At 33.5% G+C, this 57,671-nt stretch carries 50 protein-coding genes and 6 tRNA genes (1 of these 56 running past the window's edge); 30 read left to right on the plus strand and 26 right to left on the minus strand.

What is annotated here, in order from left to right; translation table 11 throughout:
* The first annotated feature begins 189 nt into the window (after positions 1-189).
* From APR43_RS20485 to APR43_RS20530, 10 genes are all read left to right on the plus strand, one after another.
* Positions 190-1,086 (plus strand): NAD(P)H-binding protein, encoded by an 897-nt coding sequence (locus APR43_RS20485; RefSeq protein WP_053471733.1) that lies wholly within the window; start codon positions 190-192, stop codon positions 1,084-1,086.
* A gap of 12 nt (positions 1,087-1,098) precedes the next feature.
* The gene (locus APR43_RS20490) at positions 1,099-2,013 is read left to right on the plus strand and encodes a helix-turn-helix domain-containing protein (RefSeq protein WP_053471734.1); all 915 of its coding nucleotides are present in this window, start codon (positions 1,099-1,101) and stop codon (positions 2,011-2,013) included.
* 59 nt (positions 2,014-2,072) lie between these two features.
* Entirely contained in the window at positions 2,073-2,501 is a 429-nt protein-coding gene (locus APR43_RS20495; RefSeq protein WP_053471735.1) for a hypothetical protein, read from the plus strand.
* A gap of 11 nt (positions 2,502-2,512) precedes the next feature.
* Positions 2,513-2,728: a hypothetical protein gene (locus APR43_RS20500; RefSeq protein ID WP_053471736.1), complete on the plus strand. Its 216-nt coding sequence runs from the start codon at positions 2,513-2,515 to the stop codon at positions 2,726-2,728.
* A 75-nt stretch (positions 2,729-2,803) separates the two neighbouring features.
* The gene (locus APR43_RS20505; RefSeq protein WP_053471737.1) at positions 2,804-3,172 is read left to right on the plus strand and encodes a nuclear transport factor 2 family protein; all 369 of its coding nucleotides are present in this window, start codon (positions 2,804-2,806) and stop codon (positions 3,170-3,172) included.
* Positions 3,173-3,273: 101 nt separating this feature from the next.
* Positions 3,274-4,323 carry a serine hydrolase domain-containing protein gene (locus APR43_RS20510; protein WP_053471738.1) on the plus strand — a complete coding sequence of 350 codons (1,050 nt, stop codon included), beginning with the start codon at positions 3,274-3,276 and terminating at the stop codon, positions 4,321-4,323.
* 6 nt (positions 4,324-4,329) lie between these two features.
* Positions 4,330-4,752 (plus strand): DUF1801 domain-containing protein, encoded by a 423-nt coding sequence (locus APR43_RS20515; protein WP_053471739.1) that lies wholly within the window; start codon positions 4,330-4,332, stop codon positions 4,750-4,752.
* 2 nt (positions 4,753-4,754) lie between these two features.
* A complete protein-coding gene (locus APR43_RS20520) occupies positions 4,755-5,858 on the plus strand; it encodes an MBL fold metallo-hydrolase (protein ID WP_053471740.1) in 1,104 nt (367 codons plus the stop codon).
* Between the two features lie 170 nt (positions 5,859-6,028).
* On the plus strand, positions 6,029-7,153 hold the full coding sequence (locus APR43_RS20525) for a lactonase family protein (RefSeq protein ID WP_053471741.1): 1,125 nt from the start codon (positions 6,029-6,031) through the stop codon (positions 7,151-7,153).
* A gap of 254 nt (positions 7,154-7,407) precedes the next feature.
* Entirely contained in the window at positions 7,408-7,989 is a 582-nt protein-coding gene (locus APR43_RS20530) for a TIGR00730 family Rossman fold protein (RefSeq protein WP_053471742.1), read from the plus strand.
* Positions 7,990-8,007: 18 nt separating this feature from the next.
* Here the strand turns inward: APR43_RS20530 and APR43_RS20535 are convergent, their stop codons facing one another.
* A complete protein-coding gene (locus tag APR43_RS20535) occupies positions 8,008-8,844 on the minus strand; it encodes a helix-turn-helix domain-containing protein (protein WP_053471743.1) in 837 nt (278 codons plus the stop codon).
* Between the two features lie 84 nt (positions 8,845-8,928).
* On the opposite strand from APR43_RS20535, the gene APR43_RS20540 reads away from it, so the two are divergent.
* The 5 genes from APR43_RS20540 to APR43_RS20560 all read left to right on the plus strand — a co-directional run bounded on the left by APR43_RS20540 (position 8,929) and on the right by APR43_RS20560 (position 12,143).
* On the plus strand, positions 8,929-9,321 hold the full coding sequence (locus APR43_RS20540; protein ID WP_053471744.1) for a DoxX family membrane protein: 393 nt from the start codon (positions 8,929-8,931) through the stop codon (positions 9,319-9,321).
* Between the two features lie 5 nt (positions 9,322-9,326).
* Entirely contained in the window at positions 9,327-10,277 is a 951-nt protein-coding gene (locus APR43_RS20545) for a polysaccharide deacetylase family protein (protein WP_082356415.1), read from the plus strand.
* A 189-nt stretch (positions 10,278-10,466) separates the two neighbouring features.
* Positions 10,467-10,934 (plus strand): SRPBCC family protein, encoded by a 468-nt coding sequence (locus APR43_RS20550; RefSeq protein ID WP_053471745.1) that lies wholly within the window; start codon positions 10,467-10,469, stop codon positions 10,932-10,934.
* Positions 10,935-11,088: 154 nt separating this feature from the next.
* Positions 11,089-11,457 carry an iron chaperone gene (locus APR43_RS20555; protein WP_053471746.1) on the plus strand — a complete coding sequence of 123 codons (369 nt, stop codon included), beginning with the start codon at positions 11,089-11,091 and terminating at the stop codon, positions 11,455-11,457.
* A 5-nt stretch (positions 11,458-11,462) separates the two neighbouring features.
* Positions 11,463-12,143 (plus strand): 2'-5' RNA ligase family protein, encoded by a 681-nt coding sequence (locus APR43_RS20560; RefSeq protein WP_053471747.1) that lies wholly within the window; start codon positions 11,463-11,465, stop codon positions 12,141-12,143.
* A gap of 106 nt (positions 12,144-12,249) precedes the next feature.
* Here the strand turns inward: APR43_RS20560 and APR43_RS20565 are convergent, their stop codons facing one another.
* The 3 genes from APR43_RS20565 to APR43_RS20575 are packed head-to-tail and all read right to left on the minus strand — an operon-like array spanning position 12,250 to position 15,546.
* Positions 12,250-12,612 (minus strand): VOC family protein, encoded by a 363-nt coding sequence (locus APR43_RS20565; RefSeq protein ID WP_053471748.1) that lies wholly within the window; start codon positions 12,610-12,612, stop codon positions 12,250-12,252.
* 18 nt (positions 12,613-12,630) lie between these two features.
* Entirely contained in the window at positions 12,631-13,374 is a 744-nt protein-coding gene (locus tag APR43_RS20570) for a DUF2625 domain-containing protein (protein ID WP_082356416.1), read from the minus strand.
* A gap of 24 nt (positions 13,375-13,398) precedes the next feature.
* A complete protein-coding gene (locus APR43_RS20575) occupies positions 13,399-15,546 on the minus strand; it encodes a cation:proton antiporter (protein ID WP_053471749.1) in 2,148 nt (715 codons plus the stop codon).
* Between the two features lie 319 nt (positions 15,547-15,865).
* Here APR43_RS20575 and APR43_RS20580 point away from each other — a divergent pair, with 319 nt between their 5' ends.
* The 8 genes from APR43_RS20580 to APR43_RS20615 all read left to right on the plus strand — a co-directional run bounded on the left by APR43_RS20580 (position 15,866) and on the right by APR43_RS20615 (position 27,834).
* On the plus strand, positions 15,866-17,293 hold the full coding sequence (locus APR43_RS20580) for an L-serine ammonia-lyase (protein WP_053471750.1): 1,428 nt from the start codon (positions 15,866-15,868) through the stop codon (positions 17,291-17,293).
* 168 nt (positions 17,294-17,461) lie between these two features.
* Positions 17,462-18,658 carry an SH3 domain-containing protein gene (locus APR43_RS20585; RefSeq protein ID WP_053471751.1) on the plus strand — a complete coding sequence of 399 codons (1,197 nt, stop codon included), beginning with the start codon at positions 17,462-17,464 and terminating at the stop codon, positions 18,656-18,658.
* A gap of 51 nt (positions 18,659-18,709) precedes the next feature.
* Entirely contained in the window at positions 18,710-19,528 is an 819-nt protein-coding gene (gene panB / locus APR43_RS20590) for a 3-methyl-2-oxobutanoate hydroxymethyltransferase (protein ID WP_053471752.1), read from the plus strand.
* A 217-nt stretch (positions 19,529-19,745) separates the two neighbouring features.
* Entirely contained in the window at positions 19,746-20,435 is a 690-nt protein-coding gene (locus APR43_RS20595; RefSeq protein WP_053471753.1) for an RluA family pseudouridine synthase, read from the plus strand.
* A gap of 76 nt (positions 20,436-20,511) precedes the next feature.
* Positions 20,512-21,840 carry an aldehyde dehydrogenase gene (locus APR43_RS20600; protein WP_053471754.1) on the plus strand — a complete coding sequence of 443 codons (1,329 nt, stop codon included), beginning with the start codon at positions 20,512-20,514 and terminating at the stop codon, positions 21,838-21,840.
* Between the two features lie 116 nt (positions 21,841-21,956).
* Positions 21,957-22,751, plus strand: a complete 795-nt coding sequence (locus APR43_RS20605; protein ID WP_053471755.1) for a hypothetical protein — start codon at positions 21,957-21,959, stop codon at positions 22,749-22,751.
* 92 nt (positions 22,752-22,843) lie between these two features.
* A complete protein-coding gene (locus APR43_RS20610) occupies positions 22,844-26,896 on the plus strand; it encodes a PAS domain S-box protein (RefSeq protein WP_053471756.1) in 4,053 nt (1,350 codons plus the stop codon).
* Positions 26,897-26,988: 92 nt separating this feature from the next.
* Positions 26,989-27,834: a neutral zinc metallopeptidase gene (locus APR43_RS20615; RefSeq protein WP_053471757.1), complete on the plus strand. Its 846-nt coding sequence runs from the start codon at positions 26,989-26,991 to the stop codon at positions 27,832-27,834.
* 122 nt (positions 27,835-27,956) lie between these two features.
* On the opposite strand, the gene APR43_RS20620 is transcribed toward APR43_RS20615, so the two are convergent.
* From APR43_RS20620 to APR43_RS20640, 5 genes are all read right to left on the minus strand, one after another.
* Complete coding sequence (locus APR43_RS20620; protein ID WP_082356417.1) at positions 27,957-28,127, minus strand: bacteriocin; 171 nt, start codon at positions 28,125-28,127, stop codon at positions 27,957-27,959.
* Positions 28,128-28,395: 268 nt separating this feature from the next.
* Positions 28,396-28,469, minus strand: a tRNA-His gene (locus tag APR43_RS20625).
* 66 nt (positions 28,470-28,535) lie between these two features.
* Positions 28,536-29,252 carry a bacillithiol biosynthesis deacetylase BshB1 gene (gene bshB1, locus APR43_RS20630; RefSeq protein WP_053471820.1) on the minus strand — a complete coding sequence of 239 codons (717 nt, stop codon included), beginning with the start codon at positions 29,250-29,252 and terminating at the stop codon, positions 28,536-28,538.
* 81 nt (positions 29,253-29,333) lie between these two features.
* On the minus strand, positions 29,334-30,398 hold the full coding sequence (locus APR43_RS20635) for a chorismate-binding protein (RefSeq protein WP_053471821.1): 1,065 nt from the start codon (positions 30,396-30,398) through the stop codon (positions 29,334-29,336).
* A gap of 5 nt (positions 30,399-30,403) precedes the next feature.
* The gene (locus tag APR43_RS20640; RefSeq protein WP_053471822.1) at positions 30,404-30,835 is read right to left on the minus strand and encodes a PaaI family thioesterase; all 432 of its coding nucleotides are present in this window, start codon (positions 30,833-30,835) and stop codon (positions 30,404-30,406) included.
* Between the two features lie 329 nt (positions 30,836-31,164).
* Here APR43_RS20640 and APR43_RS20645 point away from each other — a divergent pair, with 329 nt between their 5' ends.
* The 4 genes from APR43_RS20645 to purL all read left to right on the plus strand — a co-directional run bounded on the left by APR43_RS20645 (position 31,165) and on the right by purL (position 39,914).
* Positions 31,165-32,673: a hypothetical protein gene (locus tag APR43_RS20645; RefSeq protein ID WP_053471823.1), complete on the plus strand. Its 1,509-nt coding sequence runs from the start codon at positions 31,165-31,167 to the stop codon at positions 32,671-32,673.
* A 132-nt stretch (positions 32,674-32,805) separates the two neighbouring features.
* A complete protein-coding gene (locus APR43_RS20650) occupies positions 32,806-33,390 on the plus strand; it encodes an XAC2610-related protein (RefSeq protein WP_053471758.1) in 585 nt (194 codons plus the stop codon).
* A 182-nt stretch (positions 33,391-33,572) separates the two neighbouring features.
* A complete protein-coding gene (locus APR43_RS20655) occupies positions 33,573-35,417 on the plus strand; it encodes an endonuclease (RefSeq protein WP_053471759.1) in 1,845 nt (614 codons plus the stop codon).
* Between the two features lie 843 nt (positions 35,418-36,260).
* Complete coding sequence (gene purL / locus APR43_RS20660) at positions 36,261-39,914, plus strand: phosphoribosylformylglycinamidine synthase (protein ID WP_053471760.1); 3,654 nt, start codon at positions 36,261-36,263, stop codon at positions 39,912-39,914.
* A gap of 234 nt (positions 39,915-40,148) precedes the next feature.
* Here the strand turns inward: purL and APR43_RS20665 are convergent, their stop codons facing one another.
* A complete protein-coding gene (locus tag APR43_RS20665) occupies positions 40,149-40,433 on the minus strand; it encodes a hypothetical protein (RefSeq protein ID WP_053471761.1) in 285 nt (94 codons plus the stop codon).
* 247 nt (positions 40,434-40,680) lie between these two features.
* On the opposite strand from APR43_RS20665, the gene APR43_RS20670 reads away from it, so the two are divergent.
* Positions 40,681-41,112 carry a hypothetical protein gene (locus tag APR43_RS20670; protein WP_053471762.1) on the plus strand — a complete coding sequence of 144 codons (432 nt, stop codon included), beginning with the start codon at positions 40,681-40,683 and terminating at the stop codon, positions 41,110-41,112.
* Between the two features lie 178 nt (positions 41,113-41,290).
* Complete coding sequence (locus tag APR43_RS20675) at positions 41,291-43,069, plus strand: AMP-dependent synthetase/ligase (protein ID WP_053471763.1); 1,779 nt, start codon at positions 41,291-41,293, stop codon at positions 43,067-43,069.
* 152 nt (positions 43,070-43,221) lie between these two features.
* Here APR43_RS20675 and APR43_RS20680 read toward each other — a convergent pair whose 3' ends face one another.
* From APR43_RS20680 to APR43_RS20715, 10 genes are all read right to left on the minus strand, one after another.
* On the minus strand, positions 43,222-43,767 hold the full coding sequence (locus APR43_RS20680) for a 3'-5' exonuclease (RefSeq protein WP_053471764.1): 546 nt from the start codon (positions 43,765-43,767) through the stop codon (positions 43,222-43,224).
* Between the two features lie 20 nt (positions 43,768-43,787).
* Positions 43,788-44,354 (minus strand): metallophosphoesterase family protein, encoded by a 567-nt coding sequence (locus APR43_RS20685; protein ID WP_053471765.1) that lies wholly within the window; start codon positions 44,352-44,354, stop codon positions 43,788-43,790.
* 54 nt (positions 44,355-44,408) lie between these two features.
* On the minus strand, positions 44,409-45,506 hold the full coding sequence (locus tag APR43_RS20690; protein WP_053471766.1) for a slipin family protein: 1,098 nt from the start codon (positions 45,504-45,506) through the stop codon (positions 44,409-44,411).
* An 866-nt stretch (positions 45,507-46,372) separates the two neighbouring features.
* Positions 46,373-47,158: a hypothetical protein gene (locus tag APR43_RS20695; RefSeq protein WP_053471767.1), complete on the minus strand. Its 786-nt coding sequence runs from the start codon at positions 47,156-47,158 to the stop codon at positions 46,373-46,375.
* A gap of 14 nt (positions 47,159-47,172) precedes the next feature.
* Entirely contained in the window at positions 47,173-47,721 is a 549-nt protein-coding gene (locus APR43_RS20700; RefSeq protein WP_053471768.1) for a 3'-5' exonuclease, read from the minus strand.
* Between the two features lie 185 nt (positions 47,722-47,906).
* A tRNA-Leu gene (locus APR43_RS20705) sits at positions 47,907-47,980 on the minus strand.
* 164 nt (positions 47,981-48,144) lie between these two features.
* Positions 48,145-48,228 (minus strand) — tRNA-Tyr (locus tag APR43_RS24535).
* Between the two features lie 5 nt (positions 48,229-48,233).
* Positions 48,234-48,305, minus strand: a tRNA-Pro gene (locus tag APR43_RS20710).
* A gap of 206 nt (positions 48,306-48,511) precedes the next feature.
* A tRNA-Asp gene (locus APR43_RS24540) sits at positions 48,512-48,584 on the minus strand.
* Positions 48,585-48,604: 20 nt separating this feature from the next.
* Positions 48,605-48,678 (minus strand) — tRNA-Arg (locus APR43_RS20715).
* A 919-nt stretch (positions 48,679-49,597) separates the two neighbouring features.
* On the opposite strand from APR43_RS20715, the gene APR43_RS20725 reads away from it, so the two are divergent.
* Positions 49,598-49,999: a helix-turn-helix domain-containing protein gene (locus tag APR43_RS20725; protein ID WP_053471770.1), complete on the plus strand. Its 402-nt coding sequence runs from the start codon at positions 49,598-49,600 to the stop codon at positions 49,997-49,999.
* A 140-nt stretch (positions 50,000-50,139) separates the two neighbouring features.
* Here the strand turns inward: APR43_RS20725 and APR43_RS20730 are convergent, their stop codons facing one another.
* The 6 genes from APR43_RS20730 to APR43_RS20755 form a co-directional block, all read right to left on the minus strand.
* Complete coding sequence (locus APR43_RS20730) at positions 50,140-51,087, minus strand: HNH endonuclease (RefSeq protein ID WP_053471771.1); 948 nt, start codon at positions 51,085-51,087, stop codon at positions 50,140-50,142.
* The gene (locus tag APR43_RS20735; RefSeq protein WP_123959173.1) at positions 51,084-53,363 is read right to left on the minus strand and encodes a hypothetical protein; all 2,280 of its coding nucleotides are present in this window, start codon (positions 53,361-53,363) and stop codon (positions 51,084-51,086) included. The genes APR43_RS20730 and APR43_RS20735 overlap by 4 nt, the downstream gene beginning before the upstream one ends.
* Before the next feature lie 208 nt (positions 53,364-53,571).
* Complete coding sequence (locus APR43_RS20740; RefSeq protein WP_053471773.1) at positions 53,572-54,369, minus strand: TatD family hydrolase; 798 nt, start codon at positions 54,367-54,369, stop codon at positions 53,572-53,574.
* A 159-nt stretch (positions 54,370-54,528) separates the two neighbouring features.
* Positions 54,529-54,861 (minus strand): S24 family peptidase, encoded by a 333-nt coding sequence (locus APR43_RS20745; protein ID WP_053471774.1) that lies wholly within the window; start codon positions 54,859-54,861, stop codon positions 54,529-54,531.
* Positions 54,862-55,165: 304 nt separating this feature from the next.
* Positions 55,166-56,587, minus strand: coding sequence for an RtcB family protein (locus tag APR43_RS20750; protein WP_053471775.1), 1,422 nt, complete (start codon positions 56,585-56,587; stop codon positions 55,166-55,168).
* A gap of 1,016 nt (positions 56,588-57,603) precedes the next feature.
* Positions 57,604-57,671: the 3' portion of a TROVE domain-containing protein gene (locus tag APR43_RS20755; protein WP_053471776.1), read on the minus strand. Its footprint extends 1,450 nt past the window's final position; 68 of the gene's 1,518 nt are visible here — the last part of the coding sequence; its start codon lies off the right edge, out of view; the stop codon is at positions 57,604-57,606.

Here is a 57,671-nt window from a genome sequence, read left to right on the forward strand (position 1 = left end):
AAAAAAAAAAAAAGCAACCAGTGAAAACCCGTTTCATCCGTAAAACCCGTGGGCAAAAGCAAAACATTAAAAACTTAGCATCTTAGTAACTTAGAATCTTAGCAACTCTTTAGGCTACAACAATAGTAGATTTGGCTACATCCATCTTTTTGATGTTACGCAACTTTGTAACATCAAAATTTAGAACTTATGAAAATTATAATTACAGGTTCTCTAGGGAACATCAGCAAGCCTTTGGCAAAAAAATTAATTGAAAAAGGACATTCCGTTACCGTAATTGCCAGCAGTAACGAAAGAAAACAAGAAATCGAAACCTTAGGCGCAAAAGCTGCTATTGGTTCTGTCGAAAATGTAGATTTTTTAACTAAAACATTTACAGACGCAGAGGCCGTTTACTGCATGATTCCGCGTGCCAATTATTTCGATCCCAATTTAGATTTAGATGCTTTTACACGCAAAATCGGAAACGCTTATGCTCAAGCCATTAAACGATCCGGAGTAAAACGTGTTGTTTTCCTGAGCAGTATTGGAGCGCATTTAAAAGAAAAATCAGGAATTATTCAACGTTACAATGAAATCGAAGCGGTTTTAAATCAGCTTTCAGACGTTTCGATTACGTTTATGCGTCCAACTTCTTTTTACTACAATTTACTGGCTTACATTCCTGCGATTAAAAATCAAGGTTTTATTTCGGCAAATTATGGTGCCGATGAATTAGTTCCGTGGGTATCTCCAAATGATATTGCAGAAGCAATTGCCGAAGAGCTTACAACTCCGCTTGACGGAAAAAAAGTTCGTTATGTAGCCAGTGAAGAATTAAATGGTCACGAAACTGCTCAAATTTTAGGCGCAGCAATTGGAAAACCAGATTTAAAATGGAATTTCATAAGCGATGAAGAAGTTCTAAACGGATTAATTTCAGTAGGAATGCAACCCAAAATCGCAGCAGGTTTGGTCGAAATGTACGCTGCACTTTACAGCGGTTTATTGGGCGAAGATTATTATAAAAACAAACCGGCAGTTTTAGGAAAAACAAAGCTGGCAGAATATGCAAAAGAATTTGCAGCAATATATAATCAAAAATAGGTAATTTAGGCTATGGCAAATCAACAACCACATCGAATAAAAAGTATCAGCGAATTTCATGAGTTTAGGGATTTGCCAAAGCCTGAACATCCGCTTGTAAGCGTTTATAATTTTGAAGATTTAAGATATCTCAACGAACAAGAACCCAAAAGTCTCATTCTCGACTTTTATTCTATTGCATTAAAAAGAAATGCCAATGCTGTAATGCGCTACGGACAGCAGGAATATGATTTTAAAGAAGGCGTTTTATTGTTTATTGCACCCGGTCAGGTTTTTTCTATTGAAGGAAATTCAGAACTGCAGCACACGGGATATTCCTTACTCGTTCATCCCGATTTTTTATGGAATACGCCGCTTGCACAGAAAATCAAACAATACGAATATTTTGGATATTCGGTTTACGAAGCGCTTCATCTTTCTGATAAAGAAGAAAAAATGATTATCGATATCATGAAAAATATTCAGCAGGAATACCAATCTAATATTGATAAATTCAGTCAGGATGTTATTATAGCACAAATAGAATTACTTCTAACCTATTCTGAACGTTTTTATAACCGACAATTCATTACTAGAAAAATAAGCAATCATGAGATTTTGGCTCGTTTAGAAAAATTGCTGGAAGAATATTTTACAAACGATTCTTTATCTAAAAAAGGTTTGCCAACAGTCCAGTTTATTGCCGATAATCTAAACGTTTCTCCCAATTATTTAAGCGGATTACTAAAACATCTTACCGGACAAAGCACACAGCAGCACATTCACGACAAACTGATCGAAAAAGCAAAAGAAAAACTTTCGACTACAAACTTATCCGTAAGCGAAATTGCTTATGAATTAGGCTTTGAACATCAACAGTCATTCAGTAAATTATTCAAAACAAAAACAAGCATTTCTCCTTTAGAATTCAGACAGTCTTTCAATTAAAAAAAATCCGGGCAAAACACGCATAATTTTCCTATATTCGTAACAATAAAATCAAAATTATGAATCCCGTTTTAAGGAATACTTTGGCTGTTATTGCCGGAATTATTATTGGAAGTATTGTTAATATGAGTATCATTTTAATCAGCGGTTCAATTATTCCACCGCCAGATGGAGTCGACAACACAACCATGGAAGGTTTGCAAAAAACAATGCATTTGTTTGAAGTACAACATTTTATTTTTCCATTTCTGGCTCACGCAATCGGAACATTTGCAGGAGCAGTTACAACCGCTTTAATCGCGATTAATCATAAAAAGAAATTAGCCTTGGTAATTGGAGCTTTCTTTTTACTAGGCGGAATCGTAAGTGTTTGTTCTCTGCCAGCACCAATGTGGTTTACCTTTATAGATTTGGTTTTTGCTTATATTCCAACTGCCTATTTGGCCTTGAGATTAGTTTGTAAAAAGACGCAGAAAACAGCCTATTAAAATTCAGTAAAATGAGCGGGAAACCATCCAAACAAAAACCGGCAAAAATGTGTTACGAACATATTGGCGGAAAACTTGGTCAATTGCTCGCTGTAACTTTTGCAGAAAAAGGATGGATTGCCAAGAAAAATCCCGCCGACAAACACTTTTATATTACCGATTTAGGCGAAAAAGAATTCACAAAATTAGGCATCGATATAACACAGATAAAACCTGAAGATTTATAAAAATTTTCAGGTTTTTTTAATTCAAAAAGTACTTCTAAATTTCATAACTTAGTTTGCTGTTTAATCCTGTAGATTATGACTAAGAAAGAAATCGTAGAAAACTTCTTAAAACTTGCTGCAAGCGGGCATCCGCATGAAGCCTTTAGACTTTATGTAGGCAAAAATTTTAAGCATCATAATATTCATTTTAAAGGAGATGCCCAGACTTTAATGCTGGCAATGGAAGAATCAGCAAGAAAAAATCCAAATAAAATTTTTAAAATTCATCATATCATTGCTGACCATGATTTGGTCGCTGTACATTCGCATTTAAAACAAAATTCAACCGATTTGGGATTTGTCGTAGTTCATATTTTTAAATTCGAATCAGATAAAATAATTGAACTCTGGGATTTAGGACAGCCTATTCCGGGTGAAATGGTTAATGAAAATGGAATGTTTTGAATTAATTGTGAATTGTTAATGGTGAATTGTTAATTATTAACTGAGTCAAAAACTGAAAACTGCGACTGCGACTGAAAACTAAAAAAAATCGAGACTGAAAAATGAACCTTAAATACAAAATTCCTGCTTTATTACTTTTGACTTTTCTTTTGTCATACTGCTATTCTTCTGCACAAAAGAAAGATGCTTACACTTCTAAAATTGACAGTCTGGTTGAACATACAACTTCTCCGGTTTTTAACGGTGTTGTTTTGATTTCTAAAAATGGAAAAACAGTGTATTCAAAAGCAAAGGGTTTTGCCAATTTTGAAACCAAAAAACCTTTAACGGTAAACTCTCAATTTGAGATCATGTCAAACAGCAAACAGGTTGCTGCGGTTTTACTTTTGTTGGAAGTTGAAAAAGGTAAAGTCGATTTAAATACTCCAATTAAAAAATATCTTCCGGAATTAACCCAATCGTGGGCAGATTCGGTTACGGTTCATCAACTTTTAAATCATACACACGGAATTGTCGATTTGCAAAAACCATTGGCGTTTAAACCCGGAACTCAGTTTAGTTACGGAAATTTAAGCTTTAGCCTTACTGAAAAAATCGTTGAACTAAGCACCAAAAAAAGTTATACGGAAGTAGCAAATGCTCTTTTTAAGAAATTAAAAATGAACAATACTTTTTGTTATGCTAAAGATAAAACCCAAAATTTAGTTACGGGAAATATTAACTCAAATGGAAAATTTGAAGCTGTAAAAACTACGCAGATTACGCCGCAAAGTTTAGGTGCAGACGGAGTTGTTTCTACCGTAAATGATTTATCGGTTTGGAATAATAATCTTCATAAAGGAAAAATCCTAAAACCAGAAACGTATCAATTAATGCTGAAACACAATATATTGGCGCAGCATGATTTCTTCGGAAAAGCAGATGAAGGTTATGGCTACGGAATTAAAATTATTGAGAAAGAAGCGGTAAAATATGTAGGTCACACCGGTTTAGGCGACGGATTTTCATCAGTAAATTTATATTTCCCTGAAAGTGATGTCAGCTTAATTGTGTTAGAAAATCAAATGAACGAAAGCCGCGATTTGTTTTATATTTCTGAATTTAAAATCAAAAATATTTTACTGAAAAGCGATTTAGTACATCAAAAATAAAAGACAATGGCAAAGAATAAAACAGCAGAAACCCAAAGCAGTGTTATTGATTTTATAAATACTGTAGACAGCGAAGCAAAAAGAAATGATGCTTTTGAACTGGTAAAAATAATGAAAGCGATTACAGGTTTTGAACCTAAAATGTGGGGACCAAGTATTATTGGCTTTGGAACTTATCATTACAAATATGCCACGGGACACGAAGGCGACGCACCTTTGGCCGCTTTTTCTCCCAGAAAAGCCGCAACAACAGTTTATTTTTATTTACCCGAAGAAAAGAGAGAAGAACTTTTTTCAAACTTAGGAAAATACAAAGTATCAAAAGCATGTATTTACATCAAGAAATTAGCTGATATCGACGTTGAAATCTTAAAAAAGATTATTTCGCTTTCGATTGAAGAAGTTAAAAATTTATATCCCCAAAAATAAAAATGATCACATTCTTAATCGTACTATTAATAATAGTGCTTCTCGTTTACAATTTTTTACAACATCCAAAATTCGGAAAAAAGCCTTCCGGCGAAAGGTTAGCTTTAATTGAAAAATCGCCTCAATACAAAAACGGAAAATTCGAAAACCAAAATTTCACACCAGATCTTGCTGAAGGCGCGACTTATTTTAGCGTTTTAAGTGAATTTTTCTTCAAAAAAGTCGACAGGAAAATCCCAACCGATTTAATTCCGTCAGTCAAAACCAATTTACACGAAATTCCTCTCGATCAGGATGTTTTAGTTTGGTTTGGACATTCGTCTTATTATATTCAGCTTGAAGGAAAACGATTTTTAATCGATCCTGTTTTTAGCGGTAACGCCTCTCCTATTGCGGGAACTACAAAATCGTTTAAAGGAACAGATATTTACGCCGTTGATGACATTCCTGAAATTGATTATTTACTGCTTACACACGATCATTATGATCATTTAGATTATAAAACCATTCTTCAGCTAAAGCCGAAAACTAAAAAAGTAATCACAGCACTTGGCGTTGGTTCTCATTTTGAGTTTTGGGGATTTCCAAAAGAAAATATTATCGAAAAAGACTGGCATGAAAAAATAGAATTAGACGAAAATCTAACGCTTTATACAACTCCGTCAAGACATTTTTCTGGCAGAAGTTTTAAACGCTGCAATACACTTTGGACTTCTTTTGTTTTAGAATCCAAAGATTTTAAAATGTATTTGGGCGGAGACAGCGGCTACGACCAGCACTTTGCAGAAATTGGCGAGAAATTCGGCCCTTTTGATATTGTTTTAATCGATAACGGTCAATACAATAAAAACTGGAAATACATTCATAATATGCCCGAAGATGTGATACAGGCAATTCAGGATTTAAAAGCAAAAAGAGCATTTCCGGTGCATTCGTCAAAGTTTTCTTTGTCACTGCATTCCTGGGATGAGCCCTTAATTAGAGTCACAGAACTCAATGCAAATTCAGCAAATCCAGTTCCATTAATTACGCCAATGATTGGAGAATTAGTGGAACTAAAAAATGAAAATCAGGAATTTAAACAATGGTGGAAAGGTATTAAATAATTTTAGATTGCAGATTTTAGATTTTAGATTGAAAACCTGAAACTTGAAACTTGAAACCTAAAACTTGAAACACTGCATTGTCACCCTGAGCGAAGTCGAAGGGTACGCAAAGGGCTTCGACTTCGCTCAGCCTTACAAGACTTGAAACTTGAAAAACCTGACACAAAAAAATGAAACAAAAAATAAACTTCCTAACGATTGTATTTCTGATAACCTGCAGTATGTTTTCTCAAAATACTTATGTGTTTTTAGGATCATATAATCGGGATAAAACGGCAGAAGCAATTCAAATATATCAATTAGATACTTTAAACGGAAAACTATCTAAAATAGCCTCGGCAAAAAATATTATAAACCCTTCGTATTTAACTGTTTCGCCAAATGGAAAATATGTTTACGCCTGTACGGATACCAAAACGCCAAATGCCGGAAGTATAAGCAGTTTTGAATTTAATCCCGAAAACAAAAGTCTGATTTTTTTAAACAGCCAAAGAAGCGGCGGTGAAAATCCGGTTTATGTTACGGTTCACAAAAGCGGAAAATGGATTGCAAATGCCAATTATACAGAAGGAAGTGTTTCGGTTTTCCCAGTTCTGGAAAACGGAAAAATTGATTCTATCGCGCAGAATTTTCAATATATTGATGGAAGTACGCACAAAGAAAGACAAACAAGATCTCACGTTCATTCTGCCGTATTTTCGCCTCAATTCGATTATTTATTTTTACCCGATTTAGGTGCCGATAAAATTCGCAGTTATGCTTTTGATGAAAATAAAAAACAGCCTTTAACCGAAGCTCAAATTCCTTTTACCAAAACTGATTTAGAAGCCGGTCCAAGACATTTTACTTTTCATCCGAATCAGAAATTTGGATATTGTATTGAAGAAATGGCGGGACAGATAAGCGTTTATAATTATGTAAAAGGAACTTTAAATAAAATCCAGCGTATTGCGACACATCCGGATAAAATAAAAGAAGGTTTTGAAAGTTCTGATATTCATATTTCACCAGATGGAAAGTTTCTTTACGCTACAAACCGAGGGAAAGAAAATAACATTGCTATTTTTTCAATTGATGAAAATGGATTATTGAAAAACATTGATTATCAATCGACTTTAGGAAAACATCCGAGAGTTTTTGCCATCGATGAAACCGGAAAATTCTTGGTTGCTACCAATGTAATTACTGGAAATATTATTGTTTTTAGAAGAAATCCTAAAACCGGATTATTGAAGAAAACAGGAAAAGAAATTAAAATGGAAAACGTTTCTTGTGTGCAGATTAGAAGGATTTGATTACTTGATGGATGGCACACGGATTTTACTTATTGAAACGGGTTAACACGGAGGTTTTGTCATCCTGAGCGAAGTCGAAGGATACGTAAGAAACTCTACAAAGTAAATCATCAATCTTTATCGATCTGCATGTGTAATCCTTCGACTTCGTTCAGGATGACAAAAAAAATCCTTTTTAATCCTTTTATCCCGATAGCTATCGGGAGTGGCAAAAAAACAAACTATAAAAACGCTATAAAATAACATTATAAAAAATGAAAAAAATAACTGTTTTCTGCGGATCAAGTTTTGGTACCGAAGAAATATATAAAGAACAAGCCGAATTATTGGGAAAAACTTTAGCCAAACAAAATATTGGTTTAGTTTATGGCGGAGCAAATGTGGGTTTAATGGGCGCTGTTGCGGATGGAGCTTTGAGCGAAAACGGAACTGTAATTGGCGTTCTTCCTAATTTTTTAAGATCAAAAGAAATTGCGCATAAAGGTTTAACCGAATTAATTTTGGTAGAAAGCATGCACGAACGCAAAACTAAAATGAATGATTTATGCGACGGTGTAATTGCGCTTCCGGGTGGTTTTGGAACTCTTGAAGAGCTTTTTGAAATGCTGACCTGGGCGCAGTTAGGTTTACATAAAAAACCGATCGCAATTTTAAACATCAACGGTTTTTATGATTCGCTTTTAGAATTACTTCAAACCATGAGAGAAAAAGGTTTATTGAAAGAAGCCAATCAAAAAATGCTTTTAGTAAGCGATGATATTGAAGATTTATTAAACCAAATGAAAAATTATACTCCGCCAACGGTTGGAAAATGGATTGAAAAAGACAAAGTTTAAATTTAGATTTATCTACAATTAAACTCTTTTAAACTGCTTTTTATAGTCACTTGGATTCAAGCCTGTATGTTTTTTAAACAAGCGATTCAGGTGACTTGCATCGCTAAAACCAAATTCATATACAATTTCATTGATCTGCATATTGGTAAATTTTAATCGGGTTTCGATTAGTTTTACTTTATAAGCCATTGTGTATTCCTGAATACTCTGCCCTGTTTTGGTTTTAAAATATTCGCTGATGTAAGTTGATGAAACATTAAATGCCGCCGCCATATTCGACGCTTTTAGATGTTCTGGCTGATAAATATTCTGATGCACATAATTCAACAAATCCAAACTCGGAACCACATTGGTTTGGTTAAGATTAAGTGGTGCAATAAGTGAAATGTTTCTGGCTGCAATTGTAATAATCGTATTCAGAATTTGCTTAATAACTTCCTGCTGTTGCGGAAAGTTCGTGCTTTCTTCTCTAATAAGAGCTTCAATCATTGCCCTTACCAAAGGTTTGTCTGTTACAGTTTTTAAAATACAGCCCGGCCTGTGATTGTGGTTATGAAAAATAAATTCAAGCTTTTGAATCCAGTCACTGCTTTGTGTTTTAAGATAACTGTCATGAAATCGTATAAAGAAAAATTTCGTTTTCTCTGTAACTTCAAAACTATGCGTATCTTGCGGAAAGATTAAAAAAAACTTATCGCTGCTATAAGGCCATCGATGATCGTTTATAATTTGAGTTCCTTTTCCTTCCAGAACAAAAACCATTTCAAAAAAAGTATTTTTACGTTCTTTCGCTTCATATTCTAAAACTTCTAAAAACTGAAGTTCAAATGGGTGGTATAAATTTCTAATTTCCATCTTTCAAAAGTACAAATTATTCCAATGATTGTACAAATTTTAAAAAGCTGTTATCCGCAACTTTGTAGTATAAAATCACTTAATATGGAAACAACCTCTTTTTTATTATTACGTCTTGCAATCGCAATCAGCATGTTTGGCCACGGATTAGTCCGACTGCCAAAACTTACTACTTTCAGTAATTGGATGGTTGGCACTTTTGAAAATTCAATGCTGCCAAAAATCCTCGTAACACCATTTAGTTATATTTTACCAATAGCCGAATTTACCATTGGTCTTTTGTTATTATTAGGCTTATTTACCAAACCAGCTTTAATTGCCGGAGCTGTTGTTATGCTGGTCTTATTATTTGGTACTTCGATGATTGAGAACTGGGAAGCTGTTCCCTCACAGTTAATTCACATTGCATTTTTTGCTTTGCTATTGCATTTTGCAGCTTATAATAGCTGGGCTATTGATATCTTAATTAAAAAATAAATAGTATGAGTTCAAGAAGAAATTTTATTAAACAAACCGGAATAATTGGAATGGTTGGAATGATAAATCCTATTGAAACTTTTTCTGAAGTTTCAAAAAATGCTCCAATTTTCTCTCCTCAAAAAACAAAATGGGCAGACGGTTCAAGATTAGTTGTTTCGATTTCTATGCAGTTTGAAGCCGGAGGACAGCCTCAAAATGCAGAAAGTCCATTTCCTCAAAATATACAAAAAGGTTTTATTGATCTTCCTGCGGCAACCTGGTACGAATATGGATATAAAGAAGGCGTTCCGCGTATGCTCGACAATTGGGATAAACTAGGTGTAAAAGTAACGTCGCACATGGTTGGAACTGCGGTTTTAAAAAATCCGGAGTTAGCCAAAGAAATTGTACAAAGAGGCCACGAAGCCGCTGCACACGGAATGAGCTGGAGTACACAATACACCATGCCTTATGAAGAGGAAAAAAAGTTTATAAAAGATGGTGTCGACGCCATAAAAAAAGTTACCGGTTTTACTCCTGTTGGTTACAATGCCAACTGGTTACGCCGAGGACAAAATACACTTGAGATCCTGCAGGAATTGGGATTCAAATATCATATTGATGATCTTAGCCGCGATGAGCCTTTTATCATTCAGGTAAAAAATAAAGATTTTGCAGTTGTTCCGTATACTATTCGATGCAATGATATTGTTTTGATTGAAGGGAAAAACTTTTCGGCAGATCAGTTTTTACAGCAAGCAAAACTGGAATTTGACCAATTATACGCCGAAAGCGAAACACAACGCCGACAAATGTCAATCAGTTTTCATGATCGTATTGGCGGAACGCCGCAAATGGTAAAAGCAACAAGCGATCTTATTAAATATATGCAGGAGCATCAAGGTGTGAGTTTTAAACGTAAAGACGAAATTGCTGAGATTGCACTTCATGATAAAACTACAATTAGAGAGTAAATTGCAGATTTTAGATTTTAGATTGCAGATTTAGAATTTGGAATTTTACTTCTCACATATAAAATTATAATCCACATGAGTTAAAAAGCTTGTGTGGATTTTTTTATTCCCTTTTTTTGGAATTTCTTTCTTAAATTAGAAGTCCAAAAATCAACTCATTTTTCACCTCTCACATTTTACTTATCAATCATGAAACCAGAAAACAACAAATTTGCAAAAGCCGAAATGCTGATTAGAAAACCTGTTTCAGAAGTTTTTCAGGCTTTTATTGATCCGGAAATTACCAGTAAATTTTGGTTTACAAAAGGTTCCGGAAAATTAGAAGAAGGTAAAAAAACCGAATGGACATGGGAAATGTATGGTTTTTCACTTTCGGTTACGACATTAGTTTTACAGGAAAATAAAAAGATTGTTATTGAATGGGGAAATCCAGATGAAACAACTTTGGTAGAATGGATTTTTACGCCGTTAAACGAAAATGAAACTTTTGTAAGCATAACAAATTCAGGTTTAAAAGGAGATTCAGATAAAATAATCGATCAGGTTCGCAATTCTACCGAAGGTTTTACGTTAGTTTTAGCCGGAGCAAAAGCGTTTTTGGAGCATCAATTACAGCTAAATTTAGTTTTAGACAGATTCCCAAAAGGATTAGCATAAAATGCGATTTTTAACGCAAAGAGCGCAAAGATTTTTCGCAAAGTTTTTAAAGTATTAGAGGCTTTGCCTTAAGAACGCCAAGCTAAAAAAACTTTGCGCCTTCGCGACTTTGCGAGATTCAAAAAAATAAACTTAAAAATAAACTTCGCTAAAAATGGAAACTAAGAAACCCGAAAATATCGACGAATACATTGGCGGATTCCCTAATGATGTTCAGGAAATTTTAGAAAAAGTGAGAATGACGATTCAGAAAGCAGCGCCTGATGCCAAGGAAAAAATCAGTTATTCGATGCCGGCGTTTGAGCAAAATGGAATCGTGGTTTATTTTGCGGCTTTTAAAAATCATATCGGATTGTATGCTTTACCAAGCGGACATGAAGCTTTTGCCGCAGAGCTTTCTAAATATAAATCTGGAAAAGGTTCGGTTCAGTTTCCTTTAAAAGAAAAAATGCCGTATGATTTAATTACTAAAATTGTAAAATTTAGAGTGAAAGAAAATCTGGAAAAAGCGAAAAAGAAATAACCAAAATGAATTTAGCAGAACATTACAATCAACTTTATAAAACTTCTTCTGAATCCATTTTAAAGCAAAATTACAGCTTAGATTCTAAAATAAATGATCCTTCAGATTCCCGATTTGGTATTACGCTTCTCCTCCGCCCCAGCGAAAAAATAAAAAGCAATATTCAGTTATTTTTAGAAGAATTAAAAGCAGTTGAACCCAATCAATATTATTATCCTGATTCTGATATTCATATTACAGTAATGTCGATTATCTCGTGTTATGAAGGTTTTAATCTAGATAAAATTAATATTGAAGATTATATTAAAATCATTGAAAAAAGCTTAGAAGATTTGAGCAAAATCAAAATTGAATTTCGCGGTGTTACGGCTTCAAATTCTGCAATAATGATTCAGGGATTTCCTTCTGATGAAACTTTGAATAATTTAAGAAATAAACTTCGTGAGAATTTTCGAAATTCAACTTTAGAACAAAGCATCGACAGTCGGTATTCAATTGCTACAGCGCATTCTACAGTAATGCGTTTTACAGAAAAACTTCAAAACCCTAAAAAATTAATTGAAGTTGTTGAGCAATTTCGGGATTATAATTTCGGAGAATTCACAGCCGATAAACTCGAATTAGTTTTTAATGATTGGTATCAGAGAAAAGAAAATACAATTCATTTGAAGGATTTTGAGTTGTGATTTTTTTGCCACGACCCGAGCGATAGCGAACAGGCGAAGCAATTACACTAATTTTCACGAATTAAAAATAAAAAATTCGTGGAAATTCGTGGAATTTGTGGCAAACTTATTTTTTAAAAGTTCCAAAATGCCATAAAACCCCAGACGGATCATGTAGGAAACATTCACTTCCCCATTCTAAATGGCGGGTTGGTGTTAGTTTTACGCCGTATTTTTCAGTTAAGTTTAAGGCTAAAAGTTCCTTATAATAACGATCTGTATCATCAACTTCAATAAAAATCATCGTGTTTTCAATCCAGCTTTTATCATAATAATCCTGGAGATAAAAGGCAGTTTCACCTGATTTAAAAACCGAAAAATTAGATTCTAAAACTACTTCTTCAAAACCTAAATCGCGATAAAAACTTCTCGAAACTTCGAAATCTTTAGCGCCAATAAATGGTCGGATTGATTTTATATTGTGGTTCATCTTTATTGCTTTTTGAAATTATTTATCAAACCCAAGCTGTTTTCGTAAATCTAAATTCAGACTGTATTGTTCCTGAACCGGAATTATTTTTCGTGAGTTTTTATTAATATCACTTCCTTCGGCAGTCCATAAAAATGGATAAAAATTGAACACTTCATCGCCTTTTAATTTAGAAACTTCTGTTCTCCATCCATTCCATCTGTTGCCTTCATAAAACTTATCCAAATTATTGCTAAAACAAAATCCTAAAAATTCAGAATAGGTAATATCAAGCTGTTCAAACTCCAGATTATCAGGAGAAAAATAATAAATCTTCCCAACATCAGTTCCTAATCCTCCTCCATTTAAAAAATAAAAACCGCCAATTGCATCATCGGCAATTAATAAAAAAGCAGGTGTTTCTCCAAACTCATTAAATGTTTTTCCTTTGTTCCAATCTGGCAGTGAACGATTAAATTTTGAACTTCCGGAACCTAAAATCCTAATCCACCCATCATCAATTAAAATTCCTCCAGTATTAAAAATAACTGCTCCCATTGTCGAGCGGGTTGTCACCTGAGTTTTGTACAAAGCGTCTTTTGCTTTTACAGCATCAACCGGTAAAACCTCCACTTTATTTGTTGCTGTTTTAATCCAGTCTTCTACAAGAGTCCAGCCTGGATCTGCTTTGTCTATAAGTTCTTCGGCTTTTTTCATTTTGTTTTGTGCAGTCGCTGCAAAAGTTAAAAATGTCAGTACTAGTAACGGAAACTTTGGTATCATTTAATGGCTTATAATTATTTAAATCTAACCCTTCTTCAAAATACTTCCTAAACCGCGGCCAATCTGTTCAATAGCTTCCAGACTTTTGGTTAATGGCGATGCAGTAAAATCTTCATAGGCATCCATAGAACTAATTTTACGATCGTCCTGCGGATAAACCAGAATGATATTATTATTGCTGAAGAATTTTTCGAATTTTTGCGGAAGTCTGTCAAAGATAGAATGATACGAAACAGAACCTTTTCGCGATAAGTTGAAAACAATTAAATCAGTTTCACGAATCTCATCTGAAATTGATTCAAAATCATCCCATTCTATTACACTTTTAAAACCCAATTTAGCATTCAAACGGAGATTATTCGCAATCTGTTGAATGGTTTGATGTGTTTTATATTCGGCATGAACTACAATCGGAATACTTAGTTCTTGCGACAACCTGCATATTTTTTGCAATAAAAGCTGAAATCCAATTCCTCTTTCTGAAAATGGCGGACAAATAAATACCAGTCTCTTATCTTCAATAAATGTTTTTTGAAATCTGCTGATAAACAAGCTTTTGTCAACATTGTTTATAATTGAATCTACATTTTCTCCAAAAATTTTATCCAGAAAACCTGTTTTCTTTGGCCAGCCTACAATCACAATATCCGACATTATTTCTTTAGAAGTTCTGGCAATTCCACTCGCCGGATTGTGGTCAATTCTTGCAATCGTATTTATTTTTACTTCTGATGCTGAGCCTTGAATTACAAATTTATCAACTGCTTTTCGGTATTTTAAAATATTCTTTTCAGCCTGATCGTTATTGGGTACAATCGTTAAAAGCGTAATTGGATTCGAAGATTTTTTATCTTTTATTAAAAGTGCAAAATCCAGTAAACTGGCGGCTGCCGAAGTTTTTGCTAACGGAATTAAAATATGTTCGTCTAAAATTTGATCTTTATCGGCGTCTGCATGTGAAATTTCTTCTTCGCAGATCGCTATTTTCTTAGCCGCTTTTTCGGTTGCAAAAGAAGCCACAATACAAGTAATCAGAATTAAAATAATAGTTCCGTTTAAGATATTTTCATCCAGGATTTTCGCTTTAAAACCCACTAAAATTACGGCCAGAGTTGCAGCGGCGTGCGCACTGCTCAAACCAAAAATAAGCTGTCTTTCGGTTTTACTGTATTTAAAAACAACCTGTGTAAAAAAGGCTGCGATCCATTTTCCAAAAATAGCCACAACACTCAAAGTTCCCGCAACAATTAAAGCCGTTGGCCCGCTTAAAATCACGCTGATATCAACCAGCATCCCAACAGAAATCAGGAAAAACGGAATAAATAAGGAGTTCCCGATAAATTCAATTCTGTTCATCAAAGCTGATGATTGCGGAATTAAAGGATTTAAGGCTAAACCGGCAACGAAAGCACCAATAATAGGCTCTACTCCTGCTACTTCGGCCAAAAAGGCCGCAAAGAAAACTACAGAAAGAACAAAAATATAATGGGCGTGTTTTTCACTTTCCAGTTTTTTGAAAAACCATTTGGCAATTCGTGGAATCAATAAAAACATTATGGCAGAGAAAATCGCCAATGAAACACCTAATTTGATCCAAAACGCCTGATTTAAACTTCCCTGACTGCTTCCCATAATTACGGCCAGAATAATCAAAACGGCAGTATCGGTCAAAATGGTTCCGCCAACAGTAATAGCAACTGCCTGATTTTTTGCAATTCCGAGTTTACTCACAATTGGATATGCTACTAAAGTATGTGTTGCAAACATACTAGCCGTTAAAAAACTGGCATTAAAATCGTATTGCAGTAAATAAAAACAAACCGGAAAACCTATTGAAAGCGGCAGAATAAATGTAAAGAATCCGAATAATAAACTCTTGTTTCGGTTCGCTTTAAACTCATTCATATCCAATTCCAGACCCGCAATAAACATAATGTACAAAAGCCCGATTGTCGAAAATAAATCGACAGCAGAGTTTTTAGCCAGAATATTAAGTCCGTGCGGCCCAATAATAACACCCGAAATAATTAAACCGATAATTCCCGGAATATTTATTTTTTTAAGTAAAATGGGCGACAGCAGAATAATGAAAAGTATTAAAGAGAAAATCAATACTGGATTGCTGAGAGGTAATTCAAATTCGTGTAAAAAATGCTTGAAAAATTCTATCATAATATAATTTTATCTTTTTATGGTATTCTAAATTTTCGTAAAAAGACATTGGTAGAATTAAAACGAAATCATCTACAGTTTCGGCTAATTTTCAATTTTGGGCAATTAAAAGAAACAGCAGATTTTGATAGTTGCATCTTTACAAAAATACCGAAAAAAGGTGAACTTTTTACGAAAACCACATATTAAGGAATTAAATTTATTTCGTTGCCGAATTAATAAAATTTAATATTTTTTTTAACAAATACGCAAGATTAACATTCAAAATTAATTCTTCATTGCATTATTCAATTATCTTTGTCTTAACAAAAATTGAACAATGGAAGAATGTATCTCTGTTTTTGATATGCTTAAAATTGGTGTTGGCCCTTCTAGCTCACATACTTTAGGTCCGTGGAGAGCCGCCGAACGTTTTTTAGAAGAGCTAAAAAATGAATCAATTTTAGATCAGATTAAACGTGTAAAAGTCGATTTGTACGGTTCACTTTCCTTAACCGGAAAAGGCCACGCGACGGATTTATCTGTTATGCTGGGTCTAAGTGGTCAGGATCCTGAATATATTCCGGTGGAAAATATTGCCGGAATCATTAAAACCATTGAAGATACAAACGAAATCAATCTCGCAAATGAATATAAAATTCCGTTTTATTTCCTGCAGGATATTGTTTTCAATAAAGACTTTCTTCCTTTTCATGCAAATGGGTTAAAATTCACGGCTTATAAAAATGACGATTCTGAATACGAATCTACTTTTTATTCTATTGGCGGCGGTTTTGTTGTAAAAGAAGAGCGTGAAAATGCTAAAATCAAAGAAGTCATAAAATGTGCTTTTCCGTTTCCAATTCAAAATGCGGTTGAGCTTTTAAATTATACCGTTTCTGAAAACAAATCGATTTCTGAGATTGTTTATGAAAATGAAAAATCAATGCGCTCTGAAGAAGTAATTCATTCCGAATTAATGCGTATTTGGAATACAATGCTGGAATGCATGTACATTGGCTGTCATACCGGAGGAATCCTTCCGGGCGGTTTGCATGTTCGCAGAAGAGCTTTTGATATGCACCAAAATTTAATTGGACTTTCCAATTATACTAATCCGCAATCATGGCTGGAAGAAATCAGAAAAACGGAGGTAAAATTTCGTCAGATTTTAAAATGGGTAAGCTGTTTTGCATTGGCCGTAAATGAAGTAAATGCTTCGTTAGGCCGCGTTGTTACAGCTCCAACAAACGGAAGTGCTGGTGTTATTCCGGCTGTTTTAATGTATTATCTGGTTATTGAAAATCATGATGCGGGCGAAAAAGAAATCAAACAATTTTTGATGGTTGCCGGAGAAATTGGAAGTATCTTTAAAAAAGGTTCTACGATTTCTGCTGCAATGGGTGGTTGTCAGGCAGAGATTGGCGTTTCGTCATCGATGGCAGCGGCAGCGCTTTGTGAATTAATGGACGGAACTCCTGCTCAGGTTTTAATGGCAGCAGAAATTGCAATGGAACATCATTTAGGTTTAACCTGTGATCCAATTGGTGGTTTAGTTCAAATTCCGTGTATCGAAAGAAATACAATGGGTGCGATAAAAGCCATAAATGCTGCTGAATTGGCTCTTGAAACGGATTCTAAAAATGCAAAAGTTCCGTTAGACAAAGTAATTAATACAATGTGGCAAACGGCAAAAGACATGAATTCTAAATACAAAGAAACCTCAGAAGGCGGACTTGCCATTGCGGTAAACATGGCGGATTGTTAAAAATATTTGCTTGCCACAGATTAAAAGGATTAAAATGATTTTTTCACGCAGATCCTGCAGATTTAAGCAGATTTTATTTAAAATTAAATCTTCTTATTTTTTAAAATTTGCATAAATAAAAATCTGTGAAAATCCTTTTAATCTGTGGCAAAAACTCAAAACTACTTCATGAAAAAACTCTACTTTCTAATTGCGATATGCTTTTCTTTTTTATCGCATTCACAGGAACGTTATTTTCTTAATTCAGATACCAGACTTTATATTTCAGCGAGTACTTCGGATGATTTTTTGGGTTATTTTAAATATGGGGCAGAAGTTCGGTTATTATCAGAAAACCAAAATGGCTGGTATAAAGTTCAGGCGGATAATTTTAACGAAGGATATGTCCCCGAGAAATTTGTTGCTACAAGATTAAATGCAAAAGATATCAAAATAAAAGATCCTGAAAGTCCTATTCTCGAAGGCGGTGATGCATATTACGGCGGAAATCATTTATTTGTTTTAGTCGCAGGTTTAAAAGCCAGAGCGCTGCCGGATAAAAATTCAAAAATTAAAGAAATCCTTTTTACCGGAGATCCGGTTGCTGTAAACTATCTTCCTAAAAATCAAGAAGACTGGGTTAATATTAATGGAAATTTTGACGAAGAATATGCTAAATATACGTTGAGAAAATTCATTGGCGTAAGACCTGATTTTGAAACTTTATTGAAAGATTTTGATAAACTTGATATCAATGCAGTTTCCGAACGAAAAACGGTAAGCGAAAGACTTGTTGAACTAGCATGGAACAGTGAATATTTTAAATTAGAACCAGCTTACAAAAGATACTACGAAGTTGTTAAGCAGATAAATGATCCTAAATTACTTGCTGAAACTGAATTAAATATGGCTATAGCCAAAGGTTTAACGAAACATAAATTATCGGAACAAATTGTTTCTTTTGTCAAAAAAGCAGAATTTAGTTTAAAAGGAACTAAAACCAAATCGTTGTATTTATCACAAAATGATTTAGTTAAAGTATTTGGCAAACCAACAAAAAAAGCAAATGTTGGTGACGAATGCGGAATTTATCTTAGTGATTTATTCTACTATTATCCAGACTTGGAAGTTTCTGTTGATGAAAAGAAAAATCAGGCAGAAATCGTAAAAGTTTTCATCAACGAAAACAACAAATTTATAATAAACCCAAATGCAGTTTTAGATAATTCAATGTCCGAAAAAGCTTTCATTGAAAAATATGGAACTTATATCGATGCTTCGATAAAATCACCACATAAATATTCTATCATAATGGAAGACAGTCAGTTTAGATTAGAATTTAAAGACGGGAAACTTTTTTCTGTCGAAATATTCTTTTATTGCTGATTCTCAAGTTATAATTATTCAATACTTTTACATCTTCAAAAAAAAAATAAAATGTCAGTAGCAAAAAAAGATTATAAAAGAATCACAACAAAGTCATTGATTGAAATGAAAAGCAACGGAGAAAAAATCTCTATGCTTACCGCGTATGATTATACAATGGCTAAAATTGTTGATACCGCAGGAGTCGATGTGATTTTGGTGGGAGATTCGGCATCAAATGTTATGGCGGGTCACGAAACGACGCTGCCAATCACTTTAGATCAAATGATTTATCATGCTTCATCTGTAGTTCGTGCTGTAGAAAGAGGCTTAGTTGTGGTTGATTTACCTTTTGGAAGTTACCAATCTGATCCTAAAGAGGCTTTGCGTTCTGCTATCAGAATTATGAAGGAAAGCGGCGGACATGCTGTAAAACTTGAAGGTGGAAAAGAAATTAAAGAATCTATCAAAAAAATATTAAATGCAGGAATTCCAGTTATGGGACATTTAGGTTTAACGCCTCAGTCTATCTATAAATTTGGAACATACAGCGTTCGTGCAAAAGAAGAAGAAGAAGCCGAAAAATTAATTGAAGATGCTAAAATGCTGGAAAAAGTTGGATGTTTTGCAGTAGTTCTGGAAAAAATCCCTGCTGATTTGGCCGAAAAAGTAGCTAAAAGTATCTCGATTCCAGTTATTGGAATTGGTGCCGGAGGCGGTGTAGACGGACAGGTTTTAGTTATTCACGATATGTTAGGAATGAACAATGAATTCAGTCCTCGTTTCCTGCGTCGTTATTTAAACTTATACGAATTAATGACAAAAGCAATTGGCCAATATGCTGCTGATGTTAAGTCGAGTGATTTTCCTAATGCTGGGGAACAGTATTAATTTTAAGATGCTAAGTTGCTAAGGTTCTGAGACGCTAAGCTTTTTTTTGGTACAAAGGTTCAAAGTGACAAAGATTCAAAGGTTTTAAAAAACACAAAAATTTAATTGCCTCCAGCTTTAGCTGGAGGTATTTTTTAAGCTTTATTGAAGGCTTTAGCCAAACTTTTCCAATCTACAATCATAAATCTAAAATCTAAAATTCCTCCATAAGTCTAATATGAAAATTCTTTCGGATAAAAATAATCTACAAATCTTGCATGAAGACAATCACATTATTGTGGTTAACAAACGCGTAGGCGATATTGTACAAGGTGATAAAACAGGTGACAAACCTTTATCTGATGTTGTAAAAGAATATATAAAAGACAAATACAATAAACCGGGCGATGTTTTCCTGGGTGTGATTCATCGTTTAGATCGTCCTACAACCGGAATTGTGGTTTTTGCGAGAACTAGTAAAGCATTGACGCGAATGAACGAATTGTTCAGTAATCGTGAAACTAAAAAAACGTATTGGGCTGTTGTAAAAAATAAACCTGTTGAAGCTAGTGCTAAATTGGTTCATTATTTAAAAAGAAACGAAAAAAACAATACTTCAAAAGCACATTTAAAAGAAGTTCCAGACAGCAAACCAGCAAGTCTGGATTATAAAATAATCAAAGAACTTCAAAATTATACAGCTCTGGAAATCAATCTTCATACGGGGCGTCATCATCAAATTCGTGCACAATTGTCTGCCATTGGATCTCCAATAAAAGGCGATTTAAAATATGGAGCCGACAGAAGCAATCCCGACGGCGGAATTCATCTTCATGCCAGAAAACTAGTTTTTGTTCATCCTGTTTCAAAAGAAAACATTACAATCATTGCGCCAACTCCAGATGAAACGATTTGGAATGCCGTCTGATTTTTATGATTAAATTGTTAATTTTTTAAATTTTATCGATTAACTTGCATATCCTAAAAAACAAGCTGATCATAAAATGGAATTCAAAAACGACATTGGTTACAGAAAAGAAACGCTGAAAAAGTTATTATATAACATTCAAAAAAGCGAAGATTTAATTGTAAAAGCTTTGTACGATGATTTTAAAAAACCAGAATTCGAAGCTGTTGTAACTGAGACAAATTATGTTATTTCGGAATTAAAAGATACTATCAAAAATCTTAATTCCTGGGCAAAACCCAAACGTGTCTTCCCTTCCCTTCTTAATTTTCCTTCTTCAGATTATATTTATAAAGAACCTTACGGAAATGTTCTGGTAATTGCTCCGTGGAATTATCCGTTTCAATTGGCTTTGTGCCCGTTGATTTCAGCCGTTGCTGCCGGAAACAGAGTCGTTTTAAAGCCTTCAGAACTTACGCCGCATACTTCTTCAATTATTGCTAAAATTATTGAGAAAACATTTCATATCAGTCATGTAGAAGTTTTTGAAGGCGGTGTCGAGGTTTCAAATAAATTACTGGCACAGCGCTGGGATTATATTTTCTTTACCGGAAGCGCTCCAGTTGGGAAAATTGTGGCAAAAGCAGCTGCCGAAAACCTAACTCCTGTAACACTCGAATTAGGCGGAAAAAATCCTTGCGTTGTTGATGAAACTGCTAATTTAAAACTGGCAGCAAAACGAATTGTGTGGGGAAAATTTATAAATGCCGGACAAACCTGCATTGCTCCGGATTATGTTTTGATTCAAAAAAACATGAAAGTCAATTTCATCACCTTTTTAATGGAAGAAATTGTAAAAGCATACGGTAAAAAAATAGATAAATCACCAGATTTTGCCCGAATCGTAAATACCAAAAATTGGGTTCGTTTAGATCAAATGATTGAAAAAGAAAAGGTAATTTTTGGCGGAGATACAAATGCTGATAAATTGTACATTTCTCCTACTTTAATTGAAGAACCAAGTTTAGATAGTGCTGTAATGAAGGAAGAAATCTTTGGGCCAATCTTACCAATTTTAATTTATGAAACCGAAGCTGACATTCATAATGTGATTAGTAAGTACGAAAAACCTCTCGCTTTTTATATTTTTAGTGAAAATAAATCATTTGCTAAAAAATTAATTGCAAATTACTCTTTTGGAGGCGGCTGCATAAACGATACAGTAGTTCATTTTTCTAATAAAAGGCTTCCTTTTGGCGGTGTTGGCCACAGCGGAATTGGAGCTTATCACGGAAAATTGAGTTTTGATATTTTTTCGCATCATAAAGCAATAGTTAAAAAAGCAAACTGGCTTGATCTGCCTATGCGTTACGCGCCATATAAAGACAAACTCGCTTCGATAAAACGAATTTTAGACTGGCTTTAAATTAGGGAAACAATTTCGTAATATTTGTAGATTTTTATTCGGAATTGATTTAAAATATTATATTTACGTCAACTAATTTATTACGACGAAGAATATAAAACAACTTTACTTTTAAAATGAAATCTACACTTGAACAAATTGAGGACATCAAAAAAGATGGCTATTCGATAGACTTTTCTACTGTTTTTACTTATGCTTTTGAAAATTACAAAAAGATAGCTTTGTATTCCGGATTGATAATTCTTGTGTTTTCAATTCTTGCTTTTATAGTAATCATGGGATTAGCCACCGTAGTTTATGGTATACAAGCTCTTTCAGAAGATTTTATTAAAAACTTCGAAAATCAAAAACTTACTTATCTTGAACAATTATTTTCAACAGTTGCTGTTGCAGTTGTAAGCGCAATATTTGCACCGCTTGGAGCCGGGTTTCTTAAAATGGCTGACTGCGCAGATAAAGATGAAGAGTTTAATGTTTCTACAATTTTTACCTATTATAAAGCACCGTACTTTTTTCAATTATTCTCTTTAGCATTTCTGTTAGCTATTGTAAGTACTGGAATTTCGTATGCTTTAGACAGTACCGGAATCATGTTTTTAGGCGGCGGAATATCAATAATGATTTCGTTTTTTACTTATTTTGCAATTCCCTTAGTGATTTTTGGAAATCTTAAAGCAATAGATGCCATTAAATCAAGTATTGTTATTGTAGGTAAAAATCCATTAATAATTTTCGCTCTGTTTGTCATAGGATTTCTTGGGTCATTAGTGGGTCTTGTTGCATGCTGCATCGGAGTAATTTTTACTGTTATTTTCAATACATCAGTAACATATGCTACTTATTATTCAATTTTTACCGAAGAAGAGCAAGCAGATTCTATTGATTCAATTGGAAGATCGGATTTTGAATAAAAACAAAGTTCTAGTAAATTTCAAAGGGCTTAACCAACTCTATTATTAGAATTTAAATTGCTATTTACTAAACCAAACATATCCCAAAATCTATGGTAGAAAACTATAGTTTTTTCAATCTATTGGTTTCAGGTATTACCTGTTCTGGTAATACTCTGAAATCAATTATGACAAACTGGTATGTTTTCAATTCAGATATTATTTTTTATAATAATCCCAAATTTATAGTTCTCGGCTTCTCTTTGCTGGGATTTTTGGGACTTTTGGTTTATCAATTTTTTCGCATAAAAGCAAAAATTGGAAATTTCATCGAAAAAAAGAAAGAAGCAGAAACCGCAGGAAGGGAATATCAGCTTTATATTTTATTTTTTGGAATTGCAGTTATTGTAATCGAAATCATAAATGAAATTTTTAAAATCAGGCCAAAAAGTTTATTGGTCGTAAACGTTTCAATTGGTTTTTCTGTTCTTGTAGCTTATGTAATAACCGATAAAGTAAAATGGCTGAGAGATAAAATTCAGTATATTTTTATTTTTTGCTTCTTTATTTACATTAGTTACGTTTGTTATAACATTGTTTTTTTGGCAGAAGATGTTGTTCCCATAATCGTTTTTTTAATTTCGTTTTTCTTCTCCTACAACATTTTAAAACCAATTAAAATTTACTGGTTTTTTGTTGCCCTCGTTTTTATATTTCTCTTTTCAACCGTTACATTTCAATTAATTCCTTTAAAATCTTCTATTTTATTAATTAATTTCTGCATCCTGATTTTTATTATTAATCAGGTAAAATATGCCGTTTTACAAAATAATCGGGACAATTTCAGGTTTGCAAACGAAATTGTACACAAAGGAAATTCATTGACAATTGCAACAGATCAAAAAGGTGAAATATTATTTTGCAGCGAAACCGTAACTTCTATTTTAGGTTATCAGCCCGAAGAAGTTATGGGGCTTAATTTCTGGAAGCTTACAAAAGGAGACGAATACAACAAAAATATTTCTATCATACATCATGAAGAAAATAAAATTTATACTCGAAAATTAAAGACTAAAAACGGAGAATACAGATATATACAATGGAAAGATAAAAAATTCTCTGAGGATTTAATTATAAGTATTGGTCAGGATGTTACCGAGCAGATTATTGTTCAGGATCAATACAAAAACTTAATTCAAACGGCGACAGATATTATTTTTGAAGTTGATGCCGACGGTTATTTTACTTTTATAAATGAATTTGCATATTCTCTTTTAGGTTATTCTGAAGACGAAATACTTCAAAAACATTATTCAAATTTCATTCATGAAAAGTACTCGATGAGTGCGGTTGATTTTTATGAGAATTTTGAAAGTAACGGAAATAAATTCCCCATAATTGAACTTCCTATTTTAAAGAAAAACGGACAGGAATTATGGATTTCGCAAAAGATCATCATTCGTAAAAATGATTTAGACCAAACTATTGGTTTTGCAGGAATTGCAAGGGATATTACCGAAATTAAAAATGCCGAAAACGAAAAAAAGAGACGTCTCGAAAAAATCGAAGCCTATAATAATTCAACTAAAAAACTATCCACAACCGATTTTAGTACTTACAATAACTTAAATACGGTTATCGATTATATTATAAAAGAAGCCTCGACTGTAAGTCAGGCTAATCGCGTAAGTTTTTGGAAATACTCCAGAGATTTAATTAGCTGCAAAAATCTATATAGTGTTGACAATCAAAATTTAAACGATAAAAACATTCTAAACAAAGAATCCTATCCTATATATTTTGAGACTTTAAAAAATAAAGCAATTATAAATGCTCCGGACGTTTTTAATAAATTAGAAACATCTGAATTTGAAAAACTTTATTTCACTAAAAACAAAATTAAATCAATGCTGGATGTTCCCATTTTTTTAAGCGGACAATTGGCCGGTGTTGTTTGTTTTGAAAGTACAGAGGAACAAAGAGATTGGGATAATGAAGATATCAATTATGCCAGAACTATTTCTGACGTTGTTTCGCTCGCTATTTCGATGCAGATGCGTTTGGAAACAGAACGAAGATTAGAATTTAAAAGTCAGCTTTTATCAGCACTTTCCCTTTGTACAGAGAAATTTTTGATGAGCAAATCTACAGAGCAAATGTTTCAGGAAACATATGATTTGATTGGAAAAGCTTCAAAAGCAGATCATATGTTTTATTATGAAAGAGATTTTACGACCAATACTGTTGTTCAAAAATACAAATGGTCGCGAAAAGGAATTCCGCATCAAATCACACCTTTGCGGCATATGACCGAGGATAATTTGAAAGAAATCTTTGAAGCCGCAAAAAATAAACGAATCGTAAATACGTATACCAGAAAGCTTGAAGACAGGTTTTTTAAACAACTACTCATCAATAATGAAATAAAATCAATTCTAATCCTGCCGTTGTACATCAACGATATTTTTACCGGATTTATTGGCTTTGATGATTGTACCAAAGAACGAAAATGGTCTGAAGAGGAAATTTATATCTTTCAGGTTTTGGCCAATAACATTTCATCTGCATTAGAAAGAAACCGAAACGAAAGTAAGATTATTGAAAGTGAAGAAAAATTCAAATTAATCGCCAACAATATTCCCGGAACCGTTTATTTATCGAAGTTTGATGCATTTTCAACTAAAATTTTCCTAAACGACGAAATTCAAAATTTAACCGGATATTCTAAAGCAGAATTTATCGAAAATAATCTTTCGTTTTTATCCCTTATTCATCATGAAGACCGCGATGAAGTTATTAATAATCAAATTGATAATCTTCAAAATGGAATTCCGTTGCACAATGTTTACCGAATTAAAAGAAAAACAGGAGAATATATTTGGGTGGAAGAATTTGGTGACGTTATTAAAAAAGGTGATGAAATTGAATTTGTGGGTGGAATTTACTTTGACATCACCAATAAAAAAGAAACCGAAGACGCGATTAAAGCCAAACAATTGGCAGAAGCCGCCAATAAATCAAAATCTGATTTTCTGGCGAATATGTCGCATGAAATCAGAACACCTTTAAACGGAATTATTGGTTTTACCCATTTATTGATGAAAACTGAATTAGAGGAAATTCAGGAAAAATACATGACCACCATTAATCAGTCCGCGCACTCGCTGTTGGAGATTATCAATGATATTCTTGATTTTTCTAAAATTGAAGCCGGAAAACTGGAGCTTTTTATTGATTTATATGATATTAAAAAAGTATTGGGTCAGGTTTTCGATTTAATTGTTTTTGAATCCAATCAAAAAAACCTGCAATTGGAACTCAATGTAGATCAGGATGTTCCTAAATATATCTGGACAGATATTGTGCGAATCAAACAAATTCTGATTAATCTGCTTTCTAACGCGGTAAAATTTACCAATGAAGGTTCTATCAAACTGAATGTTTCTGTTTTATCAAAATCAAAAAATAACTTTTCGACCATCCGATTTTCTGTAATTGATACGGGAATTGGGATTATGGAGAAAAATCAGAAGAAAATTTTTAAGGCCTTTTCCCAGGCAGATAGTTCAACAACAAGAAAATTTGGCGGAACCGGTTTAGGTTTAACAATCTCAAATCAGCTTTTAGCTTTAATGGAAAGCCGATTACAGCTGGAAAGTAAAATTGGTGAAGGAAGTAATTTCTTTTTCGATTTAAATTTAAAAACCAGCAATCAAAGCATAAACGAAAAATACAATACAGAATTAAAAAACTTACAGGCTCTTCCTGATGAAAATTATAATGAAGCAAACAGCAAAAACATACGTTTTTTAATTGTGGAGGATAATAAAGTAAATATGCTACTGTTAAAAACGATTGTAAAAAACCTGTATCACAATGCTTTTATTTTTGAATGCGAAAATGGTTATGAAGCTGTAAAACAATTTGAAAGTATTAATCCAACGCTTGTTTTCATGGATATTCAAATGCCAATTATGAACGGCTACGAAACAACAAAAGCCATTAGAAATACTTCTGCAGGCAAAGATATTCCGATTATTGCCGTAACTGCGGGCGCAGAAAAAGAAGAGCGCAACAAATGTATTTCTGCCGGAATGGATGATTATATTTCAAAACCAATTATGAAAGGCACTGTCGAGGAAACTTTGGTAAAATGGCTAAAATAATTAAAACTAAATCATGACAAATCACAAGTTATTCCCAAAAATTATATAAATTCGTACAAGAAAAAACATAAAAAGCTTAAATACAATTTACTATGAAATGGAGAGGTTCAAGAGAAAGCGATAATGTAGAAGACCGAAGATCAGTCTCTGGCGGAAAAATCGCTGTTGGAGGTGGTGTTATTGGTATCATTATTTTGCTGTTGAATGTTTTTGGTGGCGAAACCGGTCAGCAAATAACGCCAATTTTAGAACAAATGCAGGGCGGACAAACGCAAACTGAAGCTGCAGCTCCATTAAGTAAAGAAGATGAAGAAATGGGGCATTTTGTAAAATCGGTTTTAGCAAAAACAGAAGATACTTGGGGAAAAATATTTGCCGAACACGGAATGACGTATAAAAACCCAAAATTGGTGCTTTTTAGAGGTTCTGTTCAAACTGCTTGCGGTGGAGCATCTTCTGCATCGGGTCCGTTTTATTGTCCCGCAGATCAAAAGGTTTATATGGATTTAGGATTCTTTGAAGAACTAAAAACAAAATTCGGTGCCAAAGGCGGAGATTTTGCCATTGCGTATGTTATTGCCCATGAAATTGGACATCATATTCAGACTTTATTAGGAACCTCTGCAAAAATGCATCAAGAGCAGGAAGGCAAAAGTCAGGCCGAAGCCAATAAACTTTCTGTAGCCTTGGAATTACAAGCCGATTTTTATGCCGGGGTATGGGCACACGACAATCAGCAATATTTAGATGAAGGCGATATCGAAGAAGCTTTAAGTGCTGCAAATGCCGTAGGAGACGACGCAATACAAAGCAAAATGCAAGGACAAATTGTTCCGGATTCCTTTACTCACGGAACATCAGAACAAAGAATGTACTGGTTTAAAAAAGGTTTTAAAACTGGAGATATTAAACAAGGAACTACCTTTGAGGAAATTTAAAACACAATAAGCCAAATATAATAACCAACAGAACAGCCCGACTAGTCGGGCTGTTCTACTTTTATTTTAAAATAAAAAAAAGCTTTCGATTAAACGAAAGCTTTTCTTAATTTATGCATTTTTTACTTTAAACTCTCATACAAGTTTTTTACTTTAGGAAATCCTCTTAGATCAATAACATTAGTGCTTTGTCTTCTTCCTTCGGTTTGGTAACCTCCTTCAACAGTTTTCATTTCCTTTTTAGAAAGAGTCTTTACTGAACTCAAATCCATTTTCTTGATTGTCTTTTTCATTGGTTATTTTTTTTATGTTAATAAATTAATAATCTTACAAGAACATCTTATGATTTAATCGGGCAGATTATTACATCAAACATAAGAATTAATTTTCAATGAAAAAAATAATTGTAAGTATTTTACTAATTAAAATAAAAATATCATTATCTAATTTTAACTAAATTTCAAAATCAATATAAATTTAGAATTTGGAATTTCTAAATTGTAATTTGTTTTCGACAGAAACAAAAAAAGCCTTGAATTTCTTCAAGGCTTTAAATTTCTGGGTGGCTGACCGGGTTCGAACCGGCGACCCGCGGCACCACAAACCGCTACTCTAACCAGCTGAGCTACAACCACCATTTTTGCTTAGCGAGTGCAAATATATAACAAAGGTTTACTTCTACAAAGAAAAAAATGAAAAATTTACATCAAATTTCCTAAGCTATTGACTGCCAAACACCTTTCAACCGTAAAACCTTCTGCAAAATCTTTCCCAACGAGCCTTCCTAAGTCCTGCGCGCGATAATTTAAGCTTTCAAAGAAGTTTTTACTCGTAATAGGTGTTGCAGGTTCTTTTGAATTTGGATCGTAAAATTGTGTTTTATAAGCAGAAATTGCTTCAACCTTTTTGGCTTCAAAACCTGTAATATCCACTACAAAGTCTGGAGTAATGTTTTTCCATTGAATATAATGGTACACCACTTTGGGTCTCCAGGCATCCTGTTTCTCTCCATCAATCGAAGTTTCGATTTTTATCAATCCCGATAAAAAGCACGCATCAGAAACTAATTTACTTCCTTTTCCGTGATCAATATGACGATCATCAACTGCGTTGCATAATACTATTTCAGGTTTGTATTTTCGGATCATTTTAATGACTTCTAATTGATGTTTTTCATCGTTTACGAAAAATCCGTCGCGTAAGCCTAGATTCTCACGAACCAAAACACCCAAAATCTTTGCTGCGGCTTTCGCCTCTTCATCTCTGGTTTCAGCAGTTCCGCGTGTACCTAATTCGCCGCGCGTTAAATCTACAATACCTACTTTTTTCCCAAGGGAAACTTCTTTTAAAATTGTTCCGGCACAACCCAATTCTACATCATCCGGATGTGCGCCAAAGGCTAATATGTCTAGTTTCATTATTTTGTTTGTGTTTTTTGTTTCAGGTTTCATGTTTCAAGTTACGTTGAGAACGTGAAACCTGAAACTTTAAACTTGAAACTATTTTTTTAAAACTCTTTTCATCGTCATTGATTTATTGACGCTTTCCTCCCATTCTTTTTCGGGAATACTTTCTCTTGTAATGCCGCATCCCATGTATAAAATCGCTGTTTTATCCTGAATCTGCATGCTGCGCAAATTTACGAATAAATCAGAACTTGTTTTACTGCCCGCAAAACCGCTGTTTAATTCCCCCAGAAAACCCGTATAAAAAGTTCTGTCGTAATTTTCATTTTCTATAATAAAAGCTTTTGCTTTTTTCTTTGGTAATCCGCAAACTGCCGGAGTTGGATGAAGCGTATCAATAACTTCTTGCAAAGTTGAATTCTCGTTTAAAACACCCGAAATATCTGTTTTAATATGCCAGATCGATCCGGCTTTTAAACTATAAGGTTCTGTAACTACAACAGAATTAGCAACTTCTCGTAAACGTTTTACAATAAAATCGGTTACATATTGCTGTTCGTCTTTTTCTTTTTGTTCCCAGCGAATTTCCGTTTCTAAATTTGCTTTTTGCGTTCCTGCCAAAGCGGTTGTTTCAAAAACATTTCCGTTTGCTTTTAGCAGTTGTTCCGGTGTTGCGCCCATCCAAAGTCCAATTTTAGGATGAAAAAAACAATAACAAAAAGTCGTAGGATATATTTGAACCAAATGTTGGAAAGTCTGAACAAAATCAAATTCAGATAAATTTACTTTTTCGCTTCGGGATAAAACTACTTTTTTGAATTCTTCGTTTTTAATTGCCTCAATTCCTTTTGAAACTAAATCTTCATATTGAATTTTAGCTTCTGCATCAAAATTCAGATCATCAATTTCAGCTGTTTCAAATCCAGTAACTTCTTTGTCAGCACTAATAATTTCCGATTCATTTTCGGGAATTAAAACAAGCTGTTTTTCATCAAAAGAAGCAAAAACGAATCCTTTTTCACTGTAATCAGTAATTTTATATAAAGTGTCATTTTGCTGTAAAAGCCCAAAAACACTTGAAGTATTAGGTTTAGAATAAATTACAAAAGGTAAATTTTGATTGTAATGTTGTTTTGTTTTTGAGAAAAAATTATTCATATTCATTATTCTGTTTTCTTCTTCTCTAAAACAATATTTGTAAGCTTACAAAGCGAAATTAAATTCCCGGCTTCATCCGTGATTTTAATTTCCCAAAGATGAAGACTTCTGCCTTTGTGAATAATTCTGGCTGTACCAAAAACTACGCCTTCGCGAATGCTTTTTAAATGATTTGCAGAGATTTCGATTCCGCGGACTTCTTGTTCTTTTGGATTAATAAAAAAGTGTGAAGCGGCACTTCCAACGCTTTCTGCCAAAGCTACAGAAGCTCCACCGTGTAACAGTCCCATTGGCTGGTGAACACTTGGATTTACAGGCATTTTTGCAGTTAAGAAATCTTCCCCAGCGTCGATATATTCTATTTTTAGCGTTTCCATCAAAGTGTTTTTAGAAAACTCATTGCAGTACGCTAAAATTTGTTCTTTTGTATAATTCATTAAAATGGACTTTAAAATCGTAAAATTAAAGAAAAGATGAGATACAAATTCGAAAATCATATTCTAAAATTAAAATTCAACTTCAAACATGTAAGTTTTTTGCTATTTTTACAAAAACAATCAAACATCAATCTTTGGCTGGAAGTTTTTTTTGCCACAGATTACTCAGATTAAAAGAATTTAAAAATATACAGCCACGACTCGACCGAAGGGACAGACGAAGTAATTTCACGAATTTCCACGAATTTTAATTTGTGAAAATTCGTGAAATTCGTGGCGAAAAAAAATCTTTTTAATCCTTTTAATCTGTGGCAAAAAACAAAACAAATATGCGTCAATACTTTGTACTTTTTATTTTCGGAATAATTCTAGCTTTTAGTTCTTGCCGAACTGATTTTGATACCGTTGCCAGTACCGGAGATTTAAAGTTTTCAAAAGACACCGTTTATTTGGATACTGTTTTTAAAAACATTGGTTCAAGCACGTATCAGCTTAAGGTTTATAACCGAAGTAAAAACGATATTTCAATCCCGATTGTACAGCTAAAAAAAGGTTTAAATTCTAAATACCGAATGACGGTTGACGGAATGAGCGGCAACAATGGAAAGATTTTTAAAGATGTTACGCTTTTAGCAAAAGACAGTCTTTATATTTTTATAGAAACGACGGCAGATATTACAGATGCCAATCCTACTGATTTTTTATATACTGATGAAATTCAGTTTGACAGCGGTACAAATCTTCAGGAAGTGGCTTTGGTGACTTTAATTCAGGATGCTGTATTTTTATTTCCAAAACAAAATGCTGACGGAACTAAAGAAAAAATCCAGATTGAAGGCAAGGATGTCGACGGATTTTATCTGGACGAAAATGATCCTGAAAACGGAAATGAATTGATTTTCACTAAACAAAAGCCTTACGTTATTTATGGTTATGCCGGAGTTCCGGAAAATAAAACCGTAACTTTTGAAGCCGGAACAAGAGTTCATTTTCATGCTAATTCTGGTTTGTATGTTGGTGATAAAGCCACACTTCAAATTAATGGAACTGCATCAACAACTGAAAAACTGGAAAACGAAGTTATTTTTGAAGGCGATCGTTTAGAATCTCTTTATTCTGATATTCCCGGACAATGGAAATCTGTTCTTTTTGCAAACGGAAGCACAAATCATTCGATCAATCATTTGACTTTAAAAAATGCAGTTGTTGGTTTAGATTTTAAAAATCCGTTAAATACAATTGAAATTAAAAATACGCAAATTTACAATTGTGTTGAATATGGAATTTTAGCCCAAAATGCTCACATCAACGGTGAAAATATCGTAACCAATTATGCCGGAATTGCAGGTTTATCCTGTGTTTACGGCGGAAATTACATCTTTACACATTGTACTTTTAATAATAACTGGCAAAACAGTTCGCATTTTGCCGTGAACTTAAGTAATAGTTTAGCCGGAGCCTCACCGGAAACAAATCCGTTAACACAGGCAACTTTCAATAATTGTATTATTTATGGTTCCAGTACCAATGAATTTAATTTACAAAAAAATGCAAGTGCTGCTTTTGTTTATCAGTTAAATAATTGCCTGTTGAAATTTGGTACAACATCAAATCCTGATTATCAGTTTAAAACTGATACGGAACATTACACCAATATTATTGTAAACGAAAATCCGAAGTTTTATAATGTCTCTAGAAATCAGCTGAATATTGATAAAACTTCTGCCGCTTTCGCGAAAGGAAATCCGGCGTATATAATTCCATTGGATATTTTAGGAGCTACAAGAACTTCTCCGCCAGATTTGGGTGCTTATCAAAGTAAAGATTTTCCGAAATAGATTTTTTTGCCGCTAAGGCGCTAAGACACAAAGTTTTTTTTACCATATAAGTGGTATAAGAAATTTAAGTTTTGGGTGAATTTTGTTCGTAAAAATTGCGAAGTCATAAATTTAAAAATACAATAGTATTCAATGAAAAGAAGTCTTTTAACCTTTATTTTTCTCTTAAGCTGTATTTGTACATTTGCCCAGAATACACAAACGATTAAGTGTGATTCTATTTATAAAAATAAGGGAATTACAATAAAACTAAAGAATTTTGAAACTGAAAAAGAAGGTTATGATGGTGAAAAGAATTCAATTTTAATTATCAGTCAAAAACTAAATGGTAAAAATTCAGTTTTAGTAAAAGACTCAATTTTTAGCGGTACTCAACAAGTTGAATTTAGAGACTTCAATAACGATAAAATAAAAGATATCTTAATTCAAAATATTTCTGATGTAAGAAGCAATTGGACATATAATTTATATTTATATAACTCTAAAACAAATAATTTCAAACGTGTAACTGGTTTTGAAGAAATCAAAAATCCCAGCTACAATTCAACTTATAATATTATTGAAAGCCATGTAATTTCTGGCACTAATTGGGCTGCATTTTATAAAATCAAAAACTATAAAGTTTTTGATTACCAAATTGAAATTACTGATGACGGCAGCAAAAAATCCGATAAAGAATACCGACAGGCTTTAAAAAAGATTTCAGAAAAAAAATAAAACTTCGTGCCTTAGTGTCTTCGTGTCAATAAAATCAACGCGTAAGAAAATATACCTCAAAATTAAACATCACTTAACGTTTCGTATTCATAAAAGTAATAGATTTGCTACAATACTTATTTAAAATTCTAAAATTCAGAACTTTAAAAAGTATTACAACCAAACTTAAAACCCCTATTTTTATGAAAAAAAACTACTTTTTACTGTTATTATTTCTTGCTACAATTGGCTTTGCCCAAATTCCTTCTGGTTATTACAACACCGCAACCGGAACAGGTTACACTTTAAAAACGCAATTGTATAATATTATTAAAGGTCATACTGATAATGGATATGCTGGTTTATATACCACGTATCAAACTTCTGACGTTGATAATTTTTACGAAAATGACGGAACAGTATTAGACATATATTCTGAAAATCCATCAGGAACAGATCCATACAATTACAGCACAGGAAGTACGCAACGCTGTGGAAATTATTCTGCTGAAGGCGATTGCTACAACAGAGAACATATTATTCCACAGTCGGTTTTTAATGAGCAGTCGCCAATGGTTGCCGATGCACATTTTATCACTCCAACAGATGGAAAAGTAAACGGAATGCGTTCTAATTATCCACACGGAACGGTAAGTTCTGCAACTTATACTTCTCAAAACGGAGGGAAATTAGGATCAAGTTCTGTATCTGGATATTCAGGAACTGTTTTTGAACCTATCAATGCTTTTAAAGGAGATATTGCCAGAATGTATTTTTATTTTGCAACCCGCTACGAAAATACCGTTGCCGGATATTCTTATGCAATGTTTGACGGTTCTAGCAATAAAGTTTTTACAACCGCTTTTTTAAATCTTCTTTTGGCATGGCACGCGCAGGATCCTGTAAGCGCAAGAGAAATTGCAAGAAACAATGCAATTTATGCTCGTCAAAATAATAGAAATCCATATATCGATCATCCGGAATATGTGAATCAAATTTGGGGTGGAACTCCTTCTGGCGATACTCAGGCGCCAACTACTCCAACAAGTTTGGCTTCGACTTCAAAAACAGCAACTTCAATTTCACTTTCGTGGACAGCTTCTACAGATAATGTTGCAGTAACTGGTTATGATGTTTATGCAAACAGCGCTTACAAAAGCACTGTTTCGGGTACAACCGCAACTATTACAGGTTTAACAGCTTCTACAGCTTATTCTATTTATGTAAAAGCAAAAGACGCTGCCGGAAATGCTTCTGCATCAAGTAATACTATTTCGGTTACTACCAACAGCAGCGGAACAGGAACTGCAACCGATTTGCTTTTCTCTGAATATATTGAAGGTTCTGGAAATAACAAAGCTTTAGAAATTGCAAACAACACAGGAAGTTCTGTTAGTTTGTCTGCTTACACAATAAAAAAACAAACCAATGGCGCTGGTTCATGGAGTACAGGTTTAGCTTTAAGCGGAACTTTAACAACAGGAAGTAAATTTGTAATTGTAAACAGTTCAATTTCTTCAAGCTGTTTTTCTCCAAGTTCAGCTAACATTTCAACAACGGCAACTGAATTAACTTTTAACGGAAATGACGCTGTAGGTTTATTTAAAAATGGAGTTTTAATTGATATCATCGGAACTTTTAACGGCGGAACTGCAAATTTTGCTGTTGACGTTACTTTAAGAAGAAAATCAACGGTAACTTCTCCAAGCACTACATTCAATTTAAGCTCTCAATGGGATTCATTTTCACAAGATACCTGTAACAATTTAGCAAGCAAAATAGCGAAACCAATTGAAGAAGAAGTTGTAGAACTTTCAGATGAAGTTATTGTTTTCCCAAATCCTTCTGACGGAATTTTTAATATTGTTTTAGATAATTCTGATTCTCCATATTCGATAGAAATCCTTTCGTTTTCAGGACAAAAAGTTTTCGAAAAACAAAACGCAACAGATTCTGTAATCTCAGTAAGTCATCTTTCAAGCGGAATTTACATTGCTAAAATCACAAGAGATTCAAAAACTATAATTAAAAAGATAGTTATCAACTAAATATTTTTGTTCACACAGATTTGGCGGATAAAGCAGATTAAAAATTTAATAAATATTGACACAGATTTATTGATAACTCTACCCAAAAAAATCTGCTCAATCTGCTGAATCTGCGTGAAACAAAAAAAACTTTGCATACGAGAAGATGCACTGCTGTGCGCCTCTACACTGTAATAAAAAAACTTTTTTTTTACGCAGATTTGGCAGATATAACAGATTTAAAAAATCTAATAAATATTGACACAGATTTATTAATAACTCTACCCAAAAAAATCTGCTCAATCTGCTGAATCTGCGTGAAACAAAAAACTTTGCGTCTTAGCGACTTTGCGAAATTAAATACATTTTTTGCGAGAAAACCTTACACACAAGAAGATGCACTGCTATACGCCTCTACAAAACATTGACACCCATTTATTAATAACTCTACCAAAAAAAAATCTACACAATCTGCTGAATCTGCGTGAAACAAAAAACTTTGCGTCTTAGCGACTTTGCGAGATTAAATACATTTTTTGCGAGAAAACCTCACACACAAGAAGACGCACTGCTGTGCGCCTCTACAAAACATTGACACCGATTTATTAATAACTCTACCAAAAAAAAATCTGCTCAATCTGCTGAATCTGTGTGAAACAAAAAAAACTTTGCGTCTTAGCGCCTTTGCGAGATTAAAACACTCATTTTTGCGAGAAAATCCTACATACCAAAAGACGCACTGCTGTGCGCCTCTACACATGGTAAAAAAATACCCATCTTTTTTAAAAGAGTTTGTTATCAAATTTGTGCTTACTATTTATTTACACTAAATTTGCAGCTCAATACAACAAACTACACATCACAATGATCCATTTCTTTGAAAACCAAAGCAAAACTGTTTTTGCCGTACAAATGCAAAACGAAATTTCAGCTCAAGACATTTCAAAATTAAACTGGCTTTTTGCCGACTCGAATAAGATCGAAAAATCCGCACTGACGGGTTTTTTTGTTGGTCCCCGCGCCACTATGATCACACCTTGGAGTACAAATGCTGTAGAAATCACTCAAAATATGGGTGTTCCGGGCATTATCAGAATTGAAGAATTTCATCCGGCAACGGAAAATTTTACTGATTTTGATCCGATGCTTTTCCAAAAATTCAATGAATTAGATCAGGAGATTTTCACTATCAACATTCAGCCGGAACCAATTCTGGAAATTGATGATATTGCGACTTACAATAAAGTAGAAGGTTTAGCTTTAAGCGAAGAAGAAGTAGAATATTTAAATAATCTTTCGACTAAACTAGGAAGAAAGTTAACTGACTCTGAGATTTTTGCTTTCTCACAAGCCAATTCAGAACACTGCCGTCACAAAATTTTCAACGGAACTTTTGTTATTGACGGTGAAGAAAAAGAAACTTCTCTTTTCAAATTAATCAAAAAAACATCTCAGGAAAATCCTAACGATATTGTTTCTGCTTACAAAGACAACGTTGCTTTTGTAAAAGGACCAAAAGTGCAGCAATTTGCACCAAAATCAGCAGACAAACCTGATTTTTACGAAATAAAAGAATTTGATTCTGTAATCTCTTTAAAAGCAGAAACACATAATTTTCCAACAACAGTGGAACCTTTCAACGGAGCTGCAACAGGTTCTGGAGGAGAAATTCGTGACCGTTTAGCCGGAGGTCAAGGTTCTTTGCCATTAGCAGGAACTGCGGTTTACATGACTTCATATTCTCGTTTAAACGATGAAAGAAAATGGGAAAACGCTCTTGAAGAAAGAAAATGGTTGTACCAAACTCCAATGGACATCTTAATTAAAGCTTCAAATGGAGCTTCAGATTTTGGAAATAAATTTGGACAGCCGTTAATTACAGGTTCAGTTTTAACTTTCGAACATTCAGAAAACGACCGTAAAATTGGTTACGATAAAGTAATCATGCAAGCGGGTGGAATTGGATACGGAAAATTAGATCAATCAATCAAAAAGAAACCACAAGAAGGCGATAAAATCGTAATTCTTGGTGGAGAAAATTATAGAATCGGAATGGGTGGTGCTGCGGTTTCTTCTGCAGATACTGGGGCTTTCGGTTCAGGAATTGAATTAAATGCAATTCAACGTTCAAATCCTGAAATGCAAAAACGTGCTGCAAACGCGATTCGTGGTTTAGTAGAAAGCGACAATAACCCAATTGTTTCTATTCACGATCACGGAGCTGGAGGACACTTAAACTGTCTTTCTGAATTGGTGGAAGAAACGGGAGGTTTAATCGATTTAGATAAATTACCAGTTGGAGATCCAACGCTTTCTGCAAAAGAAATTATCGGTAACGAATCTCAGGAAAGAATGGGATTGGTTATTGGTCAAAAAGATATCGATACATTACAAAGAATTGCCGACAGAGAGCGTTCGCCAATGTATCAGGTTGGAGATGTAACGGGAGATCACCGTTTTACATTCGAATCAAAATCAAATGGTTCAAAACCGATGGATTATGCTTTAGAAGATTTCTTCGGAAGTTCTCCAAAAACGGTTATGACAGATAAAACTATCGATAGAAAATATGCTGCTGTTGCTTACAACGCAGGAGATTTCGAAAGTTATTTAAAAGACGTTTTACGTTTAGAAGCTGTTGCTTCAAAAGACTGGTTGACTAATAAAGTTGACCGTTGTGTAGGTGGAAAAGTTGCTAAACAACAAAATGCAGGTCCGTTACAATTGCCTTTAAATAATGTCGGCGTTATGGCTCTGGATTATTTAGGAAAAGAAGGAATTGCAACTTCTATTGGGCACGCTCCTATCGCGGCTTTGATTGATCCTGTTGCGGGAAGTAGAAATGCTATCGCAGAATCGTTATCAAACATTATCTGGGCGCCAATTAAAGATCAGTTGAAAGGTATTTCATTATCTGCAAACTGGATGTGGGCTTGTAAAAACGAAGGTGAAGACGCTCGTTTATATGCTGCTGTTGAAGGTTGTTCAGAATTTGCAATCGAATTGGGAATCAACATTCCAACAGGAAAAGATTCACTTTCGATGAAACAAAAATATCCAAACGACGAAGTAATTGCGCCTGGAACGGTTATTATTTCGGCTGGAGGAAACTGTACCGATATTAGAAAAGTAGTAGAACCCGTTTTACAGAAAAACGGAGATTCTATTTATTATATCAATTTGTCTCAGGATGATTTCAAACTTGGAGGTTCTTCTTTTGCACAAATTAGAAATACAATCGGAAACGAAACGTCTACAATTAAAGACGCTTCTTTCTTCAAAAATGCTTTTAACACAATTCAGGAATTAATCGGCGAAAGCCAAATTTTAGCAGGTCACGATATCGGAAGCGGTGGTTTAATCACTACTTTATTAGAATTGTGTTTTGCCGATGTGAACCTTGGAGCAAAAATTGATTTCAGCGCATTTGCAGAAAAAGACTTATTGAAAATCCTTTTCGCAGAAAACATCGGAATCGTTTTCCAAGCTAAATCTGATGCAGCGGTTGAAGCTAAATTGAAAGCTAATAATATCGAATTCTTCAAATTAGGTACAGTTCAAAGCACACCAAGTTTGGAATTTGGAATTTACAATTTGGATATTGCGAAGTACAGAGATATTTGGTTTGAAACTTCTTATTTATTAGATCAAAAACAATCTAAAAACGGAAGAGCTCAGGCACGTTTTGAAAACTATAAAAATCAGGTTTTAAATTATACTTTCCCTGCTCACTTTACAGGAAAAAAACCAGAAATCGACAACTCTAAACCAAGACCGAAAGCGGCTATCATTCGTGAAAAAGGAAGTAATTCTGAGCGTGAAATGGCAAATGCGATGTACTTGGCAGGATTTGACGTAAAAGACGTTCACATGACCGATTTAATTTCTGGTCGTGAAACGCTTGAAGACATTCAGTTTATTGGTGCTGTTGGTGGATTCTCTAACTCTGACGTTTTAGGTTCTGCTAAAGGTTGGGCTGGAGCTTTCTTATACAACGAAAAAGCAAAAACAGCTTTAGACAATTTCTTTAAAAGAGAAGATACTTTATCTGTGGGAATCTGTAACGGATGTCAATTATTTATGGAATTAGAAGTGATTAACCCAGAACATGAAGTTCACGGAAAAATGCTTCATAACGAAAGTAACAAACACGAAAGTATCTTTACATCAGTAAAAGTTCAGGAAAACAATTCGGTTATGTTATCGACTTTGGCTGGAAGTACTTTAGGAGTTTGGGTTTCTCACGGAGAAGGTAAATTTAAATTACCTCTTGCTGAAGAAAACTACAACATTGTTTCTAAATATGCTTACGAAGGTTATCCTGCAAACCCTAATGGTTCTGATTACAACACAGCAATGATGTGTGATAAAACAGGAAGACATTTGGTTATGATGCCTCACATTGAGCGTTCGACTTTTCAATGGAACTGGGCGCATTATCCAAAAGACAGAAATGACGAGGTTTCGCCTTGGCACGAAGCTTTTGTTAATGCCAGAAAATGGATTGAGAAAAACTAAAAAATATATTTTTATTAAAGCGCCCGAATGTATCGGGCGTTTTTTTTGCCACAGATTAAAAAGATTAGCACAGATTTTTTCTGCATAAAGAAATCATTTTAATCCTTTTAATCTGTGGCTATAAAAAAATAATTCTTGTAATTCGTGTCGATTTTTATATAATCTTAAAATGCTTTTTAGTCTTTAAATAAAATAAAAATACCCCGACGCTATCCCTAAATCGAGGCATTTTTTTTAGTCTTTAAATGCTGATGCAATTCCGGTTATGACATTGGCTGTCCCAAACGCAAATAGCCCTGAAGCGACTGCATTTTGGCCTGCAAAAAATTGATTTTCTGCAATTGCATTACTAAAGAATAAGCCGCCGGCTGCTCCCGCAACCAGTCCGATCCCAATTAATGCAATAGTCCACCAGGGTTCCGGATCCGGAGGCGGCGGAGGGCTTCTCCAAAAGCGTTTCCACCAGCCTGGATATTTGGTACCGCACCAGCCCATTGCTAAATAGAAGGCAGTTTCCATAATTATTTTTGGTTGATTAGTGCCTACTCTATGTGCTTTTCGGCTTCCGCATTGAACGGGGTAAAAATAGAATAAGCCTAATCTAAATTAACAAGGTAATCTACCGTTTTTAAAAGGGGAAAAACACGGTATTTTTTAGTTAAATCAAATTCTTCTGTTTTAATCAAAATTTAAGTTATATTCGCTACATAAAAATCTGCCGCTGATTTTTATAAACGCCAAAAAACACTTTTAAACCTTCATACAAATGAAAGCCGTACATTTATTACTTATTACGTTATTTTTTGCAGCCTCAAAATCATACTCACAAGCTGAAGTAAATGTAATTACCCACAATTCAAAAGAACGTTATATTACAACCACAATTGGTTATCCTGTTCAGGGAACTTATGCTCCTATTGGTTTAAAACAGCCAATTACAGTTTTAAATCCTGATGGAACAGGTACTATTCAGGCCGAAGATCTAAGCAAGCAAAAAATCAATTGGGGAATTGAATGTAATGAAGATGGAACTCCAATTTTTAAAGAAGGTTTCAACAGTAAGTCCTACACATTTTGGTACAGACCCGTTGAAGGTAACGAATGGTTCTATTCTCAATTCTCGATTCATTTTGTTAAGAAAAAAATGTTCTTAATGGGTGAAAGAGTAAAAGAATACGAAGATTACAACGTACAATAGACTTTTAAAATACCCTCGCAAATTAAATTTTTCTTGGTTTTTGGGAATATTCGCTATAAAAAAGAAAACGTTTTCGTAAATTTTTAATAGTGTCTATAAATTTTCCCATAAAATTCCATAAAATAAAAAATCGTACCTTATTTTTATTTAATTTGCAGTAAAATTCAATATATTAAACATGGTTTCAATCACACGACTTTTTGATTTTCCCTATTATCAACAAGAAACTTATAACCTTCCGGTTGCACTTGCAACTAAAAAAAATGGAGTCTGGGAAAAAACATCCAGCGCAGAATATATTGCAAAAGCTAATGCCGTTTCGAGAGCATTATTGCGTATGGGCGTTCAAAAAGACGATAAAATTGCCTTAATTACTTCAAATAACAGAACTGAGTGGAATATAATGGATATTGGTATTTTGCAGACTGGTGCGCAAAATGTTCCTATTTATCCAACAATTGCTGAGGAAGATTACGAATATATTTTAAACCATAGCGGCAGTATTTATTGCTTTGTTTCTGATGATGAAGTATATCAAAAAGTACAAGCCATTAGAGCTAACGTTCCTACTTTAAAAGAGGTTTATTCTTTTAACGAAATTCCGGGCTGCAAACACTGGTCTGATTTATTATTAGCCGGAGAAGACGAAAGCAATCAAAGTGAAGTTGAAGCCAGAAAAGACAGCATTAAAACGGATGATTTAGCTACTATTATTTATACTTCCGGAACTACAGGAAAACCAAAAGGTGTTATGCTTTCGCACAACAATATTGTTTCTAATGTTTTAGACAGCGCGCCAAGAATTCCGTTTGATCCGGGAAAAAGTTCAGCTTTGAGCTTTTTGCCAATCTGCCATATTTTTGAGAGAATGATTTTATACATTTATCAATATTATGGTGTTTCGGTTTATTTTGGAGAATCGATTGATAAAATCAGTGATAACTTAAAAGAAGTTCGTCCGACCGTTATTACGGCTGTTCCGAGGCTTTTAGAGAAAGTTTACGATAAAATTTATGCAAAAGGAACTGAATTAACCGGCATCAAGAAAAAACTGTTTTTCTGGGCTATTGATTTAGGTTTAAAATACGAACCATACGGAGCAAATGGCTTTTGGTATGAGTTTCAATTAAAAATTGCCCGCAAACTTATTTTCAGCAAATGGAAAGAAGGTTTGGGTGGAAATTTAGATTTAATGGTTTCCGGAAGTGCTGCTTTACAGCCGCGTTTAACTAGAGTTTTTGCTGCTGCAGAAATTCCGGTTATGGAAGGTTACGGATTATCTGAAACTTCTCCGGTAATTGCAGTTAACGATCAAAGAAACAAAGGTTTTAAAATTGGAACTGTTGGAAAACCAATTCGTAATATTGAAGTAAAAATTGCTGAAGACGGAGAAATTCTTTGTAAAGGCCCAAACGTAATGTTAGGTTACTTTAAAGATCCTGAAAAAACAGCCGAAGCTTTACAAGACGGATATTTCCACACGGGAGATATTGGCGAAATTGACAGCGAAGGTTTCTTAAAAATCACGGATCGTAAAAAAGAAATGTTCAAAACATCAGGAGGTAAATATATTGCACCGCAAATGATCGAAAATGCCATGAAACAATCTCGTTTTATTGAGCAGATTATGGTTATTGGTGAAGGCGAAAAAATGCCGGCAGCCTTTATTCAGCCAAACTTTGAGTTTGTAAAAGAATGGGCTAAAATCCATAAAATTACTGTAGGAAGTACAGATAAAGAAATCAGCGAAAATCCAGATGTTATCAAACGTATTGATGAAGAAGTAGAAGGCATCAACAAGAAATTTGGGCACTGGGAACAAATCAAACGTTTTGAGCTTACTCCGGATGCTTGGTCTATTGATGGCGGACAGCTTACTCCTACTCTAAAATTAAAACGTAAAATCATTAAAGAAATCTATAAAGATCTTTACGCTAAAATCTATAATCACAATTAATCAAAATAATTTAACCAAAGAAAAAGGCTGTCTTAATAAAGACAGCCTTTTTTAATATCTAAAAAAACAAAAACTGCAAACAATATATATTTGCAGTTTCTTTGCACAGTTATCTGCTATCCTTTAGATAACTGTTCTTAACAAATTAAATTCTAATTTTTAAGGCACCAATGCAAAATCTTAGCGATGTTTTTGGCATCGTCAATTCCGCGGTGATGTGTTCCTTCAAGCGGAATATTCAGCATATGTAAAGCACCATTCATTCCGGTTGACCTTTGCAGACCAAACTTTTCGGCAAAATGTTCTTTTACATTGATATGCTCGTCTCCCATTGGATATGAAATACCAAACGATTTACATTGTTTTTTAAGCATATTCAGGTCGTACTGACCGTAACTTGCCCACGTATATAAATCGGGATTATATTCGTCGATTAACTCATTAATGGCATCTTCAAAACTTACTCCGTTTTTATCCAGTAAATCCTGAGTTATGGTTGTCAATTCGGTACAAAACGGACTTACGTGCGAACGCTGCGGTTTTATCAAAATACCTTTGTTCTTGGTAATTTGTCCGGTTTCTGAATCTAAAACGGCTAATCCGATTTCGATAATTTCATTTTGCTGGCCTTGCGGGACCGCGCCCTGCCAACATGTGGCTTCTAAATCAATGATAATAATTTTATCTGTAGTTTTCATTTCTTTAATTTTTAAATATTTTATAATTCTCTATCTCCAAAAGGAGCTTTCCAATCTTTCTTCATAATGATTGCTTTTACTTCATCATAAGAAAGCGGTTCATAATTGTGACAATCTACGCCAACATCAAAAGAGCGTGATGTTTCATCGTCAAACAAATGACCGTGTGAGTGACCGTATAAATGCCATGTTCCTCTAAATGAACTTCTCCACACTTTCATAGCGTAGTGAAACAAGATTATTTTCTGTCTTCCGTTTGGTGCATCTGCATCTTCAACACTTAATTCATAATAATCTTTAATCCACTCAAATCGCTTTTTATAACTTAAAGCCGATTTATCGTGATTGCCTTGTACCAGAAAAATTGAACCGTTTAACTGGTCTAAAATTTCTTTTGTTCGTTCTGGTCTTGCCAGAGAAATATCACCTAAGTGATAAACAATATCTCTCGGACTCACCTTTTCATTCCATCGTTTAATGAGTTCCGAATCCATTTCTTGCACCGAGGCAAATGGACGCTCGCTAAACTTAATTATGTTTGTATGACCAAAATGATGGTCAGACGTAAAAAATATTTTTTGATTCATTTTAATTTTAATTTTTAAACTAAAACCACCAGCGTTTCCGTTGATGGTTTTTCTTTATTTCACGAAGATTTCCTTCAATTGACCAATTACGTTTCCGCTTCCGGAAATTGTGATTTCTCCAATTTTATCAGCGATTTTTTCAACGTATTCCATCTCTTTCAATTTCCACAACATTTCGTTTTCTTCCATCAGCTTTGCTGTGTTCAATAAACTTCTTGTTGAAGCGGTTTCTTCTCTTCTCATAATACTATTGGCCTGTGCTTTTTTCTCGGCAACCAAAACCTGGTTCATGATCTCTTTCATATCTCCAGGCAAGATTACGTCACGAATTCCGGCATCAGAAATCGTTAAACCTAAATCTTCTATTTTAGTTGTTACTTCAGCCAAAATAGCTTCGGCAATTGTATCTTTTTTAGCCAATAATTCGTCTAAAGTTAATCCGCCTACAAAAGCTCTTAAAGCTAACTGCATGGCAACATACAATTGTTTTTCAAAGTCTTTATTGTCAACTAAAGCTTTCATGATATTCACAACTTGGTATCTCACAAAAAAGTTGATTCTTAATCCTGCTTTGTCTTTTGTCAATAATTCCTGTCCGGAAATTTCAACTTGTTGTTGTCTCATATCGATTGTTTTAACTTCGATTGTAATCGAGTTATTCCAAAAGTAATGTGTTCCGGATTTTAATTCTTTAACGAAAGTTCCATTCACAAATAACAAAGCTTTGTCGTTGCTTGCTACGATGAATTTTCTAACGAAGTACTTCAACTGATTATGTTCTAATAAGTTTACCGGAACATTTTCTGTGATTTCAATTTTAGAAAGATCTGCTTTTTTGAATTCGTTTTTCACAATTCCTTTCCAGAAAGGATGTCTTCCCGGAGTCAGCGTTCCTTTAAAGTTTCCGTTTACGAAATGCAAAACAATCTCGTTATCGGCAACCTCAACAACTTCAAGCATTGAAGCCAAAACTTCATTCTGCAATAAAATGTTCAATTCAAAAGGAGCGTGAAAAATGGCATTCATATCATAGATCATCACATTTTTGTCTCCAAAAATCCAGTGTAAACCTTCTTCTAATACTTTAATTAATTTTCTGTTTTCGAAAAGCAAACCCACTTGGTATGCTTCGATTTTAATTCTTTTTATCATGTTGTTTTTTGTTTCAAGTTTTCTTTGTTTCAGGTTTCAAGTTTTGAAACAGTCGAAAATCTTTGTTCTATAATTTTATTTTTTGTTTCAAGTTTCAAGTTGTAGAACAGTCGAAAATCTTTGTTCTATATTCTTTATTCTATGTTCTTTACTCTATTCTCTTGCTTCTATAATCTTGCTTCTAATCTCTCTTTCTAAATAAAAAAACCTCTTTGCCTTTCTCCTCCGAAAAAAACGGATGAAGAGTTTGTAATTTGTTTACCCGAATTGTTTTCGATTGTATTTTGCAGCGACGATCCCCAAATCATCTTAACAATCAAATCGAGAAGAAAACAAGTATTTCAAAAAACATTGCTTTTCGCACTGGCTTTATCATGAGTGTGAAATTTCAGGTTCAAAAACCTTAGTTTCACTGACAAAGACAAATCAGTTTTTTTTCATGGTCATCTTTTAAGAGTGATGGTCTCTGGAAATACAGGTTTTTGAGACCCATAAGTTGACTTACCGCTCGTCCAACTACCCCATCGGGAGTAGTGCAGGATTCGAACCTGCGTTGACTTCTATTACTCTACCGGATTGAGTTATCGCATTGCTGCGAATGGGATTCGAACCCACAACACATAGATGGAGATCATTTTTTGGAAAACAATCAAAAACCTCCAAACCAAGCTGCATAGAAAAACATAATTCGCTTTCGCGGAAAGTTCCCTACAATGGTGCTATACAGAAACACGCAACTGGGCTTGTTTGATATTTTTAATCAAAGCCGAAACTTTGATGTATTTCATTTTATAACAGAACTTGTTTTATTTCCTGAACAAATATTCAAATTACACTGCGCAGTAATTTTGCGCAGTGCAAAAATTTTAGTTAATCCATTCTATTACAGTCGATAAATAGACTTGTCTAACCTCTTCAAATCGGGTTATATTGGGAATATGATTGACTTCTAATAAATATTTAGAACCGTCTTTTGCAACGATGTAATCATTTCCTATCATGTCCATTTGCAAAACATTCTTGATATAAAGCGTGTCTTCTAACAAATCCTGATCAACAGGCATAAAATTGGCATTATCAGGATGAATAGATTTTAACCAATCGTCACCTTCTAGTTTTATCTGCCAATAGGTATCGCCAATCATCATAATACGAACGGCATCACCTTCAAAATAAGGTTCTATGATTGCGGTAAATTCGCTTTCCCATTCTCCTGTAAAGCGATGTTTGTTTTCACCACAATGCCAGTTTCCCCATTTTGCAATGGTATCTCCGGTTGTGTTAACAGAAGCGCCTGCACTTATAAATCCGCGTGGAGCGCTGAATCTTGAAAGAGACAATGCTTTTACCAGACAAGGAATTTTGAAACGGCAGTCGAGCATTGCTGAAGCCTTTGGGTAACAATCTCCATTCCAGATCGCAAGACCCGTAATGAAATCAAAATCATTGTCGTAAATTCCGTAATAGACGACTTTATCTACAGGTAACATTCCAACTCCAATCGATTTTTCCATATACAAAACCTCATCCTTAACCACAATTTTAGGTATAGACTGATGCCAGATAATATGTCCTGAATACTGGGCTTTTATAATGTCATATTCTTCCTGTTCAATTCCAACAAGAGCTATTCGGTTGTATTTTTGTTTCATCGTTTTTAATTTTTTTATTTCTTTAAAATTTTATACAGCAATTTGGCTGCATTGTAAGCATCATCCGCTCCATTATGATTCTCTCCTTCAAAAGATTCTCCAATTAACTCTAGCTCTTTCAATAATCCTTTAGGTTTCTCCTGAAGGTAAACTAAATTAAAAAGTGTCTTTATATTCAAATAGTCATTTCTAAATGGGTTTTCAATTGCTTTTGATTTACATTCTTGTTCTAATATTTCTTTATCAAAATCGCCATAACCGGCAAATGTTCTATACTTTGCCGAATATTTGGAATTAATTTTCTTCAATGCTTTCTCAAGAGAAGTTCCTTCTATCTGTAGTTTTTCATTTGTAATTCCAGTTAATTGGCGACAAAAAGAAGAAACTTGAGAAACTTCTGGTTTGATATAAAAACTTTGCTTATCTTCAATTTTTCCCGACGATAATATTAACTTACATACTCCTATCTCGATAATTTCTCTCTGATTTAAGAGTGTTTCCTCCTTAGATTCCCAGCAAGTTGCTTCAATATCAATCACTATAATTTTATCATATAACACCATGATTTCTAAATTCTTAATTATTACTTTTAAATAAATACATAATTTCCCGATTACTCGCCAGCTCTTTTTACAATAGTTTGTCAATCTCTCGCAAAGTCGCAGAGTCGCAAAGTTTTTACTTTAAGTAAATCTGCTCAATCTGCGTGAAACAAAAACTTTGCGTCTTTGCGCCTTTGTGGCTATAGTACAGGAAGAGAGACTCGAACTCTCAAAAAACTGATTCTAAGTCAGCCGCGTCTACCAATTGCGCCATTCCTGCATTTTTTTTCTGCCGCTAAGGCACAAAGACACAAAGGTTATTTTCTTAGCGTCTTTGCGACTTTGCGAGAAAATTGCTCGCCAGCTCTTTTTACAATACTTTGTCAATCTCTCGCAAAGTCGCAGAGTCGCAAAGCTTTTACTTTAGTAAATCTGCTCAATTTGTGGAAATAGTAGGATTCGAACCTACTCAGTCAAAAGACAACGGTTTTACAGACCGACCTAACTCTCCAACTTTAGCGTATTTCCATTTGTCTGAGAAGCAGGATTCGAACCTGCGACCTCCCGCGTCCAAGGCGGGTAAACAACCACCGTTATCTTCCCAGTTTTTTTTATTTTGCCACGAAGGCACTAAGGCACAAAGTTTATTTTTCTTAGCGGCTTTGCGAGAAAATTACTCGCCAGCTCTTTTTACAATACTTTGTCAATCTCTCGCAAAGTCGCAAAGTCGCAAAGTTTTTACTTTAAGTAAATCTGCTCAATCTGCGTGAAACAAAAAACTTTGCGCCTTAGTGCCTTTGCGGCAAACTCGCGGCTCATACGGGAGTCGAACCCGTTTCTCCCGAGAGACAGTCGGGAAGGTTAGCCAGTAACCCCAATGAGCCAGTTCCTTCTAGAGAACGAGTGATTTTGGAAGGATTCGAACCTTCGACCATCTGCTTAGAAGGCAGACGCTCTATCCAGCTGAGCTACAAAATCATTAATTTTTGGGCATAAAAAAAGCACCCGGTTAAAGGTGCTTTATAAATTCAATATGATATAACTATCCTATTGCCTGTATTGATGCACCTGTGTTGTTAAACGTCCAAGATCGAATCTCGGGTCTAGCAGTTGTGTGTTATATATGTTGTTATGTAAAGCCATTTTATATGTTGTATTATATTTTGAAATTGTTGTTGTTATTTGAATTTCTGTTTTCAGATTTTCTTCGGCAAAGATAAAGTCGAAAAAATCAATTATCCAAATCATTTTTAAAATTATTTTTCTGATTATCAATTAGTTATGCTTAAATTTAAAACATAGAAATCCTTGTCTGCATACTGGTGCAGATCCCTTTTTTGTATCAAATGACTGTCTCTCATCAGATTACTTTTCAAGATTATATTTCAATATTTAGTTTATGCATTAAACATTTGGTCAATTATTTTTTTAATTATTTTTAGTTATGGTTTCTTTTTTATCATTTTTCTTGTCATTTTCGCCAATTTTATTGTCACACTGAGCGAAGTCAAAGTGCCTAAAAACAAAAAAAGCGTCCCGAAATAAGGACGCTTTTATATTTTATGTTGAGTTGAACTCTAAAATTTACATTTCAATTTCATAAAAATACATGATACATCCTGATATTTTAGCCGGAAGATTTCCTGCTAAGTGATCAAAATATTGTTTTACTGAAAGTATCATCTGTATTTTTTGTTTTTTTATTACGGGTGCAAATGTAGAAGTTTTTTTCTATTTATATAATTCTCTTGTTAATTTTAAAAATGTTTTTTTTTACTAAAGTAAGAAAAAGAGTATTTTTACTCTTTCAAAAAAATGACAAAATTGTATTTTATCAAATCGATCTTGTATTTTACGGACAGTTATTTTTCTCAAAAATTTTAAATATCTTTGAATTATGAGCACAGAAACCAGACCCAGAAATATTGGCCGAAATATCAGCCGAATAAGAGAGCTTCGAGGAATGAAACAAGGAGCACTTGCGGATGCCATTGGCACAAGCCAGCAGACTATTTCCAGCATTGAAACCAGCGAGACTGTTGATTTCGAAAAATTGGTACAAATTGCAAAAGCACTTGGCGTGACGGTAGAAGCTATTGAAAATTTTACAGAAGAATCTGTTTTTAATTTCTTTAATAACTTTTACGATAATAGTGCTAATAATGGTGCTCAAGGAAACACAACTAATAATCATTGTAACTTCAATCCTCTTGATAAAGTAGTAGAACTTTACGAACGTTTGGTTCAGGCTGAAAAAGATAAAGTTGAATATTTAGAAAAATTGATGAAAGGGAAATAAAGGTTTTCTTTTTATTTTATATAAAATTGAAAAAGCGCAAACTTTTTAAAAGGGTTTGCGCTTTTTTTTGATTAAGAGTAATTACGAAGTAAGGAAATTTTTTAGCACGGGAGAACAAGGAACACTTCAGTTTATTACTATTATTTTAGTAATTCTTTAATGATGTCATGTTTAAATTTACTAAAAGGTCTTTTATGATAATCTTCTTCAATAATTTCAATACCAAAAATCATTCTATAAGCTTCTTCTTCAGATATTGATAAATGTGAAAATGTCTTATTTAATAAAATATCTAAATAGTTTTTAGAATATTTAGATCGCAAATCAAGCAGATCTCTTAATTCTTTGTTAGAATGTGCATTGTAAATTTCTTTTGTTCTATTAAATTTTAATGTTTCTCTTGTTTTTTTATCTTTTACTCTAAATTCTGTTTTTGAATTATTTAAAGAATTATCAAAAAACCACGTAAATTGGAAATTCTCCGATTTCATATATGGATGATTCATCTCTAATAAAGCATTCTCTAACCAAAGTAAGATTTCTGCTTTTGTAGCATCATTTTTCTCAATAATTTGTTTTATAATTAGCTCACAATTTCCTTTTAAATGATTGCATGATTGACAACTAGGTATTAAATTATAAAAAGACAGAGCTAATATGGGAAATTTATCTTTTGGAAACCAATGATCTAATTGAGCTCTTGCATGCATTTTGCTAATACTTAAAGTGTAATTTTTATTGCAATATACACAAGTGTCAATTTCCATTTTTTCTAAAAAAGTTATATTATTAAAATTATCATAACCAGTTTTAATCATAAAGTCTTTAACAAGCTCCTTGTCTTCATTAACTAAACCTAACCTTTCATACTCTAAATGTAAGTTTATTAATAATTCTGGTTCTCCTGAAATTATTGTATCAAAATTATTACTCAAAAATCTTAGAAAACATTTTGGTAAAAACTTTTTAACACTTGGCCTTCCTCTATTAATGTAACCATTAGTAATTATATCATTAAACAGTTTACTAACTTCAATATAATGAAACTTAAATGCTTCATCAATATTTTTATTTACTAATGAAATCATTGCTTTACAATTTTAAAATTAAGGTCATCTGCTAATTTTTGTAATTCTTCAAATTTTAGTTTTTTTTCTAATTCTGTATTTGTTTTTAAATAATATAGCATTTCATTTAATTTAATTTTTATAACAGGTTCATCTATAATATTTATTAATTTTTCATGTTTTTTAAATTCATCTTCATTAAGAATATAGTTTTCTTTTAGGTTAGTTTTAGAATCTTTTTCTTTTTGCTCATTATTCAACCAAATAATTGTGTCTTCAATTTTCCTCTTTGAATAATCTCCAATTAAACCATTTTTAATAAAAAAACTATCAGCTAATAAATCCGTAATATTTGCACCAAAAGATTTTTTGGGCCTTTCAGATCCTTTTAAAACAAACCCTTCATTTAAATACATAATATTCTGATTTGGAATATCAGAAAGAATAAATGGAGAATGAGTAATAAAAATTATATTTAAAAAATATTCCTTTAATTCTAATGTATTCAATGAATTTAATAAATCACTTAGAAAAGTTCTCTGAAAATCGGGATGTGCATACAATTCAATTTCATCAAAAATTATATTTACATTTTTATATGTAATTAATTGAATAATAGAATTTTTTAATCCAACCACATTATTTTCTTTAATTGATAGCAAATTTCTCAAATGATAAATCACTGAATGTATACTAAATATTTTTTGTTTTTCTCCAGAACTAAAATTTGAAAAATTATTCGTAGTAATTTTATTTTCAAAGTAATATTCAATTTTAAAAAAAGATGGTAATGAATGTTCTAATCTAAATATACCAATACTTAAATCTTGAATTAAGTTTTCTTTAAATCTTAATTCATCCTCTTTATCAAATTTTTTAATTGCAAGTTTTAAGGACTTTAAATATGCAGAATTTATCCAATCATAAAGTTCCTCAATATCAATAACTTTATTCTTTTTATTTTCCATAATGTCATTTTCATTTATATAACAATATTGGAGAAAAAATAAAGCTTGTTTAAATTTATGAGTAACATGACTAAAATTTCCAAATAATACTTCTAAATAGTTTTCAAACAATTCATTTAAAATTATTCTAAATTGTTGTATTTTTTTTCCATTAATTTCAACTGTTCTATCTTCAAAACATTTGCGATATTCACTATAAAGAGAATAATTACTAATTTTTCTTAGTTTTATTAATACATAATCAAATGCAAAATTGAAAAAATAATTCTGTCTATTATCCTTAACATTTTTTTCAAAATAAAATTTCTCACAAATTAATTTAAGTATTTGATCTTTTTCTTTTTTAGAATTATTTATTCTTTTATCTCCTTGGCTACGCATATCCCATAAAAATTTGGAGCTATCTAATTCTATAGTTACGTATGAAATGGTTTTATTTTTTTGGATTGTGCGTAATTTTTTTTCCTGCAAAATATTTACTAAGAAACGTGACCTAGCTAGCTGTTTTTCTATATTAATATCAATATTACCCTCATCCCTATATGGATTTATCACAACTGGAAATTGATAACCATCATTTTTATGAAATACACCTTTTATCCATTCACCAATTTCATTAGTATTAAATCCATAATGAGAATAATTAATTACCATAGTGTAAAATAAATCTTTAAAAAAATAGAATAATTCCTGATTCATTTTTTGATTAAATGGATTTGCATCATCTAAATCATTTACTGAAAAACATACAATATCTTCATTACTCTGGTCATTGATAAAAATTTTATCATCTATTAATTGAAGGCATCTAAATTTTGAAGCATTACCACTAATATAAGTATTAACCTTTCCATTTTTAATTCCTACTAATTCTGCATTATGCTGAAAATAAATTTCTACTCTCAGATTTTTTAAGTCATCTTTAAAACTTTTGTTGAATTTATCAACATCATCTTTATATTTATTAAAGTCATTTTCATCCTTGTGATATAAATCTTCAGGATTGATAAAATTTTTATTTATAATTGTTGAAATTTTAACAATAGCTGCAATAAGTAATTCTATTAATGCACTTTTTCCACTGCCATTTTTACCAACTATTGCAGAAACATTTATATTTTTTCCATATAAATCTATAGGTACAAACGTATCTTTTTCATTAATTTTTATTACATTTTTTGATTCTGGATAATCACCTAAAGTTTTGCCCATCCCTTCACTAAATTCATAATCATTATAAAATTGATAAATTTGATTCTCAATTAAGTTTTTCAACAACTTTTTATTACATTTCTCAAGCGGTCTAATTGCTAATAGTTTAAAACTCATAATTTTTATTTTTTGTATCTAATTACTTAAGTGGGTTAACTTTTGATTCTTTAACCGAAAGTGGATAAAAATTCAAATTATATTTTACGATTTTCCACAATTTTACTATTTTTTTCATTATTCGTGTCAAATATATACAAACAAAAAGCCCTTAAACCAAGTACAAACACCTGATTTAAAAGCCAACAAATAATCTTTTATAGAAACCCTAAATATTAAAAAAACTTCTAGCATTCCTAGTCGTTTCCTCCGCCAGTTTATCTAAAGTAATCCCTTTAAACTGTGCAATTGTTCCGGCAACAAAAGGCAGAAAAGCAGGTTCGCATCTTCGTTCGTGGTATTTCTTTAAAAGACTGTTTGGAGTATTTTTTGGAAGCATAAACGGCGCATCGGTTTCGATCATCATTCGGTCAAGCGGAACGTATTGAATGACTTCTTTTAAATGACTGAAACGTTTGGTGTCAGAAATCGCTCCGGTAAAACCAAGATAAAATCCGTTATCGAGATAGGTTTTGGCTTCTTGCAGCGTTCCCGTAAAACAATGCACAACGGCTTTTGGCAATTGCGGTAAATAGTCTTTGGTAATATTCATAAAACTATTGAAAGCGGCTCTTTCGTGCAAAAACAAAGGTTTCTCGACTTCGATCGCCAATTCTAATTGCGCTTTATAACATTGTTCCTGTTTGTTTCTGGGCGAAAAGTCACGATCAAAATCGAGTCCGCATTCGCCAACGGAAACGACTTGTTTCTGCTTTAATAAATTCCGCAGTTTCGAAATGCTTTGTGCATCAAAACTCTTCGCATCATGCGGATGAATTCCGGCTGTCGAATATAATATTCCCGGATATTGTTTTGCGATTTCTAATGAAGCTTCGCTGTTTCGTACGCTTGTTCCGGTCAGGATCATTTGCGAAACGTCGGCATCGATCGCGTCTTGTACAACATCGTCTATGTCGTTTTGGAATTGTTTATTGGTTAGGTTAATTCCTATGTCTATGTATGTCATTTTTTTTAAGATTTTTAGATGAAAGAAGCAAGAAACAAGACTTTCAATTGTTGCCTCTTGATTCTTTTCTCTGTTTATTTTAGATTTTAGATAATAGAAGAAAGAAGCAAGAGAAAAACATTCAAATCTTTCTTCTTGGTTCTTGCATCTATTCTCTTTTCACTTCTCACTTCTCGCGTAAATCACCTCATTTTTAAACTCGCCCTGAATTACTTTTCCGTAAATGATTTTTGTCCAGCCATTTTCGAATCCGTGGTTGTTGGCGATTAGGAAACCTTTGTTTGTGTCGATTTTTATGATTTTATGGGCGTCGATGTATCTGCCTTTTACTTTGCAGAATACGATATCGCCGATTTGATAATTTTCGCTTTTTTGAAATGTTAAGAGACTTCCGCTTTTTAATATGGGCCGCATTGAGTCTCCAAATGCTTTCATTTTTCCATTGCCAACTGTTTCTAATTCTGTTTTCAGTCGTTCGTATTTGTTATTCATATTTTTATTTTTGTCACGAAGGCTCTAAGACGCAAAGTTTCTTTTTGATCTTTGGTTTGTTTTTAATCTCGCGAAGTCGCAGAGTCGCAAAGTTTTTTACACAAAGTTTGTCATTTCGACGTAAGGAGAAATCTCCGCAAGAAACTCTACAAAGATTAGACTCAAGTTGCGGAGCTACTCGTGGAGATTTCTCCTTACGTCGAAATGACATAAAATGAGGATACGTTGTGTTAGACGCACTGCTGTGCGTCTCTACGCTGAAAACTGCGACTGTGACTGAACACTCAAAACTGATCACTGACCACTAGTCCTCTCTACTCCCGTCATCCGCCATTCTCACTAATTTTGGAGTAAATTTGGCAACTACATCTACTAAATCTTGTTGTGCTTCCATAACCTGATTGATATCTTTATACGCCATTGGTGCTTCGTCAAGTCCTGCTCCAATAAGCGTAACGCCGTGATCTTTTAAGATAGATTTCATTTCGGTTTGTGTGATGTTTTTTATCGCTTGAGTTCTGCTCATTTGTCTTCCTGCTCCGTGTGAAGCAGAATTTATGGCGTTCTCCTCTCCTTTTCCTCTCACTAAAAATCCCGGTGCAGTCATACTTCCCGGAATGATTCCCATAACGCCTTTTCCGGCTGGGGTTGCTCCTTTTCTATGTACGATTACTTCTTCGCCGTTCCAGATTTCTTTCCATGCGAAATTATGATGGTTTTCGACTTTGGCTAAAATTGCAGCGCCTAAAGCTTTTTCCATTTTATTATGGATAATTTCATGACAAGCCGAAGCGTAATCTCCTGCAAGATTCATCGCAAGCCAATATTCTTGTCCTAATTGTGAATTCATATCCAAGTAAGCTAAGTTTCTTGTTACTTCTGGAAGTTTACATTCGTCTTTGGCAATTTTGGTATAATGTCCGGCAATTGTTGCGCCCATTCCGCGTGAACCTGAATGCGTTAATAAAGCGACATATTTTCCTTTTGGAATATTCAAAACGGCATCGTCTTTTGCAAATTCCATGATTCCGAATTCGACAAAGTGATTTCCTCCGCCAGAAGATCCTAATTGCGACCAGGCTTTATCTTTTAAATTCTTCACAAACGGATTCATATTAAAAGTATCATTTTCTAAAACCGCATGATCTGATTTGTATTGACCGTGAAATCCGTGACCTGCTCCAAAAATAGAATTGGCTATTAATTCTTTTTTGAATTTGGCTTCGTTTTCAAAGTAAAAATCTTCTGGAATATCATAAACCGACAACGCCATTCTACATCCAATATCAACACCAACACCATACGGAATAATGGCATTTTTTGTGGCTAAAACTCCGCCAATTGGTAATCCGTAACCTTGATGCGCATCTGGCATTAAAGCTCCGGCAACTGTAACGGGAAGTTTCATGGCAACTTCCATTTGTTTTCTGGCCCCGTCTTCGATATGATCTAATCCGTAAGCAGAATATGCTTTTGGGTTTTCATTTAAAGCAATGAAATCTTCTGGGTTTTCATTTGCTTTTTCGATTAAAGCAACAGCTAGTTTGCTGAAAATTTTATCGTCGATATAGTTTTCTGGAGTTTCTAAAACGTTTTTAAAATTTGTGATCATTTCATCACGCGTAAAACCGTTTCTTTTGCTGTTTATTTTTAAGGCAATCCCAATTATTTTTCCTTCCGGAAATCCTAATTCTAATATATCTGTACCGTTTATTTGTGTGTTCATTTTTTCTTTTATTTTGATAGTACAAAGGTTGTTTTGTACTGCGCAGTTATTTTGCGTAGCTGTTTTAATTCTAAGTTTTTTGCTCAGCGAAGACGTATTTCTCCCAAGAGCGCAAAGTTTTATTTTAAGTGATTAACACACAGTTTGTCATTTCGAGGAACGAGAAATCTCCACGAGAAGCTCTACAAAGATTGGACTCTCGTTACGGAGTTACTTGCGGAGATTTCTCGTTCCTCGAAATGACAAATAATATGTTTTTTCTACATACATTTTTTTAATTTTAAAAGAGGTAATGTTTAGGAATGGTTTAATTTTCTTTGGAACGAAGGAACCATTTCCTGACGACACTCTTTTTTTAAGAGCAATATTGTATAAGTGATAATTTAGGACTCGAACCTAATAAATTAACCAACGAAGTAGCACTTTATACACGGCATCTTATTTTTTGAAAAAGTAATAATTGGCAAGAGTTATTTTTTGAACGAAGTAGCTCTTTGCGCACGACATTTTTCATTTTTTAAAAGAAGTAAAAAGCAATAAGAGAAACGGGGCTTGCCTTGCCAGAGTCGAACTGGATAACCTTGCTGCTTTTACAACTTCGTTATTCCTCCCCAAATTTGAGACGAAGTATCTCTTATTTACGACATTCTTTTTATTTTATCGGGTTATGAGCGACAAGAGACTATTTATGCGTGTTTCCACTTACACCATCAGATCATCTGAACAGGATTCGAACCTGTAACACAATTCCCTCGAAGTAACTCTTGTCTACGACACCAATGTTTTTTAAAACAAGGCAATATGCAATAAATGACATTACGGGCTCTACCAACTGAGCTACACTTCCGTTTTTATTTTTCTTTGCGGAAATGGCAGGGCTCGAACCTGCGACAACGTATTTAACGAAGTAACACTTATCTACGACACTTGTTTATTATTCTTATTTTCAATGAACTTATTTCTTTTACAAATATTCAAATCATGCTGCGCAATTATTTTGCGCAGCAGATTCTTTTTTACAATTCTATTCGGTTGATGTAATTCAACGCGCTGTTTTTATCTTCTAAAGCATTTAAAACATCAA

Origin of the sequence: Flavobacterium sp. NLM (assembly GCF_002210235.1) — a bacterium.
In the GTDB taxonomy this organism is placed as follows: Bacteria; Bacteroidota; Bacteroidia; order Flavobacteriales; family Flavobacteriaceae; genus Flavobacterium; species Flavobacterium panici.

Bases quoted from the DNA above. Each gene is read 5' to 3' on its own strand.
- APR43_RS20485 (WP_053471733.1), top strand. From the start codon at position 190: ATGAAAATTATAATTACAGGTTCTCTAGGGAACATCAGCAAGCCTTTG.
- APR43_RS20490 (WP_053471734.1), top strand. From the start codon at position 1,099: ATGGCAAATCAACAACCACATCGAATAAAAAGTATCAGCGAATTTCAT.
- APR43_RS20495 (WP_053471735.1), top strand. From the start codon at position 2,073: ATGAATCCCGTTTTAAGGAATACTTTGGCTGTTATTGCCGGAATTATT.
- APR43_RS20500 (WP_053471736.1), top strand. From the start codon at position 2,513: ATGAGCGGGAAACCATCCAAACAAAAACCGGCAAAAATGTGTTACGAA.
- APR43_RS20505 (WP_053471737.1), top strand. From the start codon at position 2,804: ATGACTAAGAAAGAAATCGTAGAAAACTTCTTAAAACTTGCTGCAAGC.
- APR43_RS20510 (WP_053471738.1), top strand. From the start codon at position 3,274: ATGAACCTTAAATACAAAATTCCTGCTTTATTACTTTTGACTTTTCTT.
- APR43_RS20515 (WP_053471739.1), top strand. From the start codon at position 4,330: ATGGCAAAGAATAAAACAGCAGAAACCCAAAGCAGTGTTATTGATTTT.
- APR43_RS20520 (WP_053471740.1), top strand. From the start codon at position 4,755: ATGATCACATTCTTAATCGTACTATTAATAATAGTGCTTCTCGTTTAC.
- APR43_RS20525 (WP_053471741.1), top strand. From the start codon at position 6,029: ATGAAACAAAAAATAAACTTCCTAACGATTGTATTTCTGATAACCTGC.
- APR43_RS20530 (WP_053471742.1), top strand. From the start codon at position 7,408: ATGAAAAAAATAACTGTTTTCTGCGGATCAAGTTTTGGTACCGAAGAA.
- APR43_RS20535 (WP_053471743.1), bottom strand. From the start codon at position 8,844: ATGGAAATTAGAAATTTATACCACCCATTTGAACTTCAGTTTTTAGAA.
- APR43_RS20540 (WP_053471744.1), top strand. From the start codon at position 8,929: ATGGAAACAACCTCTTTTTTATTATTACGTCTTGCAATCGCAATCAGC.
- APR43_RS20545 (WP_082356415.1), top strand. From the start codon at position 9,327: ATGAGTTCAAGAAGAAATTTTATTAAACAAACCGGAATAATTGGAATG.
- APR43_RS20550 (WP_053471745.1), top strand. From the start codon at position 10,467: ATGAAACCAGAAAACAACAAATTTGCAAAAGCCGAAATGCTGATTAGA.
- APR43_RS20555 (WP_053471746.1), top strand. From the start codon at position 11,089: ATGGAAACTAAGAAACCCGAAAATATCGACGAATACATTGGCGGATTC.
- APR43_RS20560 (WP_053471747.1), top strand. From the start codon at position 11,463: ATGAATTTAGCAGAACATTACAATCAACTTTATAAAACTTCTTCTGAA.
- APR43_RS20565 (WP_053471748.1), bottom strand. From the start codon at position 12,612: ATGAACCACAATATAAAATCAATCCGACCATTTATTGGCGCTAAAGAT.
- APR43_RS20570 (WP_082356416.1), bottom strand. From the start codon at position 13,374: ATGATACCAAAGTTTCCGTTACTAGTACTGACATTTTTAACTTTTGCA.
- APR43_RS20575 (WP_053471749.1), bottom strand. From the start codon at position 15,546: ATGATAGAATTTTTCAAGCATTTTTTACACGAATTTGAATTACCTCTC.
- APR43_RS20580 (WP_053471750.1), top strand. From the start codon at position 15,866: ATGGAAGAATGTATCTCTGTTTTTGATATGCTTAAAATTGGTGTTGGC.
- APR43_RS20585 (WP_053471751.1), top strand. From the start codon at position 17,462: ATGAAAAAACTCTACTTTCTAATTGCGATATGCTTTTCTTTTTTATCG.
- panB (WP_053471752.1), top strand. From the start codon at position 18,710: ATGTCAGTAGCAAAAAAAGATTATAAAAGAATCACAACAAAGTCATTG.
- APR43_RS20595 (WP_053471753.1), top strand. From the start codon at position 19,746: ATGAAAATTCTTTCGGATAAAAATAATCTACAAATCTTGCATGAAGAC.
- APR43_RS20600 (WP_053471754.1), top strand. From the start codon at position 20,512: ATGGAATTCAAAAACGACATTGGTTACAGAAAAGAAACGCTGAAAAAG.
- APR43_RS20605 (WP_053471755.1), top strand. From the start codon at position 21,957: ATGAAATCTACACTTGAACAAATTGAGGACATCAAAAAAGATGGCTAT.
- APR43_RS20610 (WP_053471756.1), top strand. From the start codon at position 22,844: ATGGTAGAAAACTATAGTTTTTTCAATCTATTGGTTTCAGGTATTACC.
- APR43_RS20615 (WP_053471757.1), top strand. From the start codon at position 26,989: ATGAAATGGAGAGGTTCAAGAGAAAGCGATAATGTAGAAGACCGAAGA.
- APR43_RS20620 (WP_082356417.1), bottom strand. From the start codon at position 28,127: ATGAAAAAGACAATCAAGAAAATGGATTTGAGTTCAGTAAAGACTCTT.
- bshB1 (WP_053471820.1), bottom strand. From the start codon at position 29,252: ATGAAACTAGACATATTAGCCTTTGGCGCACATCCGGATGATGTAGAA.
- APR43_RS20635 (WP_053471821.1), bottom strand. From the start codon at position 30,398: ATGAATAATTTTTTCTCAAAAACAAAACAACATTACAATCAAAATTTA.
- APR43_RS20640 (WP_053471822.1), bottom strand. From the start codon at position 30,835: ATGAATTATACAAAAGAACAAATTTTAGCGTACTGCAATGAGTTTTCT.
- APR43_RS20645 (WP_053471823.1), top strand. From the start codon at position 31,165: ATGCGTCAATACTTTGTACTTTTTATTTTCGGAATAATTCTAGCTTTT.
- APR43_RS20650 (WP_053471758.1), top strand. From the start codon at position 32,806: ATGAAAAGAAGTCTTTTAACCTTTATTTTTCTCTTAAGCTGTATTTGT.
- APR43_RS20655 (WP_053471759.1), top strand. From the start codon at position 33,573: ATGAAAAAAAACTACTTTTTACTGTTATTATTTCTTGCTACAATTGGC.
- purL (WP_053471760.1), top strand. From the start codon at position 36,261: ATGATCCATTTCTTTGAAAACCAAAGCAAAACTGTTTTTGCCGTACAA.
- APR43_RS20665 (WP_053471761.1), bottom strand. From the start codon at position 40,433: ATGGAAACTGCCTTCTATTTAGCAATGGGCTGGTGCGGTACCAAATAT.
- APR43_RS20670 (WP_053471762.1), top strand. From the start codon at position 40,681: ATGAAAGCCGTACATTTATTACTTATTACGTTATTTTTTGCAGCCTCA.
- APR43_RS20675 (WP_053471763.1), top strand. From the start codon at position 41,291: ATGGTTTCAATCACACGACTTTTTGATTTTCCCTATTATCAACAAGAA.
- APR43_RS20680 (WP_053471764.1), bottom strand. From the start codon at position 43,767: ATGAAAACTACAGATAAAATTATTATCATTGATTTAGAAGCCACATGT.
- APR43_RS20685 (WP_053471765.1), bottom strand. From the start codon at position 44,354: ATGAATCAAAAAATATTTTTTACGTCTGACCATCATTTTGGTCATACA.
- APR43_RS20690 (WP_053471766.1), bottom strand. From the start codon at position 45,506: ATGATAAAAAGAATTAAAATCGAAGCATACCAAGTGGGTTTGCTTTTC.
- APR43_RS20695 (WP_053471767.1), bottom strand. From the start codon at position 47,158: ATGAAACAAAAATACAACCGAATAGCTCTTGTTGGAATTGAACAGGAA.
- APR43_RS20700 (WP_053471768.1), bottom strand. From the start codon at position 47,721: ATGGTGTTATATGATAAAATTATAGTGATTGATATTGAAGCAACTTGC.
- APR43_RS20725 (WP_053471770.1), top strand. From the start codon at position 49,598: ATGAGCACAGAAACCAGACCCAGAAATATTGGCCGAAATATCAGCCGA.
- APR43_RS20730 (WP_053471771.1), bottom strand. From the start codon at position 51,087: ATGATTTCATTAGTAAATAAAAATATTGATGAAGCATTTAAGTTTCAT.
- APR43_RS20735 (WP_123959173.1), bottom strand. From the start codon at position 53,363: ATGAGTTTTAAACTATTAGCAATTAGACCGCTTGAGAAATGTAATAAA.
- APR43_RS20740 (WP_053471773.1), bottom strand. From the start codon at position 54,369: ATGACATACATAGACATAGGAATTAACCTAACCAATAAACAATTCCAA.
- APR43_RS20745 (WP_053471774.1), bottom strand. From the start codon at position 54,861: ATGAATAACAAATACGAACGACTGAAAACAGAATTAGAAACAGTTGGC.
- APR43_RS20750 (WP_053471775.1), bottom strand. From the start codon at position 56,587: ATGAACACACAAATAAACGGTACAGATATATTAGAATTAGGATTTCCG.